40 protein-coding genes and 1 pseudogene (1 of these 41 running past the window's edge) are annotated in these 42,850 nt (G+C 40.5%); 19 read left to right on the top strand and 22 right to left on the bottom strand.

Going from position 1 to position 42,850, the window contains the following annotated elements; translation table 11 throughout:
* The 7 genes from HR060_RS10315 to HR060_RS19750 all read right to left on the bottom strand — a co-directional run.
* Nucleotides 1-838 carry the 5' portion of a M28 family peptidase gene (locus tag HR060_RS10315; protein ID WP_174200218.1) on the bottom strand. The gene continues 98 nt to the left of window position 1, outside the view, so 838 of the gene's 936 nt are visible here — the first part of the coding sequence; the start codon lies at nt 836-838; its stop codon lies off the left edge, out of view.
* A 153-nt stretch (nt 839-991) separates the two neighbouring features.
* Nucleotides 992-2,791: a flotillin family protein gene (locus tag HR060_RS10320; protein WP_174200219.1), complete on the bottom strand. Its 1,800-nt coding sequence runs from the start codon at nt 2,789-2,791 to the stop codon at nt 992-994.
* A 15-nt stretch (nt 2,792-2,806) separates the two neighbouring features.
* Nucleotides 2,807-3,418: a YqiJ family protein gene (locus HR060_RS10325; RefSeq protein WP_174200220.1), complete on the bottom strand. Its 612-nt coding sequence runs from the start codon at nt 3,416-3,418 to the stop codon at nt 2,807-2,809.
* Nucleotides 3,419-3,550: 132 nt separating this feature from the next.
* The gene (locus HR060_RS10330; RefSeq protein ID WP_174200221.1) at nt 3,551-4,018 is read right to left on the bottom strand and encodes a hypothetical protein; all 468 of its coding nucleotides are present in this window, start codon (nt 4,016-4,018) and stop codon (nt 3,551-3,553) included.
* A 294-nt stretch (nt 4,019-4,312) separates the two neighbouring features.
* Entirely contained in the window at nt 4,313-4,636 is a 324-nt protein-coding gene (locus tag HR060_RS10335; RefSeq protein ID WP_174200222.1) for a YdbL family probable chaperone protein, read from the bottom strand.
* A 9-nt stretch (nt 4,637-4,645) separates the two neighbouring features.
* Nucleotides 4,646-4,789: a YnbE family lipoprotein gene (locus tag HR060_RS10340; protein ID WP_425487458.1), complete on the bottom strand. Its 144-nt coding sequence runs from the start codon at nt 4,787-4,789 to the stop codon at nt 4,646-4,648.
* A 37-nt stretch (nt 4,790-4,826) separates the two neighbouring features.
* A complete protein-coding gene (locus tag HR060_RS19750) occupies nt 4,827-7,262 on the bottom strand; it encodes an intermembrane phospholipid transport protein YdbH family protein (RefSeq protein WP_174200223.1) in 2,436 nt (811 codons plus the stop codon).
* A 256-nt stretch (nt 7,263-7,518) separates the two neighbouring features.
* Here HR060_RS19750 and HR060_RS10350 point away from each other — a divergent pair, with 256 nt between their 5' ends.
* The 4 genes from HR060_RS10350 to HR060_RS10365 all read left to right on the top strand — a co-directional run bounded on the left by HR060_RS10350 (nt 7,519) and on the right by HR060_RS10365 (nt 13,739).
* Nucleotides 7,519-8,790, top strand: a complete 1,272-nt coding sequence (locus HR060_RS10350; protein WP_174200224.1) for a hypothetical protein — start codon at nt 7,519-7,521, stop codon at nt 8,788-8,790.
* Nucleotides 8,791-8,801: 11 nt separating this feature from the next.
* A complete protein-coding gene (locus tag HR060_RS10355; protein ID WP_174200225.1) occupies nt 8,802-9,422 on the top strand; it encodes a condensin complex protein MksE in 621 nt (206 codons plus the stop codon).
* Nucleotides 9,415-12,225 (top strand): AAA family ATPase, encoded by a 2,811-nt coding sequence (locus HR060_RS10360; RefSeq protein ID WP_174200258.1) that lies wholly within the window; start codon nt 9,415-9,417, stop codon nt 12,223-12,225. Before HR060_RS10355 ends, HR060_RS10360 begins: the two co-directional genes overlap by 8 nt.
* A gap of 347 nt (nt 12,226-12,572) precedes the next feature.
* Complete coding sequence (locus HR060_RS10365) at nt 12,573-13,739, top strand: putative manganese transporter (protein WP_174200226.1); 1,167 nt, start codon at nt 12,573-12,575, stop codon at nt 13,737-13,739.
* A 16-nt stretch (nt 13,740-13,755) separates the two neighbouring features.
* Here HR060_RS10365 and HR060_RS10370 read toward each other — a convergent pair whose 3' ends face one another.
* The 4 genes from HR060_RS10370 to HR060_RS10385 all read right to left on the bottom strand — a co-directional run bounded on the left by HR060_RS10370 (nt 13,756) and on the right by HR060_RS10385 (nt 17,112).
* Entirely contained in the window at nt 13,756-15,159 is a 1,404-nt protein-coding gene (locus HR060_RS10370; protein ID WP_174200227.1) for a sensor domain-containing diguanylate cyclase, read from the bottom strand.
* A 146-nt stretch (nt 15,160-15,305) separates the two neighbouring features.
* The gene (locus HR060_RS10375) at nt 15,306-16,568 is read right to left on the bottom strand and encodes a GGDEF domain-containing protein (RefSeq protein WP_174200228.1); all 1,263 of its coding nucleotides are present in this window, start codon (nt 16,566-16,568) and stop codon (nt 15,306-15,308) included.
* A gap of 158 nt (nt 16,569-16,726) precedes the next feature.
* A complete protein-coding gene (locus tag HR060_RS10380) occupies nt 16,727-16,861 on the bottom strand; it encodes an Hsp20 family protein (protein WP_174200229.1) in 135 nt (44 codons plus the stop codon).
* 41 nt (nt 16,862-16,902) lie between these two features.
* Nucleotides 16,903-17,112, bottom strand: coding sequence for a hypothetical protein (locus HR060_RS10385; RefSeq protein WP_174200230.1), 210 nt, complete (start codon nt 17,110-17,112; stop codon nt 16,903-16,905).
* 163 nt (nt 17,113-17,275) lie between these two features.
* On the opposite strand from HR060_RS10385, the gene HR060_RS10390 reads away from it, so the two are divergent.
* On the top strand, nt 17,276-18,331 hold the full coding sequence (locus tag HR060_RS10390; RefSeq protein WP_174200231.1) for a hypothetical protein: 1,056 nt from the start codon (nt 17,276-17,278) through the stop codon (nt 18,329-18,331).
* Here the strand turns inward: HR060_RS10390 and HR060_RS10395 are convergent.
* The 4 genes from HR060_RS10395 to HR060_RS10410 form a co-directional block, all read right to left on the bottom strand.
* On the bottom strand, nt 18,328-18,840 hold the full coding sequence (locus tag HR060_RS10395) for a GNAT family N-acetyltransferase (RefSeq protein WP_174200232.1): 513 nt from the start codon (nt 18,838-18,840) through the stop codon (nt 18,328-18,330). The genes HR060_RS10390 and HR060_RS10395 overlap by 4 nt on opposite strands.
* Nucleotides 18,815-21,403 carry a S8 family serine peptidase gene (locus HR060_RS10400; RefSeq protein WP_174200233.1) on the bottom strand — a complete coding sequence of 863 codons (2,589 nt, stop codon included), beginning with the start codon at nt 21,401-21,403 and terminating at the stop codon, nt 18,815-18,817. Before HR060_RS10400 ends, HR060_RS10395 begins: the two co-directional genes overlap by 26 nt.
* Before the next feature lie 5 nt (nt 21,404-21,408).
* Entirely contained in the window at nt 21,409-22,086 is a 678-nt protein-coding gene (gene rpe / locus HR060_RS10405) for a ribulose-phosphate 3-epimerase (protein ID WP_174200234.1), read from the bottom strand.
* Between the two features lie 114 nt (nt 22,087-22,200).
* Complete coding sequence (locus tag HR060_RS10410) at nt 22,201-22,584, bottom strand: diacylglycerol kinase (protein WP_174200235.1); 384 nt, start codon at nt 22,582-22,584, stop codon at nt 22,201-22,203.
* A 131-nt stretch (nt 22,585-22,715) separates the two neighbouring features.
* Between HR060_RS10410 and pepQ the strand changes: the two genes are divergently transcribed.
* Nucleotides 22,716-24,041, top strand: a complete 1,326-nt coding sequence (gene pepQ, locus HR060_RS10415; protein WP_174200236.1) for a Xaa-Pro dipeptidase — start codon at nt 22,716-22,718, stop codon at nt 24,039-24,041.
* Nucleotides 24,042-24,099: 58 nt separating this feature from the next.
* On the opposite strand, the gene HR060_RS10420 is transcribed toward pepQ, so the two are convergent.
* Nucleotides 24,100-24,300 carry a hypothetical protein gene (locus HR060_RS10420; protein ID WP_174200237.1) on the bottom strand — a complete coding sequence of 67 codons (201 nt, stop codon included), beginning with the start codon at nt 24,298-24,300 and terminating at the stop codon, nt 24,100-24,102.
* A 12-nt stretch (nt 24,301-24,312) separates the two neighbouring features.
* A complete protein-coding gene (locus HR060_RS10425; protein ID WP_281362607.1) occupies nt 24,313-25,062 on the bottom strand; it encodes a response regulator in 750 nt (249 codons plus the stop codon).
* Between the two features lie 206 nt (nt 25,063-25,268).
* Between HR060_RS10425 and focA the strand changes: the two genes are divergently transcribed.
* On the top strand, nt 25,269-26,162 hold the full coding sequence (focA, locus tag HR060_RS10430) for a formate transporter FocA (RefSeq protein WP_174200239.1): 894 nt from the start codon (nt 25,269-25,271) through the stop codon (nt 26,160-26,162).
* Nucleotides 26,163-26,355: 193 nt separating this feature from the next.
* The gene (locus HR060_RS10435; RefSeq protein WP_343044207.1) at nt 26,356-26,748 is read left to right on the top strand and encodes a BspA family leucine-rich repeat surface protein; all 393 of its coding nucleotides are present in this window, start codon (nt 26,356-26,358) and stop codon (nt 26,746-26,748) included.
* A 228-nt stretch (nt 26,749-26,976) separates the two neighbouring features.
* On the opposite strand, the gene HR060_RS10440 is transcribed toward HR060_RS10435, so the two are convergent.
* The gene (locus tag HR060_RS10440) at nt 26,977-27,750 is read right to left on the bottom strand and encodes a class II glutamine amidotransferase (protein ID WP_174200241.1); all 774 of its coding nucleotides are present in this window, start codon (nt 27,748-27,750) and stop codon (nt 26,977-26,979) included.
* A 29-nt stretch (nt 27,751-27,779) separates the two neighbouring features.
* Nucleotides 27,780-30,608, bottom strand: a complete 2,829-nt coding sequence (gene uvrA / locus HR060_RS10445) for an excinuclease ABC subunit UvrA (protein ID WP_174200242.1) — start codon at nt 30,606-30,608, stop codon at nt 27,780-27,782.
* A gap of 189 nt (nt 30,609-30,797) precedes the next feature.
* Between uvrA and HR060_RS10450 the strand changes: the two genes are divergently transcribed.
* The 6 genes from HR060_RS10450 to HR060_RS10475 all read left to right on the top strand — a co-directional run bounded on the left by HR060_RS10450 (nt 30,798) and on the right by HR060_RS10475 (nt 35,297).
* Nucleotides 30,798-31,169 (top strand): hypothetical protein, encoded by a 372-nt coding sequence (locus HR060_RS10450; RefSeq protein WP_174200243.1) that lies wholly within the window; start codon nt 30,798-30,800, stop codon nt 31,167-31,169.
* A 125-nt stretch (nt 31,170-31,294) separates the two neighbouring features.
* On the top strand, nt 31,295-32,665 hold the full coding sequence (locus HR060_RS10455; protein WP_343044206.1) for an MFS transporter: 1,371 nt from the start codon (nt 31,295-31,297) through the stop codon (nt 32,663-32,665).
* Nucleotides 32,666-33,179: 514 nt separating this feature from the next.
* Nucleotides 33,180-33,419, top strand: a complete 240-nt coding sequence (gene tusA / locus HR060_RS10460) for a sulfurtransferase TusA (RefSeq protein WP_174200245.1) — start codon at nt 33,180-33,182, stop codon at nt 33,417-33,419.
* A gap of 6 nt (nt 33,420-33,425) precedes the next feature.
* Nucleotides 33,426-34,640 (top strand): MFS transporter, encoded by a 1,215-nt coding sequence (locus HR060_RS10465; RefSeq protein ID WP_174200246.1) that lies wholly within the window; start codon nt 33,426-33,428, stop codon nt 34,638-34,640.
* Nucleotides 34,641-34,762: 122 nt separating this feature from the next.
* The gene (locus HR060_RS10470) at nt 34,763-35,116 is read left to right on the top strand and encodes a hypothetical protein (protein ID WP_174200247.1); all 354 of its coding nucleotides are present in this window, start codon (nt 34,763-34,765) and stop codon (nt 35,114-35,116) included.
* A gap of 13 nt (nt 35,117-35,129) precedes the next feature.
* On the top strand, nt 35,130-35,297 hold the full coding sequence (locus HR060_RS10475; RefSeq protein ID WP_174200248.1) for a hypothetical protein: 168 nt from the start codon (nt 35,130-35,132) through the stop codon (nt 35,295-35,297).
* A 55-nt stretch (nt 35,298-35,352) separates the two neighbouring features.
* On the opposite strand, the gene HR060_RS10480 is transcribed toward HR060_RS10475, so the two are convergent.
* Both HR060_RS10480 and ilvC read right to left on the bottom strand, forming a co-directional pair.
* A complete protein-coding gene (locus HR060_RS10480; RefSeq protein ID WP_174200249.1) occupies nt 35,353-35,799 on the bottom strand; it encodes a hypothetical protein in 447 nt (148 codons plus the stop codon).
* Nucleotides 35,800-36,509: 710 nt separating this feature from the next.
* Entirely contained in the window at nt 36,510-37,991 is a 1,482-nt protein-coding gene (ilvC, locus tag HR060_RS10485; protein WP_174200250.1) for a ketol-acid reductoisomerase, read from the bottom strand.
* Nucleotides 37,992-38,312: 321 nt separating this feature from the next.
* Here ilvC and ilvY point away from each other — a divergent pair, with 321 nt between their 5' ends.
* Complete coding sequence (ilvY, locus tag HR060_RS10490; RefSeq protein ID WP_174200251.1) at nt 38,313-39,218, top strand: HTH-type transcriptional activator IlvY; 906 nt, start codon at nt 38,313-38,315, stop codon at nt 39,216-39,218.
* Here ilvY and HR060_RS10495 read toward each other — a convergent pair.
* Nucleotides 39,189-39,479, bottom strand: coding sequence for a hypothetical protein (locus HR060_RS10495; protein ID WP_174200252.1), 291 nt, complete (start codon nt 39,477-39,479; stop codon nt 39,189-39,191). The two genes, ilvY and HR060_RS10495, sit on opposite strands and share 30 nt — an antisense overlap.
* 240 nt (nt 39,480-39,719) lie before the next feature.
* On the opposite strand from HR060_RS10495, the gene ubiD reads away from it, so the two are divergent.
* From ubiD to HR060_RS10515, 4 genes and pseudogenes are all read left to right on the top strand, one after another.
* Nucleotides 39,720-41,189 carry a 4-hydroxy-3-polyprenylbenzoate decarboxylase gene (gene ubiD / locus HR060_RS10500; protein ID WP_174200253.1) on the top strand — a complete coding sequence of 490 codons (1,470 nt, stop codon included), beginning with the start codon at nt 39,720-39,722 and terminating at the stop codon, nt 41,187-41,189.
* Nucleotides 41,190-41,266: 77 nt separating this feature from the next.
* Nucleotides 41,267-41,551 carry a 2Fe-2S iron-sulfur cluster-binding protein gene (locus HR060_RS10505; protein ID WP_174200254.1) on the top strand — a complete coding sequence of 95 codons (285 nt, stop codon included), beginning with the start codon at nt 41,267-41,269 and terminating at the stop codon, nt 41,549-41,551.
* Nucleotides 41,552-41,619: 68 nt separating this feature from the next.
* Nucleotides 41,620-42,333, top strand: coding sequence for an NAD(P)H-flavin reductase (fre, locus tag HR060_RS10510; RefSeq protein WP_174200255.1), 714 nt, complete (start codon nt 41,620-41,622; stop codon nt 42,331-42,333).
* A gap of 92 nt (nt 42,334-42,425) precedes the next feature.
* A pseudogene (locus HR060_RS10515) lies at nt 42,426-42,850 on the top strand (IS3 family transposase); the annotation flags it as partial.

Consider the following 42,850-nt stretch of genomic DNA (forward strand, 5'->3'; position numbering starts at 1 on the left):
TGTTTTGCCAAGTATCTTGCACAGTATGATAATAGGCATGAGTGGCTACGCCTAAGTAGAGATAAGGGATACCTTGTTGATAAAAGGCATAATGGTCACTTGCTTTTAACCAATCTATATTGCGCTTGTCTTTTCTTGGCCGAGCTTCAGAAAATACAATTCTAGCGGGTGCTGTGTTCATCGCAGTTGCGAGCTTTTTTCTTATAACTCGATGACTGGGTTTGCTGCGCTTTAAGCCGTGTAGATAGAGTTCAGATCGGGTTTTATTTTGCCCTATCATATCCAAATTTATATTCAATCGTATCTGGGCTTTTGGTATTAAATTAGCACGCAAAAAAGCTTTAGCTCCCCAAAGTTGTGTTTCTTCCCCATCCGTTGCAACAAATATGTATGAATAGTTTGGCGTATTTTGGTTGAGATGAGCTGCAAGTCTTAACATGGCAGCTACGCCAGATGCATTGTCGTCGGCACCGTAAAATAACTTACCGTGTTTGTGCCCTAAATGATCGTAATGTGCGGTCACTACAATATATTGGTCTGGGTGACTTTTCCCTTCAACCCAAGCAATGACATTTTCCCCTTCGATATCCGTCCAAGCCAGTGAATCGGTAAAGTGGTGGATATAAGCCTGATTAAAACTGGCCAATCCTATTTCTTCGTACCGCAAGGCGATGTATTGGGCGGCGCGTTTTGCTCCTAAAGTATGCATTTTTCGCCCTTGCATATGTTCACTAGACAACACTTTTAGATCATCTATCAGGCTATCATGCACTGATGCCATCAATGAAAATGGTGCTAATAGTATCAAGCTAACAAATAGGGAAATGTTCTTAAACAAGGTCAAATCCATAAACAAGCGTAGTGGTTATGGTTAGATTAAGCGCAATCGTTTGTTAATGACAGTCGAACTTAATTAACTTTAGGGTGGGTTGTTGGAGCAGAGCAGAAAACTAAAGAGTAGTCTTTTGCAAAGACTACTCTTGGATGTTATTTAGTTCGCAGGCGCAGTATTTGTCTCACCATTTAGTTTACTTTCGCCATTTAGCTTAGTTTCCCCATTTAATGGTGCCTGTGGTGCACTTATGTTTGGTTGAGTAACCGTTAACACATCTTGCACTATATTATTTTGGCCATTGAGCAAGTCCTCTAAACTACCCGTATCCTTGTCAACAATACCGAGCTCCCTGACCATCGCATCGACCAGTGGTGCATTTGCTCGATACTTTAGGGCTGCGCCGGTAATTTGCTCAGATAAGCCAGCTGTTGTTGTCGCGTTATCACCAGCTGGAGCAGCGCCATTGGCACCATAACCTTGTAAAATCTTAATTCCATCAATGTTTTCAAGTGGTTTAACTGCATTGGCAACAATTTCAGGCAGAACTTTTAAGATGGCCATCGATTTTTGCAATTCAATTTGCTCATCGCGCAGACTGTTTTCTGCTTCATAAAGTACTCGCTTACCTTCAGCTTCAACCGCATGAATCTTCTCATCGGCTTCTGCTTTTAATACTTTGGCATCTGCGTCGGCTTTCGCTTCAGTTAATATCGCGGCAGCTTTATCTTCTGCTGCTTGTTTATCAGCAGCTGCTTGAACAGTAATACTCACAGCTTCTCGCTCCGCTTCTTTTTTCGCATCGATAACTTCAATCTCTTTACGACGATTGGCTTCGGCTATATAACGCGCTGTAGTGACGGCTTCTTCTTTTTCTACTTTTGCTTTCTCTGCTTCAGCTGCTTTTGCTCGAGCTGCTGACTCTTCTTCAGATTTTTGTGCGATGATAATTTGCTTATCTTGTTCGGCAACTTCTAAGTCTTTCTGTTGCTGTATTTTCGCCTGCTCAAGTAATTTACGCTTCTCAATTTCTTGAGATTCGATGACTTTTGCTTTTTCTAGTTCCGCTGTTTCAATCGCTCGTTGCTTAGCAATTTCTGCTTCACGTTCTTCTTGCTCACGCGCTTCACGTTGTTTCACAATTGCGGCTTGTTGTTCAGCACGCTTAAACTCTAAAGCCTGTTCTTGAGTTAATTGTGCTTGTACTTGTTCTTGCTGAATCTCTAAAGATTGCTTTTCAGCTTCTAAGTTACGTTGCTCAATTTGAATACGGTTTTCTTGCTCAATGTCGTTTGTTTCTTTGCGCTTTTGTTCGATGATGTTTGCCAATCGTGCACGACCTTCAGCATCAAATGCGTTGTTTTCATTGAAAAACTGTAGATCCGTTTGGTCAAAACCTGTCAAAGATACAGATTCGAGCTCTAAACCGTTCTTCTCTAAATCATTCATTACATTTTGCTGTACTTTTTGTACAAATTCAGAGCGTTGCTCATGCATTTCTGTCATTGTCATTTCTGCAGCAACTGCACGTAAAACGTCGACAAACTTAGATTCCATTAGCTTTTTGAGCTCATCCACGCGCATCGTACGTGTACCTAAGGTTTGTGCCGCCATTGATATACCTTCAGCATGAGGTGCAACACGAAGATAGAAATCCGCTTTAACATCAACACGCATGCGATCTTTGGTGATTAATGCATCTTTTTGCGTCTTCTCTACTTCAATTCTCAGCGTATTCATATTGACGGGTATAGTTTCGTGCACGACGGGTAAGACAATTGCGCCACCGTCTTTTACTACTTTTTCACCACCCATACCGGTTCGAACAAAAGCCACTTCTTTTGTCGCACGCGTATAGAGTTTTGCAATGATTAGACCCACAGTAATTAAGGCAACTAAGACTGCAGCTGATGTGAAGATAATAAATTGCATATTATCGACTTGAGGCAAGCTATCCATTTTATTCTCCTATTTTTATTTAAATGGCACTGCGATCCAGCAGTGTTGTTGTTTTTCAATTAGAACCACTTGGTGGCCTTGTTCGAAACTGTGCTCATTGTGATCAGGTTCAACCATAACGTAGTGCTTTTGGTTGAAATCGTCTTTCAATACGGCTTCAGCCGCATTGCCTTTAGTTGCTTTACCAACGGTGATGGTCGCCAATTTACCTTTAAAATCATTTACTGACGCTGCTGTGGTCTCATTTTTAGGGATCCACTTTGCAATTTTTTGACCTAGGATTTTGGTGATTAATGTCGCTAAAGCTAATGCGATAGGAACTGAGAGATTTAATGACAGCGGGTGCCACTGGTTGATACTAAAACCAATAAGTGAAAAGCTGGTTAAGAACAAAATTAACCAAACTAAAAAAGGCAGTCTGTCTAAACAAAGCCAACCTAAGAAAGCCGTTATGCCTCCAGTACTGACTTCTGCGTCGGCATCAATATCGATATCAAGTAAATTATCGAGGAAGCTCATTAAGCTCAAACCAATGAGTACCCCCAAGCCTTCCATAAAAGAAAGCGCTAATACGATAGCTAAGGCAGTTGAGTAGGGCAGGTTGAGATCGGCAAGTAAAAACTCCATCTTGTGTATTCCATCCGTTGAAAAATTGCCAATAACTTACACTAAATTAGCAAATACAGTAAGGGTTTATAAAAGTTTAATATGGAGTGACGTGAAAAAACGCTTAGCTTAGATGCTAAGCGCTTAAAGTGGTTAGTTAATTTTAACTAATTGTGTTTTTTGTTCATCCGTTAATGAACTGAACAATGCAACGTTTAATCCTTCTTCTTGTTCAAGGGTTGTTTGCATTGATTTTGGTAGTGAGTACATCGCACCTGATGCTGGATCAACAATTAGTAAACCAATTACACCACCAAAAATAATATTTCCCCAATACCAGCCATCAATACGGCTTTCAAGGGTAGCTGTTGCTGTTTTATAGCCAGTCTTAGTGAATCGAACAGTGTAAGTTTCACCATTAAAATAACCAGCACCAGCTGCTAAATTGACTGTTTCAGGTGTTACACCTTTGTGGATCGTTAAACCCGCTTCGTTGATAACTTCAAAGTTTACAACGTCAGGCGTTGCACTGAAATTTACGTTATAAGAACTGTCTGACACGATTGAAGCACAACCAGAAATTAAGCCTGCTATCAGTAAGGCTGCTATCGTCTTTTTCAATGTGTTTACTCCTAATTTTAATTTTTATTATTTAGTTTTCATTTGATTTTGAGTATTAGCGTAGAAATCGAAACACCGACCACACTATTTGATAACTCACTGTAATTGCCCATCATTCCATTAAAGTTTGAAGTGAAAGATTGAAACAATTAAAAACAATGAGAGATCTTTAACGTGTTTTTTACACGAGACTCAAATCGCGCGGCAGAATATAGAAAAAGAAATTTTAATACAAATAATATTCGGGGGTTGCGGAGGTATTGAACAACCTCCGTAGGTTAAGTGGGCAAATTGTTACTTTTTCTGCCACTTACCGTTAACTTGGATAAAGTTGCCGGCACTGGTTTTACTTTGTGCTTTTTTCCCTGCCATTTGCTCTATTTGCTGCAGAGTTAACTGATTTTTTTTGGCTAGCTGTTGGTAAGTTGCTTTGCGCTTGGCGTTAATTTCTTTGATCAGCTGAGCGGCTTTACTGTCTTCTTTAACCAAAGCCAAATAGCCATTGGCCGTTTCACCTACTAAGCCTGCAGATTTAGCTGTGGCAATATCTAAAGCTAAGGCTGAAAACGATAAACATAATGCGCTGAAAAGAGTGAGTAATTTAGCTGTTTTTTTCATAAACCTTTCCTAGAATAATTCGCTATCGTCAAATAAGTCATCAAGCTCTTTATCAACTTTGACCTTAATTTCGTGATCAACTTTTACGTTGAGATTAATCGTGATTGGCTCTTTTGTTTCTACTTGTACTTTATGCGTACAGCCACTTAGCATAGCTAAGCTAAAAGCAGCAAAAAAAGTTAGCCATGATTTAGTTAGCATCATTTTTTCTCTCAAATTCTTGTTGTACTTTATCTTTAATCACATCACCCATCCTGAGTGCTTTCATTAAGGTAAACACATTTTCTCGATGAGTATAGTTAAAATTGACTTCTTGCTGCGCTTTTGCGTTGAAACCCATCAATGCCATGTCTAACGTAAGCCAGCCGTCTTTTGATAGAGAAACATCACTGTTTAATGTTTCAAAATCCAAGTACTCCAGTAAGGATAAAACTTCGGCTAAAGCAGGTTGTTTTTGTTTTACTGCTTCAAATGCGGCATTGTTTTCAATACGAAGTTGGCCCGCGGAGCTATTAACCAATTTGCCAGATTTTATCTCTATATTGTCGGGCGATAAAAATACAGGTAATTGACCGCTTAATTTGCCTTGTACACTGATCCCAGATTGTTTCTCTAGTGCCAAAATTTTGCCTGATTCCACATCGGTAATGGTTAAATTAAGTTGTTGAGGTTGATCATTGAGCGCAATAGGTGAGCTTTGAAACTGGCCATCAAATACCACTCCCGATAAATGGCGCAACTCGATTTCTTTGGCTTGATTAGATATTAATTGGCCTTTGAGTTGATAGAGCTCAAGCCCTGTAAATACATGCGCTATGCTAAATTCTGATGGGGCGACCAACCATTGCTCTTGTCGATAAGAGAAGGTTAGCGGCATGCTTAACTGACGAATATGATGGTCTTTATAATCAAAATTAACATTGTCTAAAAACACTTCTCCTTTGGCTGTTTTTTGCTGCATATCGTAATCTACCTTTGCAAAAGCAAAGCCAGATTGTAGGTCAACATCGGGTGCCAACATAGAAACTATAGGGCTAAAACCCAGTACCCCTTGGCTCTCTAGCTCTAATGATATTTGGTTGGTTTGATGGGTAATGACTGCTGTTAAGCCTGATGGCAAGCTGACATGGTGTTTACCCGTTAAAGCGTCAGCTTGCTCCAAGTTGTGGTTAATTTGCACATGGCGTAATGTTTTATCCGCTAACACCGCTAGTCTTTTAATTTGACTGCTACCTGTTACTTGGGTGTTTTTATCAGCAGAACCTTTAATTGTTAAGCTGTTGGATAACTGGTGAATAATGGCATTGGGGTGGGTTGCTTTGGCAAGGCTATTCTGACTAATGAGCTGCCAAGCTCGCAGATGGTACTGGCCTTCAAAACTTGAATTCATTTGCTCGGCATTAATGCTGTCATGGTCAATTTGCAGGGCACTTGCTTCACCCTTAAATACTAATCCTTTTGATAATTCGTAGTTAAAATCGGCGATTAAGTTAAGCGATTTTACTTTGATACCTTGAATATCCAACGCTTGTTCAGCCATGTTTTTCAGTGTGAATTTACCAGCAAAGCGAGCTTGTTTATTCGGTTGAAAATAGATATCCGTTGTTAATTGCGTCGTTAACGCTTTTATGGGGCTCAAAACAAAATGTGCTGTTGTTTGCACGCTTGGTGCTTGAGAGAGCCAATCTGAAATTGTAATTTGGTTGAAAGACAATTGTTCAGCTTGCTCTATGCCTCTAATCGAAAAGGCAGAAAGCTGGATCTGGTGTGTCGTTAAGTTAATCCCCTCTGGGATATTAACTTGCCATTGCTCACTTAATGATAATGGTGTCGGTAGGTTTATTTGATGCAATAGATGTTGCTGACATTGTTTGGCACCAATGTTTATTGGCTGAGCTAGGTCTTCTATCAGTAATGCTTGTTGTTGCAAGTTTAGCTTGGTTGAAATTGCGCCATCAAAGTTCGCTGTAACATTGCATTGTTCGATATCTACTTGTGCATCAGCCCTTAATTGGTGAGTTGCATCCAGTGTCAAACCGTCGAAAGACCATTGAGTATTAGCTGTAAAGTTGATTGGCAGTGTTTGGCCTGTTAGCTCAGTTATTTGCTCGCTCGACCAGTTTAAATCCCCGGTAAGTACTTGATTAGCCAATACCAAATTAGCGTTAACATCACCTGTCAAAGCAATTTGGTTAGCTGTTTTATCTATGGCTAGATTTAAAGATGTTAATAAACTTGGGTGCTCAATAATTAACGTTTGAATTTGGCCGTTGGGTATTTTTGCTAAATTGATATCAGGTAAAGCAATAGGGGTAATATCGAGTGTATTGGCCGTTTGACTTTTGGTGTTATTAGATGATTTTAACGTTAAATGTACCGATTGTGCGCTGAAGTTAGCGTCAAATAACTGATAATTGAGCTGTTTGATATTGGCATTAAACTTATCTGAAGTTAAACAGAGCTCAACAATGTTGAGTTTATCAAAACTCGTTAGTTGCCAATTTAAGCAGTTTGCCTGGATATGATATTGAGCAAGCCAATTATTAGTAAAATACAGCGCGATGGGGTTGCGAAACAGCACAACCAGCAAGCTAAAAATGAGTAAAGAAAGACTTTTTTTCCACACAACGTTGTTTTAAATTATTTTCAGTAACAGGCACTAATGCCCGCTTTTACTATTAGATATTAGGCTATTAGCATGACAGACTGATCGCGAAATATATAGCTTAAACCTTCATTTTATCCGACCGGCAAATCACTGCAGAATAAAACTAATTTAAGTTACATATTTATCGAGTTTTTCCATAGCTTTTGCCAGATCAGCAGGCTAGAATCAGCCTCTTATTTTTCGTAAATTATTCAGACGCAGTTAGACAGAATCTATGATCCCAGCGCAACGCATCATTAAAACCATTAGTGAGCATTGGCGAATTATCGAGGTTTTAGTTGAGCGCTATTCAGGGTTGAGCTTTAGCTTACAGGATGTGCAAAACTTAATTTCTCGCCAGCATCCAGATTGGTTAGGTGATAAGGTTTTTAATGAGGCCTACAAGCTGGTCAATATGGAAATATTGATCCCTCAAGCTAAATCATCACATTTACAGCTTAATCAGGCTGTTCTCGAATTTTCCCAGTATTTATTGCACGAACAGCAATTGGGTTTAGCCGAAGAAATCCATGTATTAATTGATAATTTAAAACGTCTATCAACTAAGCTCGAACTGAGCATAAATGCTAAGGATTTAGACGACACTCGTCGTTATTGTCGTCAGATGGACGATAGAGTCCGTAAAATTATTAAACAGTTTGATGGTAACGAAAGAGCCATTCAAAACATTGTCGATCAAGCCAAAGCTGATTTAACTAATCTGTCGCTTGAAAAGCGATACAAAGCTGTTATTGAAGCCTTTGATGAATATATAGAGCCAATGCTCGAGATGATTGATATCAATGGTGGCGTTAAACAAACCTTTGATGATGTTGAGCTTATTTTATCTAACGCGGTCACCAGTATCGAACGAACGGGTGTATTGTCGAGTGAAAAAGAAATACTGATTCAACTGCGCAGCCGTATTTTAGAAATGTACGGAATTAGCTTAGCCAGTTTACGTCGATGTGCTGATGTCTTAATGCCGTTAAGAGAAGAGTTGCGCAAAAATACCTTATTAACGCAGCAAGTTGCAGAAGTATTATCGCAGATGCGGAAAAAGGGTGTTGATAACACGTTGACTGAACACTCGCCGCATTTATCAAGTGATTACCAAAAGAGCTCTCTCGGTACTGCTAACCAAATTACTGCCTATATGGCAGAGTTAGTTGATTACCAAGATGAGCAAATGGAAATGCCAGATATTGCTGATACTGTTGCACAATTGCCTGCAGCACTGCCAGATTTTGATGTTGTGGTACACCAAACGCGTGCCAGATTAAAATCAGCTAAGCGAATCAATAATATGTTGAGTTGGTTGAGTGACAGTTACCAAGAGGTCGCTGCTGATGAAGTGCTTTATATTTATCAAAAATTAGCGAACTCCGGTGAAGTAGCGATTAATACCAGCGAAAAACCCGAAACACTGCAATTAAAAGGTGCTACTGTCACCTTGTACCCATACCAAGCCGCTGCTCTGGATAGCGCATCATCCGACAAAAAATAAAAGACAGATTTATGCAAATTAATTTATCAGAACTGACTTATTTACAAGACATCAATAAGAAGCTGGTCGGTGGTTACCATATCAGTGAGCAAGATGTGCAATTATGGCAACAACTCGATCAATATCAGGATGAATACACGTCGTTATTTGCATCATTAGGTTATCGATTAAAGCACGATGTACGTGGTTTTTTCTTTATCGATGCCGACGATAGTACTGTCAATATGGGTAAAATTTCACGGGCATTTGCCGTTACCGTGTACACCTTGATTGAGTACTTTGCAGATAGCGGTTTAGACCCATTACGCGCTTTGTTTGAAAAAGTGGTCACAGAAGATGTGATGCAAAATCTAGTACAAAACCAATATCACCTATTTGAACAATTAGAGATCACCAGTGCCGCTGAATTAAAGCGCGATGTGTTTAATCGCATGCTGCGTAATGGCTTTGCCATAGAAACGATTTCAACGGATAGCGAAACAGAAGGTCAGGCAGGATTTAAGTTACTCGCACCTGTTTATCGCTATTTAGATGCACTGGATCAAATTAAACCACAAGAAGAGTTAGAACAAACGGACGATCAACTAAGTGATTTAGTTGATAGCGCTGCACAGGAGCAAAATGATGAGTAATGACTTACCAACAGAATTATATGGTTTAACTCGTCTTGCGCTTTTAAACACCGCAGGTTACGCCAAATGTGAAATCCCGTTAGACGATGCTGCTTCTATTTGCGCGCCAAACAACACAGGTAAATCATCCGTTATCAATGCCTTACAGTTCCCTTTGATCAACGATTTACGCATGACAGAGTGGGATGGTCACGATTTAGATGAAACCAAACGTTTTTACTTTGGTACTGACCAATCCTACATCTTACTTGAAGCTGAACTTGCAGATGGACCTGTGGTGATTGGTGTGGCCGGTCGCGGCAAAATTGCCGGTTACGCTTATCAATTTTTCACATACAAGGGCAAGTTATCGTTAGATGACTACCTAGTGGATAACAAAATTGTTAAGTACACGAGCCTGTCACGCCACCTAGTTGATTTAGGTTATCACCCAATTGAATTAAAAGCGGCGGAGTTAAATTCGCTATTAACGGGTGGAGCAACTCAGTACGATATGGATATCAGCTTAAAGATGATCCCATTAAACAATGCAACTGATGCGCCTATCTATAAAGAAATTTTCCGCAAGATCTTAAACTTACACAAATTGAGCTCAAGCGATGTTAAACGCTTTATCTTGCGGGTGTTTGAGCGTCATATGTCTAATTCAAAAGTCGATTTCTTTAATATTTGGAATCAAGCATTTGATAAAGTGAATCGCGCCCGAAAAGAACTGCGCGCTCTTGAGCAGCAAAAAGAAGCCATTGCAGCACTAGAGAGTATGCTCGATAACAGAGCGGTACTGCGCGGTAAGATCAACGCCTATTTACCTAAGTTAGAATTAGCCCTGACAGAGTGGGATGACTATTACTCAGGTCGTTGTGAAGAAATCAGTGAAGAGCTGACGGCAATTATTGAAGAGCACAATACCCACACTGAAAAGCGTCACCTGTATCAAAGCCAGTTAACGCAAATCGCTACACAAAAGGCGGAGTTAGACGCATGGTTTGCTAATTTTGCTCAGTTAGAGCAAAGCTATCAACTGACAAACCAAGCGACGCTCGCGCAGAATTTACAGCAACAAAAAGCGCGTTATGAAAATTTAACGCATTCATTAAAAGGTGCGGAAGGCAAAGACTTAGCCAGTATCCAGCGTCGTAAGTCGTTCACTGAACGCGACCTACGTCGGATGAAACTGCAGTTTAAAAACCTTGAATACAACTTGTATTCTCATTTATGTGAAGAGTTATCATTAAACGAAGTACGTGAATTATCTCGCCTATTTAACCCAGATTTATTGTCACTATCGACAACAAGCACGGGCGAAGTGCAGATTACCGACGAAAATGCCTTTGCAGAGCAAATCGATAAGCTATCTAGCTTAATCTCTGGTGGTAAATTACACCTTAATGGTGCGGTGATTGACCTTAAGAGTTTAGAGCCAGCACAAGTACCTGGCGGAGAAGATAAAGCACAGCTTAAATCGCAACTTGATGACTTAAAGCTACAGCTTGAAGAACTCAAAGAGTTAGAGCTCGTTGCCGAAGATCTGGAAGGTAAAAAAGCTGAGCAAGCAGACCTTTATCAAGACGTACTGGCTGCTGAACAAGATCTAAAGCAGTTTGAACGTTACCAGCAAATGTCTGATTTGTTGGAAGAAAAAGAGTTATTACAAGAAAACTTAGCGATTGAAGATCAGGGTTTACAAGAAAAGCTCGACAGCTTGCAAGCTCGAGGTCAAAGCTTGACGGACAAACGCTCAACACTCAATGCTCAGCTAGAACAGCTCAAGCGTCGTGCTGAACGTTTGCAACGCATCAAAGAAGAGCGCCAAGACCATCAGTTATCGTTATTTGAAGGTCGCATTACACCTTACCCATTAGATGTATTAATTGATCTGGATAACCTAGAAGACGAATTAGACGGTTTCAACAAAACGGTTCGCGAGCTTGGTGCGATTGAAATGAACATCAAAAATACTTACTTAGTGATCACTAAGGCGGGTATTACCAAGTTCGAGATCGAAGAAGACGAAGAAGTGCGCTACAGCAAATTAATTGCCGCTTATCACCACATTGATGATGAAAAAGAAGCAATTGAGCGTCAGGCGCGTGTTGCGCTAACGGAAGTGGCGGCAACAATCAAAGGTCTGCGCCAAGATTTAGATCGTTTGAAGCGTGAGATGTACGAGTTTAATAAGAACATCTGGCGTAAACCGATTTCGAACTTAAAGTCTTTCACCATCGAAGTGGTAGAGCGCGATACGTTAGTGCAGCACATTGACACCATTATCAATACATCAAGTGCGTATGATGTCGGTGAAAGCTTTGATTTACTTGCAGGTGCACAAGATGCCAAATCGGATATTGAAGTTAACCTTGCCAAAGATTACTTAGTGAAATCAGCCAGTGAACGCGGTGGCCTGAGTTTATCTGATTTATTCGATATTCGCTTTAAGGTGATTAACCGCGAAGAGAAGGTTGAATACTACGATAAAATCGATTCTGCCGGTTCAAACGGTACGCGTATTACCATTAAGTTATTGTGTGGCATGATGTTTATTCGTCACTTATTGGTTGAAAAAGAGCGCGGTCTGTATCGCATTCCTATTTATATCGATGAGGCGGCTGATATTGATCCAAGTAACCAATCTGCACTGATCGAAACCGCTTTAGATTTTGGTTTTGTGCCGATTTTTGCCTCTGTTAAACCACAAACGACGTGTCGCTATATAGTACCTATACGCACAACTAAAGACGGTACAACGAACTGGGTTGATCAAAAAGACTGGATTCAAGTCACACAAACTGAGATGGCGATCTAACGCCATACGCGTTTTTCATTTTACAAAAGGCTCCATTTGGAGCCTTTTTTATTGCGTGTAGATCGCGATAACAAACAAAATTAAAGGGTCTTTATAGTACGTGAGTATTCACTTTTGTGGTTTTAAAAGACTCGTTTTTTGGTGACGATCGATTGCTTAAAAAGATATTAACAAAAATTCACTTGATAATTTTTAAATGCGTATGATAATAATTATCATTTAATTTATTGGGAAGTTAAGCTATAACTTCCTAGGAAATTCTTGGCTTTTTTATCGTCTTTTTTGAGCTACACCATGCTGATAGATATTTACTTTAAAATCCATGTTGCTATCAATAGAGGTGACCGATGCTAACTCATTCGGTTGCTATTCAAACACAAGCAACGAGACAAATTCTGAGATACAAGCGGTTGCTATTGCCAATTATGTTGGCGTGTTTGCTGATCAATACTGACAGCCGAGATGTGACGTTAGCTGTGTTATCGGATGCTTTTTGGCAAGTTGCAGTATTTGTTGCTTTAACGCTCGCTTTTTACCAGTACCTTAGTTTGAAAGTGATACGTTGGGTGCCTTTAGATCAGAGCTTGTCTGAAAAAGCAAAAATCACTGCTGCTAGTGTAATGGGGTGTTTACCCGGCTGTGGTGGTGCCATTGTTGTGATCACTCAGTTTGTCCAGGGTAAAACCAGTTTTGCTGCCGTTGTCAGTGTGCTGATTGCGACAATGGGTGATGCGGCATTTTTACTGATTGCCAGAGAGCCATTAACAGGCTTGCAGGTGACGGTTGCGTCTTTTATGGTCGCTGTATTATCGGGCTTAGTAGTCAATAAAATTCATCGACCAGACTTCTTACAAGTCGAGCCAAAGCCGGTTAATAAAGCTCATACGCATAAACCTACACCGTCTAAATTGCTGCGCCTACAGGGATTATTTTGGCGTGTTATTCTTGCCCCAACCGCTGTGGTTAGCCTGTTGATTGCATTTCAATTCGAAGTGAATCACTTATTGGGTTTGCAACAAGGTGCGATTGAACTAATAGGCGCATTATTGGCTATGGTCACTGTGCTGTTATGGGCGATGACAAGAGATGTCTGTAACTATGAAACCTTGGTATCGGAAGATCCTAAAACAACGAAAAAGCTGTTTCAAAAAGTAGCACTTGATACGCAGTTTGTTGTCAGCTGGGTGGTTGTCGCATTTTTGATATTTGAACTGACGATGTTGTATTCGGGCATTGATCTTGCCCAAATGATATCGGGTTGGGGGGCGTTTACGCCCCTTTTTGCAATTTTGCTTGGTATGTTGCCCGGTTGTGGGCCACAGATTTTAGTCACCAGTATGTATTTATCTGGCACGCTGCCACTATCAGCTCAGCTTGGTAATGCCATTAGCAACGATGGCGATGCGTTGTTTCCGGCCATTGTTTTAGCACCCAAAGCGGCTTTGTTAGCCACTTTGTATTCTACCGTCCCTGCGTTTTTATTAGCCTACGGCTACTATTTTATTTTTGAGTGAATATTAAATAGCAAGGTCAAACATTGGGGCACGCTTGGCAGCTTGCAAGAGTGGTAATTTTCTTGTTTTGGTACATGCGCTTATCGGCTACATCGAGCAAGGTATCTAAGTCTTTGCCATCTTGATCATAGTAAGCAAAGCCTATTGATGCAGACACGCTCAGCTGCCTATTTTGATAGAGTACAGGTTGTTCTATGATGTGGTTGAGTTTTAGTAAGAAGCTCTGTTGTTCGGTTTTTTCTTGCAGTAATAAAACAAACTCATCACCACCAACCCGAGCGATAATATCGGTTTTTCTCAAATGCGCTTTTAATCGACTCGAGACCATTTTTAATACTTCATCACCTGCATGGTGACCAAACTCATCATTGATCGGCTTAAAGTTATTTAAGTCGATATAAACCAAACTAAAACTGATATTTCGACGCTCTGCTTGAGCTTTAAACCAATTGTATTTATCCCAGAGTAAATGGCGATTAGCACATTGGGTGAGTTGATCAAACATGGCGAGCTGTTGCAGCTTCTCTGCTTGGGTTATTTGCTCGGTTACATCGCGTATTTCACCAATAAATTCTTTACCTGAGCTGAGCTCCAATTTATTTACCGTCACTTGTACTTTCAGCTTGGTGCCATCTTTGTGCACTGCGGTTAAAAAGTTATCTTTTTTACCTATAAACTTTTCAACGCCAGTATCGAGATAGTTTTTAATATATTGGTCATGCACTTGTTCGTATTCATCAGGCATCAATAAACTGATGTTTTGGCCAAACAACTCTTGTTGGCTATAACCAAATAACTCAACAGTGGCACAATTTGCCGACAGGATTTGCCCTTTAGTGTTAATGCGAATAAGCGAGTTAGACAGGGTAGATAAAGTAACCGCGTTAATTTCTTCTTGAATAGATAGCGCTTGATGCACGGTTTTACTTTTTCTATAAGCCAGTCGAGTTTCCATTTGTGCCATGACTTGATTGGCTAAACGCTTGAGTAAGTCTTTTTGACAATCATCCAATTCACGCGGTTTAAAGTCTAATACACACAAGGTGCCTAAGTTATAGCCGTCTAAGGTTGTCAGAGTTTCGGCCGCGTAAAAACGCAGACCAAAATCGCTGGCAACCAGTGGGTTAGTCAAGGTTCTTGGGTCAATAGCTGCATCTTCAACGATGTAAGAGCCACTTCGCATAATGGCCGAAGCACAAAGCCCTGGACGGCGTTCTAGCTCTTTAGTATCTATACCGTATTTTGCTTTGAACCAGATGCGGTCGTGATCAACTAGGCTGACAATTGCGATAGGGGTATTTAATAAATGAGCGGCGACATAAACAATATCATCAAATGTACCGTCTTCGGGTGTATCTAAAATTTTGTGACTATAAAGGGCTGCTAATCGAGCGTCTTCACTATCGCTTTCGATTTCCATCAATGATTCCAACGTAAAACAAGTCTAAAGTGGCTTGCCTGTTACTTACCCAATAAGCTCAAATCTAGGATCGCAAACCTTAATGATATTAATTGTAGTTAAACATTAAGACTTTGTGGGAATTGATACCGAGCAGCAATTTGAGCCTAAATGTCAGATTCAACGCGATTGCGGCCATTTTCTTTGGCTTGATAAAGCAAATGATCAGCTTTACTCATTAAACTTTCTTCACTGTCACCCGGTTGATAAACACTCATACCAAAACTGGCGGTCACCATACCTGCTTCTTTGAAACTAGCGCCAGCTATGCTCTGGCGCAATTGCTCACAATATTGATGAGCGTGCTCAGGGCGATAATTTTTTAGGAGCAAAACAAATTCTTCGCCCCCCCAGCGCCCTAAAAACGCATGTTCATTTGCTTGGCTACGCAAAATATCAGCAAACTGTTTAAGTACTTTATCACCTGTTAAATGGCCATAATTGTCATTAACTGCCTTAAAGTGGTCTATGTCTGCAACAACAGCGGCTAACGTTATTTCCCCTGTTTCTGCTTGTTTAATGGTTTGGGCAAGATATTCATCGCACCGTTTGCGATTATTGAGCTTAGTTAATTGGTCTGTAATTGCGGCATGCGCAATTTCTTTATAGCTCGCTTCGAGTTTGTCTTGTAAGCGGTTGAACCAAAATACTAAGTAGCGAATTTCGTCATTACTGCGTCTTTGTACTCGTTTACTAAAATCGGGTTTACCTGACGCTAATGCTTTTATCCGTTCGGTTAGTGCTATTAAGCTATTGCGAGTAGAAATAGACAGATACAAGCTAGAAAAAATGGTCAGTAACAATAAACCTATAGCTAAACCTCCGCCTTGTACGACTACTTTTTCTTGAGCAATGTAATCGGCTTCGACTTCCTCATAAAAGCGGCTTTCTGTTTGCTCGGCCATGTCTTTTAAGCCTTGATCAATTTGGATATGCAGATGTTTGATCAGTTGAGCTGATTCTTGATGCGTATGCAAGTCGGCTTGTTGTGCCAAATCTTGTTTGACAATTTCTTCGACGGTATAAGTATAGGTTTCCAGCCAAGCCTGAATATCGATCAGGCGATTATTATCGACAATATTTTTGTGGTGCTGCAAGATATCGATATTTTTTAGGATTTGTTGATGGGCATCTTTTGCTTGATACAGCCATTCAGGCTCATCTGCCGTGATCGCATCTTTGTATAGATTACGCATCTGCTTAAACAAAAAGATATTCTCTTTGGCTATAGTCAAAAGTGGAACATAAGTAGAACGGTAGGCTTTTAAGTCTTCAATACTAGCTTGTTTATTGGTTGCATCAATCGTGACACCAATCAAAATGATTAAGCTAATAATGGGCGTAAGCAACATCTTTTGAAATATAGTCATTGACCCCTGACCAACACTATTGAAATACCTAAACTTATTGTACGAAATACCAATTAAGTTTCTGAGAAGTTTTGTATATAAAGTGTAAGGCTAGTTTGGCTTTTGTGCTAAATCTGCTGTGTTAATCTCTGTTTTAGGAGTTAACGTGGGTGTACTATTCAATTGACTCTGATGCGCTTTGCCAATTCATTTGCTTGTAACTGCTTTTGAGCATTAAGCGTTAAAATTCCATTATTAAAAGTGGCATGCATATGCTCCACGTCTATATTGTCACCTAAATACATGTGGCGCATATATTGTCTAGCACCTGTTTTTTCGCCGTTTCCGCCCGTTGCTAATTGCAGGACTCCATCTTCAAAATAAGCTCGATTTCACCCTTTTCCACATCGGGTAAATGAGCCGTTAAAGCGATTGTCTTGTCATCTTGATACATTTCAACATCCGCTAATCGCGCATTGTCATTACCTAGCATTAATAAATTAGCGCTAAAAAACTGATCAAATACATCATCAAAATCAAAAGTGTTGTCAATTAACGTGACCATGATGCTATCTCTACTTAACGTTTCTTTACTTTAAGTATTGATTAAAACCTGAACATTTCTTTGTGTTGGATCAAGCTTTGGTTAATTGGGTAAAATAGCTGAAGTCAGCTTAGTGTTTTTAGCGCGTAAAATGGAACTATCTACAACGGAATGAAGTTTAAAAATGAATATTTGGAAGCTATTTAAATTTTTTACATTCGGGAATTTGTCATTAATTTCCTTAGTAGCGGGCTTGGGGTGGTACTTTTTAAAAGGTAATCCGGATCCAGTTGCTGACATCGCACCTTACAAGAAGGTATTTAGGGATTTCGAAGTACTTTATACATATGGAATGAGGCAAAATCTAACTTGGACGAGTGAAAGTACATTGCTTTTGCCTGTTACCGGGCCTAATGACATAAAAGGTATCTTTGAGATGGATCTTATATCGGGAGATTATCAGCAACTTGTCGAAACGAGCATGGATGCACTTTTTCATTATTGTTTAGTGGATAAAGAGTTAACCTTTTATATTAAACGGGGCACTTATCGAATCTTGCAAAACTCTCCGCGTTTTGAAATTAAAGTTGACGAAAAATATGTCAATGAGCGTCAGCATAGATATAAAAATGGCCGATTTTCTAATCATTCATGTGAGAAGATAAAAGCTGTTGGTGAAGATAAAATCCAATATGCACTGAAAGTTGAAGATGGTTATTTAACGGCTTCTCGCCACCAACCCGGGCAAGAGAAAAGACACTCTCTTGTAAATTCAGCGACTGGAAAAGAGATGGTTTTACCACCGGCGTTCAGTCAAGGTGCTGTCATGCCAAAATATAGTAAGCACTCTGATACTTATTATGGCTATTACATTTTTGAAGGTAATTGCTCAGGATATTGGACCTTACCTAGAAATGATTGGCAGTTTGATTATTTTAAGCATTGTGATGTTCCATGGGGTAGCAAAGGTATTGATTACCACTTAACTAAAGCGGGTTGGTTCATAACACGTGCGGGTTACCGTAAATCATCGCAATCTGCATGGTTCAAGAGTAACAAACTCTGGGAGATAGAATATGGAGAAGTTCAAAAAATAAGTGTTTCTCCTGATGGTTGTAAAGTGGCTTATGCACATAATGCCCCAATGAAAACCAGTACCAGCCATTTCAGAATGACAAAAGATTTTGAGCTTGTCATTTTTGATGCCTGCGCCTTTATTAAGCAATATCAAGACAATTAGCGCTTGCTAAGTCTCATCACCACAAGCTCTTTATTCAGCTCGCTATAGCGTTTATAGCGCGATTCAATACCTAGCGGTAAATCGGCTCGGGTAGAGCTAGTAAAGCCTAGGGTTTGGTACCAAGCGGTCAGTTTTTGATACGGGAAGGTATAAAGGGTTTTATCGGCGTTATCGCTTTGCCAGTTGCGACAAGCTGTGGTGACGAGCTTACTGGCAATACCTTGTTGTCTGAAATTTGGGTCGACAAATACTCCTAGTAGTAAAGCACTGTTAGGCTCATCAAATAGCGGCTGAATACGAAGCGCGGCAATAATCTGCTGTTTGTGTTCAGTTAACCAAATACACTCGCCCTTTTTCGCTTGGCCTTTAGCTTGTTGCTTATAAAACTGGTTAATGGTTTTTATTTCAGCTTTGTCGGCTTGGCGTATGTTCATAGTTTGCATAGTGAATAAAAAAGAAGCGGCATAAGCCGCTTCTTTTTTATTATTTACGTCTGATACGCAAGGCAATGGCAAATGCCATCAGCAGGCTTAACCAAGTGGTTGAACCACCACCGCCGCCACCACCGCCGCTAGTGTCACCGCCTGAATTATCTTCAGTTGGGATCTGTTGCCAGTTAATTGAGAAATCCACTTCGATCAGGTTCTCTTCAGGGTTGTGATCGTAAATTGAGTTATCTTCCACTATCCAGCTTAAGCCATTAGCTAAGGCTAAGTTATTATCGCTATTGTCTAATGTTACCCAACCGCCGGTGCTCAACTGAGCGTGGATCGTACCAATAGTTCCACCTGATAAACGGTATGGATCAGCAGAAATAGTGGTCGATGATAAGTTTTTATCAAAGTTATAAATCGACATGCGAACCGATTCGAATTCTTCTCCTACCACAGATTTACTTTGTAGTGATGTGAATTGACCTTTGCTGGTATCAAAGTTCATTTGAATATCTTGATTCGGCTCGTTTAATAAGTCGAGATCGTTATCCGCAACAACCAAAGTGAACTGACGTGTACCCGTGACGGTGCCTGTGCGGTTAGTGTAAGTCACACTGAAGTTGAATGTGCCTTCTTCTTCTGGTGGACCTACGATATGACCAATTTCATCACTTAAACGCAAACTATTAGGTAAGTTACCTGTTGATAAACTAAACGAGATATCTTCATCTGTATTGGTTTGCAGGCGAATGTTTATAAAGTCGTAATCAAGCGGGACTTGTGCTAATTCTTTGGTTAACCAAGCACCAGCGAAAATTTCACCATTGGGAGCAACGGCATCTGAGTACTCAGATAACTCTTCTTCTACATCGCCAGTTGTTGGGTCGATATAGTTGTAAGCGGCTAATAAACGATATTGCAGCACTTCGTAATCAGGTACGCTTTCATCAAAATAGATGTTAGTAGTGCTGTTAACTGAATCGAGCTGCGTCCACGTACCATCTATATTGCGTTCAACTATGTAGGTTTCGGCTAAGTTACTGCTGCTCCAAGATATAGCGAAGCCTGAGCCATTTTCTTCAACGGTGATATTTGTCGGTGTTTCAGGTTGCTCTGCTACCCAGCTGACTAAGCGGTTAGAATCACTGTTGGTCCCTTTAGCTACATAGTAACCCGGGCGACTTGCTGCGAAGTCTAGTGTGATTAAGTTATCTGAAATAATGTTAAAGGATACGTCGTAACTGATCACATCGCCTGTGGTAAAGGCTACGTATTCGACTTGCTCGGTTTGTGATAAACCAAAGCCTTCAAGTTGAGTCTCGCTATCGGCGGCAAAGTTAAATAAGTTAAGGCGATTATCTGAAACTGAGTATAAATCGCTTAGGTTTAACGTACCGGCCGATTTAGACAACCATTCACTACCACTGTCATTGCGGTTAGTGTTGATTAATTGGCTCCTTACTTCAGCTGCGCTGAGCTCTGGGTTAATGCTCCACAATAAAGCAGCAGCTCCTGCAACCATAGGCGCAGACATTGATGTACCTGTTTGCTCTATGTAGTTATTGTTGCGCCACGTGCTGAAAATACCTGTGCCCGGGGCTGAAATATCTAGCGTTTGTGCACCAAAGTTACTGTTTTCATTGCGTTCAAAGTTATTATCGACATTGGCAACGGCCATGGTGTTATCTAACAGTGGGCTATAGCTAGCAGGGTAGATAGGATCTTTATCGATATCTTTGCCATTGTTACCCGCTGCTACTACAAATAATACATCGTGCTCTTGTTCAGCCGCTCGCATTGTAGCAAGTAGTGATGGGCTAGATTGGTTAAACACCAAAGATAATACGATCACACGTGCGCCTTGTGCCGCCGCGTAATCAATACCTTGCTGTATCGTTGATAAGTTACCAGTACCCGAATCTCTTAATACCTTGATCGGCATTAATTGGGCATTCCAACACACACCCGATACACCGTTAAAGTTGTTACCTTTAGCAGCAACAATACCGCTTACGTGCGTGCCATGACCGTTATCGTCATCAGGCATATTGGTGTTGTTAACAAAATCCCAGCCTTGGATATCATCAATTAAGCCATTGTTATCGTCATCAATACCATTGTCTAACTCGGCTGAGTTGACCCAGATGTTTTCTACTAGGTCGGTGTGATCTAAATCGATACCTGAATCTAATACCGCTACCTTGGTTAAGTTACAGCTGCTGTTGGTATCCCAAGCTTGTTCTGAGTTGATAAGCGTGTGGTGCTCTTGAGATGAAAACAGTGGGTCGTCAGGTTGAATACTCTGACTGGCTTGCTGTTCTTTTTCGATGGTTTTAATCGCTTCGAGCTTTCTCAGTAAAAACTTCACCTTGTCAGCACTATAGGCTGTTGGGAATGTGACTTTAACAGGTTTGATCGTTCGCTTAGAAAAAGGAGAGAGGTTGAGTAAGTGAACTTCGATTTCGTCGTTGAGAGAAAGTAAGTCATCTGGAATATCAGCAATTGATTGATCCCACTGCACGATGAGCGTCTGTACCTGAACTAATTGCTTAGTTTGTAAGTCATCGGCATGACTGATTTGAATATTTGCAAGACCCAACGATAGTAAAATGGCTTGCAAGCTTGCTTTTAGTGACATGTTATTTACTCATTTTTTCTTGTTATTGCATCACGCATTTGAGTAATGACTTGCTGGTAGTTTGGCGCATTAAAAATGGCTGAACCGGCAACAAATAATTTCGCGCCCGCTTGGGCTATACTGGCTATATTATCGACTTTTACGCCGCCATCAACCGCAATAAAGGTATTTAAACCTTGTTTTTCGATCATTTCAGCGAGTTTACTGATTTTATTCAGGCTTGACTCGATAAAGCTTTGTCCACCAAACCCAGGGTTGACTGACATAATCAGTACAAAATCAAGTTCAGGAAGTATTTCATCTAATACGTTAAGCGGGGTTGCAGGGTTTAATACTAAGCCCGCCTTAATACCTTTACTTTTGATGAGTTGCAGTGAGCGGTGAATGTGTTTAGACGCTTCTGGATGGAAACTGATATAGCTGGCGCCCGCATCAGCAAATTGGTTAATTAAGTCGTCGACGGGTTCGACCATTAAGTGAACATCAAACTCGGCTTTAATACCGTAATCTTTCAATGCTTTTAGGATGGCAGGGCCAAAGGTTAAATTCGGCACGTAGTGATTGTCCATCACATCAAAATGCACCACATCTGCACCGGCAGCGAGTACTTTATCGACGTCTTCCCCTAAGCGAGCAAGATCAGCAGAAAGAATAGATGGAGCAATTATAATGTCGTTGGCCATGGCTTTAACCTTAGTTTGATTGCAGTTTGCATCAGAGCTAGCGGGTTAAATTTATCAGGCAAGGCTTTAGCTAAGCAAGTAAAAAGTCGAAACCTTTCAATTGCTCATTGGCTTTTAGTTGGCAAATAGCTGGTACACGTGATAACCCCAAACGAGGACAACCATCAATAAACTTAGCGCGACAGCAGCCGAGCCCATATCTTTAGCTTGGCCAGCTAACTTGTGGTGTTCTAGGCTGATACGATCAACCGTGGCCTCAATTGCTGAATTGAGTAATTCAACAATTAACACTAAAAGTAACGTAGAAAAAAGTAGTAAAAATTGACCGAAACTGTCACTGGTAAAAATGGCAATTGGCGTAAGGATTGCCGCGAGTGTTAGCTCTTGTCTGAATGCAGCTTCTTGTTGCCAAGCAGAGCGCAAACCTTTGACTGAGCAGTAGCCTGCTTTGATGATACGGTTAAGGCCTTGTCCATTGGGCTTTACGATTTCCGACATTTTCTCATTCATATCCTAAACTTAAGCTCTAGTAAGATTACCTTTTGTCTTTGACAATAGCTACAAGCAATTAATGACAATTTAATTAAGCTAGTTAAATAACGCTAGTTTTAGGAAACAGGTTTAATCATATGACCCAAACACAACTAGAAGCTTTATATAGCCTGCATATTCAGGAACTACAAAGTCGAACTCGCCAAGTGTTACAACGCGAACAATTAGATGCGTTAGTGATTCACTCTGGCCAAGCTAAACGTGTGTTTTTGGACGATATGGATTACCCGTTTAAAGTGAATCCTCACTTTAAACATTGGTTACCTGTAACCGAGGTGCCAAATTCTTGGTTAGTGGTTAACGGTGAAGACAAGCCTAAACTAATTTACTACCAACCGAATGACTTTTGGCACAAAGTGATTGAATTGCGCGATGAATTTTGGCTTGAACACTTTGATATACAAATTTTGACGCAAGCTAATGAGGTTGAGCAGCATTTACCGCGTGTATTAACTGACTATGCCTACATAGGTGAACACCTAGGAGTGGCCAAAGCGTTAGGATTTGAGCAAGTGAATCCTGAAGCGGTATTAAACTACCTACATTATCACCGCGCTTATAAGACAGACTATGAGCACGAATGTTTGCGCCGCTCGACTGAAAAAGCGGTCAAAGGGCACATTGCGGCCAAGCAAGCATTTTTAGCTGGGCGTACTGAATTTGAGATCAACCAAGCCTATTTGAATGCGTGTTTGCACGATGAAAACCAAGTGCCTTACACCAATATCATTGCATTAAACGAAAATGCCGCCATCTTGCACTACATGGTTCGTGATAACCAAGCGCCAAAAGAGCTGCGTTCTTTTTTAATTGACGCTGGTGCTAGTTACAATGGTTATGCCAGTGACATCACCCGTACCTATTCACTGAAAGATGATGCTTTTGCTGATTTAGTGAAGGTGATGGACGATGTGCAACAAAAGTTAGTTAAAGGCCTTAAACCACAGCTTAAATACGGCGATTTACACGTGCAATGTCACCTTGAACTAGCACACGTATTAGAAGAGTTTGGTATTATCAATATTGGTGCAGAGCAGGCGGTAGAAAAACAAATTACCCGTACTTTCTTCCCACATGGATTAGGTCATCATTTAGGGTTACAAGTACATGATGTCGGCGGCTTTATGGCAGATGTTCGCGGAACACACGTAGAGCCACCAAAAGATCATCCTTATTTAAGAACGACACGTGAAGTTGAAGTAGGGCAAGTCTTTACTATCGAACCAGGTTTGTATTTTATTGACTCTTTACTGGCCGAGTTAAAAGATTCCTCGGCGGGCAAATACGTAAATTGGAATAAAGTAGACGCCTTTAAGCCTTATGGCGGTATTCGCATTGAAGATAATGTCATTGTGCATCACACACACAACGAAAATATGACGCGTAATGCCGGGTTAGATTAATAACCTCAATGAATGAAACCAGCCGAGCTAGATAGCTCGGCTTTTTTTATTTTTGCCGTTAGAAAAACACCATATCATCGCTTTCTTCAGTTAAGTCTTTTTCTTCTGTAATGGCGGCTAAGTCATTGGCCAGCTCGTTCAGTAGATGTATGCCTTTGTCGTCAATATCAGCGGCTAAATGTTGGCGTACTTGGGTTAACATCGCTTGCATATGATTGAGCTTTTCAATTTCTTCTAATCGAATATCAACAGCTTCCACTGCGTAATGAAATCAATCGATAAGTGAACCTCGGCTATAGCTGTCTTTGGGCATGTTTTTAACGATGAGTTCGGCTTGTTTGTAGCGAAAATAACTCGAGTTACCGAATGATTGTACATTAGGACCATTAGCATTGAGTTCGTTAAACAGTTCGAGCTCCATTTCGCAAATAGCTTCGTTATGAGCTTTAAAGTGATATTCGGTGCCATCCGTTAACGTAAAACGCGCAATGTAATTGAGGTGCCAGCTTTGCATTAACGATGCTAAGTGGCGTTCAATTTTATCGATGTTATTTAGGTTTAAGCACTGACGGTAAAAGTGTACTAATGCATTGTGATCGAGTTGCGAACGCACACTTTGGTCTAAGTGTTTTTTGGATTCAGCTTGTGCACTTTTTAAAGCCAACAGCCTATCGGCTTGGTAGTTAAATAAACTATCGAGTTTGATTTTTAATGCGTCTTGTTTGATGTTCTTCTGGATATAATTTTCTGCCCCTGCTTCAAAAGCACGTAAGCGCCACTCTAAGTCACTTTCACCCGTGATTAAGACAGTAATGCTATCTGTTTTTTGTGGGGTATTAATGGTGCGGCAAAATTCAATACTATGGCCATCAGGTAAATATAAATCGAGCAAGTAGATATCAAAGCGCTCTTTTTCGATTACTTGAGCCACCTCACTCAAGGTTTTACACCAAGTGAATTCTGCTTTGTTTTGGCTGATGCTAAGCATCAAGTTGGCGTAGGTGGGGTTGTCTTCAATCAAGAGTGCTTTGAGTTTATTCGTGAACGGGCCATTGGTCGATAAAGGTTTGGTAAAGATATATTCGTCTTGTTGGCAAAAAAATGTTCATTAATCAGTATGAGAAACCAAGGCTCAAATGCAATTAATCCATGGGTTTTCATGGAGCATTTGCCGCTTTACAGGCAAAATAGTGAACAAAATCAGTTAGAAAAATAATAAAGAAAATTATGTCGAGTTCTCAGCCCACAAAGCCTATTACGCAAAATGCATTTGATGCGATTTTACCTAAAGCAATGTCTAAAAAAGCGCAAAGTGTAGGTGTGACCAAAGCTAACACCCCTTGGCCAACGGCGTTAATTTTAGCCATGACCGCAGGTGGCTTTATTGGTTTAGGTTTTATCTTTTATATCGTGGTAACCACTGGGACGAGTGAACTTCCTTTTGGTATCACTAAATTACTCGGTGGCGTGGTTTTTAGTTTAGGCCTTATTTTGGTAGGTATTTGTGGCGGTGACTTGTTCACATCCAGTGTATTAACCGTTGTTGCTAAGGCGAGCAAAAAAATCACTTGGCAGCAGCTATTTAACAATTGGACTGTGGTTTATTTAGGTAATTTTATCGGTGCTATGTTGCTGGTTTTGTTGGTATTAATGGCGCAGCAATACTGGTTAGCTAATGGCGCTGTCGGGCTTAACTACCTAAGTACTGCGAGCAACAAACTCAATTATGATTTTAGCCAAGCGGTAGCCCTCGGGATTTTGTGTAACTTTATGGTTTGTCTCGCTGTATGGATGACTTTTAGTGCCCGCAGTGTGGTGGATAAAGTAGTGGTGATTGTGCCACCTATAAGTATGTTTGTAGCCTGTGGTTTTGAGCACTGCATTGCCAACATGTTTTTAATCCCGCTCGCTATTTTTATTAAAGATATCGCGCCCGCTGAATTTTGGCTGCAAATCGGTTTTACCGCCAATGACTTTGCCCACCTAACCTGGAGCAACTTCGCCATCGATAACCTGATCCCCGTCACCCTAGGCAACATTATCGGAGGAGGTTTGTTTGTTGGCCTGACTTATTGGTTGGTGTATTTGCGGGAAGAACCAATAGGTTCAAGCAAAGCTTGAATAAGCAGAAACCAGACACTAGGAACTTTGTTTCGACCCACATATTTAAAATTATCGTCACCACCGCGCAGGCGGTGGTCGGTTATAAGCACTAGATACCCATTTAAACTAAACCGATTCCTGCCTTTGCAGGAAGGTCGATCCTAAATAACCTTCGTTTTTAAAAACTACGCCTTATCGGCTTTAATATTAAATTTTTCTTACGTCCAATGTCACGGATATGGGCGGGATGTTTACTCATGCAAAGGCCTTTAATCAAGATATTGGACGTTGGGATGTATCCAGTGTTGATATGAGTCAAATGTTTATTGTTGCTGAGAGCTTTAATCATGATATTTCACAATGGGACGTATCTAATGTTACGAATATGGAAGGTATGTTTAACTCTGCAAATCGCTTTGATTATTACGATGAAATATTAATCGCGTGGAGCGAGTTGGACTTACAAAATGATGTTCAATTAGGGGCTTATATTTTAAAGTATTCATCCGAAGCTGAAGATGCACGTAGTATATTAATTAATAATTTCGGCTGGATTATTAAAGATAGTGGGAAAAAGAATCAACCGCCAACCGTCGTTAATTAAATTGTTTTCCAAGCTGTCATAGCAATTTCAATTTTAAAATATATATTTATCACCACCACCCCGCAGGCGGTGGTCGGTTTTAAATAAAAACCGGTTCCAGCCTTCGCAGGAAGGACGAACTGGGATCGTTTAAATTAATCTTTTCACAGGAATGATGTATTGAGTTTATATCAGATTGAAAACAGCCTGCAGAGCAAAAGCAAAGTCGAATAGCCTTCGCTTTTAGCACTAAAGCTTTATCGGCTCGCCTAAATCAAATAATTGATATTCTTGTGGTGCCATTTTGTACCAATCTTCGTTGGTGGTTAATGGCTTAGTGGCTATGACGGTGACGATATCATTGGGGGTGGTTTCTTGTTGGAAATCCACTGTCATTTCAACATCACTTAAACTGGCGACACCAAATGGTGCGCGGCGGGTTAACCAGTGTAAGTTATTACTGCAATGCGCAAATAGATAACGGCCATCGGCTAAAAAGAAGTTCGCTACGCCCATTTCATGTAAAGTTGGTGCTAGTTTGGCGACCAAGCGAAATAGCGTTTTTCTATCTTGCGGCGGTTTATTTGGGTATTTGGCTTTAATTTGCGACATTAACCAACAAAACGCGTGTTCGCTGTCGGTGGTACCCACTGGTTGGAAATGATCGGTTGTTAGCTTTTTCACCCCTTTTAGCTGACCGTTATGGGCAAAAGTCCAGTTTTGGCCCCACATCTCACGGCTAAAAGGGTGGGTGTTTTCAAGGCTGACACGACCGCGATTGGCTTGCCTGATATGACTAATGACACAAACACTTTTTATCGGGTAGCTTTGAATAAGCTTGGCAATTTCTGATTCACAGCTTGGCAGTGCATCTTTAAAAGTACGACTACCTTTACCTTCGTAAAAAGTAACACCAAAACCGTCTTTATGTGGTGCGGTTTGACCACCGCGAACCATTAAGCCAGAAAAGCTAAAACAAATATCAGTCGGCACATTGGCGCTCATTCCTAATAATTCACACATGTTTTAGCGTCTCCTGCTTTAGCTTAATGTTACTGATTGAGCATAGGTTTTAAGAATCGGGCAGTATGCGAACCGCAATCTGCTTCAACCAAATCTTCCAGCGAGCCACTAAATAAGATCTGACCACCACCTGCACCGCCTTCTGGGCCTAAGTCGACGATCCAGTCTGTGGTTTTCACTACATCTAAGTTGTGCTCGATAATGACTATGGTATTGCCGTGATCGCGCAGGCGATGTAATACTTTTAGTAGTTGCTCAATATCATGGAAATGTAGACCAGTGGTTGGCTCATCCAAAATATAAAGGGTTGAGCCGGTATCGCGTTTAGATAATTCACGCGCCAGTTTTACCCTTTGTGCTTCACCACCCGATAGTGTGGTGGCCGCTTGCCCTAAACGAATATAAGACAAGCCCACATCCATTAAGGTTTGTAATTTACGGGCGATAGCTGGTACAGCATCGAAAAATTCGCGGGCATCTTCAACCGTTAAGTCTAAGACTTCGTGAATGCTCTTGCCTTTGTATTTGATTTCCAGCGTTTCGCGGTTGTAGCGTTTGCCTTTACAAACATCACATGGCACGTAAACATCAGGTAAGAAGTGCATTTCTACTTTGATCACACCATCGCCCTGACACGCCTCACAACGACCGCCTTTAACGTTAAAGCTAAAGCGACCCGGCTTGTAACCACGAGAACGCGCTTCTTGCGTACCTGCAAATAGCTCACGTACTGGTGTGAAAATACCAGTGTAAGTGGCAGGGTTCGATCTTGGAGTACGACCAATTGGGCTTTGATCAATATCGACCACTTTATCTAAGTGTTCTAAACCTGTGATCTTTTTATACGGTGCTGGTTCGTTACTTTCAGCGCGGTTTAATTGGCGCTGGGCAATGGAATAAAGTGTGTCGTTAATTAAAGTCGATTTACCTGAGCCTGAAACACCGGTAATACATGTCATTAAACCTAAAGGAATATCTAGGTTAACGTCTTTTAAGTTGTTGCCCGTGGCGCCTTCTAGTTTCAACCAATTTTCACCTGGTTGATTGCGCTCTTTGGGTACTTCAATCAAACGTCGGCCTGATAAATACTGACCTGTTAGTGAATCTTCCGATTTTAAGATATCGTCAATAGTACCTTGGGCGACAATTTCACCGCCGTGCACACCAGCACCAGGGCCGATATCAAGCACATAGTCGGCACAGCGAATAGCATCTTCATCGTGCTCGACCACGATCACTGTGTTACCCAAATCTCTTAGATGGGTGAGAGTAGCGAGTAATCTTTCGTTATCTCTTTGGTGTAAGCCAATTGATGGTTCATCGAGTACGTACATGACACCGACTAAACCGGCGCCAATTTGACTGGCTAGACGAATACGCTGGGCTTCACCGCCTGATAGCGTATCGGCGCTGCGCTCTAGTGATAAATAGTTCAAACCGACATTGACTAAAAAGCCTAAGCGATCATTGATTTCTTTTAAGATCTTCTCGGCAATCTGTGCACGCTGGCCTTCAAGTTCTAGATTGCTGAAAAACTCAAGCGATTCAGCAATTGATGTTCTGGTTACCGCAGGTAAGTTCGTTTGGCCAATAAATACATGGCGGGCTTCTTCGCGCAGACGCGAGCCACCACATGATTTACATGGTGCTGTGTTGATCAGTTTACTTAGCTCTTCTCGTACCGCTGATGATTCCGTCTCTTTGTATCGACGGTTCATGTTAGGGATAACACCTTCAAACACATGGTTGCGTTTGATGACATCACCTCTGTCGTTCATGTAGCTAAAGTCGAGTTTAGTGCGACCACTGCCGTACAACACGACTTGTTGGCATTCTTCTGGGATATCTTGCCAAGGCGCATTGACGTCAAAACCGTAATGTTCGGCAACGGTTTTTAACATAGCAAAGTAGTAGTAAGAGCGCTTATCCCAACCTTTGATTGCACCACCTGAAAGGCTGAGCTCTGGGTTTAGGATAATTTTGTCTGGGTCAAAAAATTGTTCTACACCTAAGCCATCACAGGTTTGACAAGCACCCGATGGGTTGTTGAACGAGAACATACGTGGCTCGATTTCTGCCATGCTGTAACCACAATGCGGGCAAGAAAAATTCGCCGAAAAGACCACTTCGTCTTTTTCTGGTTCATCCATCCAAGCAATTTTTGCTACGCCATTAGCGAGCTCTAATGCCGCTTCAAATGATTCAGCCAAACGTTGTTGTAGGTCATCACGCACTTTGAAGCGGTCGACAACCACTTCGATAGTGTGTTTTTTGTGTAAGTCGAGCTGAGGAGGATCACTTAAGTCGCATACTTCTCCATCAATACGCGCACGAATAAAACCTTGAGCGGCCAAGTTATCAAGTGTTTTTACGTGCTCACCTTTTCTATCTTGCACCACTGGTGCAAGTAGCATTAACTTTTCGCCTTCAGGCATAGCTAATACCTGATCGACCATTTGACTGATAGTCTGTGCGGCTAGCGGTACATCATGGGTAGGGCATCTAGGTTCACCGACACGGGCGAAAAGCAGCCTTAAATAGTCGTAGATCTCAGTGATCGTACCTACGGTTGATCTCGGGTTGTGAGATGTTGATTTTTGTTCAATTGAGATCGCAGGCGACAAACCTTCGATGTGATCAACATCTGGTTTTTCCATTAGGGATAAGAATTGACGCGCATAAGCAGATAGCGACTCTACATAGCGACGTTGCCCTTCGGCGTATAAGGTATCAAATGCGAGCGATGATTTACCGGAACCGGATAAACCCGTAATGACGATAAGCTCATCACGCGGCAGTTCTAAATTGATATTTTTTAGATTATGAGTGCGAGCACCCCTAACTGAGATCTTATCCATTGGCCTACTTATTCTTGAAAATGCGACCTGCAAGTATCGCATTTCTATCAAAAGAAAACAGACAAAGTTTACGTTTATTTTTTATCTTATAAATAAGCCTTCTAATAATGTTGGCTATTGTCTATCTTTGTTTGCTAATATTGCGTTTTGTAATATTTAAGTTGTATTTGTGGAGCTGATGTAAAAAAGATGGATGCGATTAAAACGGTAGCGCTGGGGTTTGGTACTATTAATCTGCTGAAAGAGAATTTAGCTGAAGTCATCATTGATGAAGGCGTCGAGATGGACCTGGCAATGGTCAATCAATATCACCAAGCTTTACTAACCAATTTAACCCCGCCTTTTGATATTGTTATCAATAAGTTAAATGCTTATACCTACACTTTTGAAGCCCAACTTGAGCTGGGTACGCTGGCTGAAATTGACCGTCTAGCTGTCATTACCTACAACAGTATTGCAAAAGTTTCGACTGAAAACTTAGCCAAATTTCCTCGAAACAAAGCCTGGAATGTCGAATTTTTTTCCGACCGCCAAGATGCGATAGATTGGTTGATCGCCTAGCTACATTATTTTCTGTCAAATAATTCTAATTCATTATTTGTTCAAAGCACTGCTCTGTAGTGCTTTGTTGTTGATTTCTGATACAATTCGACCCCATAAAAATGAGCCAATTATCAGGAACGTCAGTGTCTAACCAGCTTAATGCTTTTGAGAAAAAAATAGCCGCCACTTTAGCCAGCGTATTCGGTTTACGTATGTTAGGCCTATTTATGGTTATGCCGGTTGTGGCTGTTTTTGGTCAAGACTTAGAAGGCTTCTCTCCGATTTGGATTGGTATCATTGTCGGCGCTTATGGCCTCACGCAAGCACTTCTGCAAATCCCCATGGGCTTGCTTTCCGATAAAATTGGCCGCAAGCCCGTTATTTTACTCGGCTTGAGCTTATTTGCGTTAGGCTCAATTATAGCTGCCAATGCTGACCATGTTATTTGGGTAACTGTAGGCCGCTTTTTACAGGGTACAGGTGCAATTGCTGCCGCGGTATTGGCACTTGCTGCTGATTTAACTCGAGAAGAGCAGCGCTCTAAAGTTATGGCAATCATAGGTATGTGTATAGGTTTATCTTTTGCTATCGCTATGGTTGCGGGCCCACTGATTGCCAATAAATTGGGTTTAAGCGGTATTTTTGCGGTTACTGCTGTGCTGGCTTGTATTGGTATTGCGATTGTCGCTATCGCTATACCGAATACGGTTAACAAAGCTAAACAACGCGATGCTATTCCTATCCCTTCGCAATTAAAACAGTTAGCTAAACACAGTCAGCTGGGTAAGTTAAATCTAGGTGTATTCTTTTTGCACTTACAACTGACTGCGCTTTTTGTCATTTTACCTGGGTTACTTGTGCAATCGGGTATGGCATCACAAAGTCACTGGATGCTTTATTTCCCAGCATTGATTATGTCTTTCATTATCATGGCGCCGGCGTTGATGTGGGCGGTAAAAAACAATAAAGAAGTGACTATCTTCAAGTTAGCAATTGCTGTGATGGCATTAAGCTTAATAACCGTTGCTATTTTTCCTAATGCCCTAGGAATTTTATTAGCCACATTGGTGTTGTTTTTTGCTGGCTTTAACTACTTAGAAGCTAATTTACCTGCCTGGGTCAGTCGTATTGCTCCTGCTGGGCAAAAAGGTTCAGCAATGGGCTTATTCTCTACTCACCAGTTTGCAGGTGCCTTTGCAGGTGGTCTTGTTGGCGGTGTGTTATTGCAAATGTTTTCTGCACCTATAGCGTTAGCTGCCACTGCTTGTTTAGCTTTACCATGGTTTTTCTTGATGAAAGGGCTTGTTTTACCTCGCAAGACCAAGCCTAGAGTTGTCAGCTTTAAAGCGACAGATGTGGATGTCGATACATTAGCCAATAACTTTACTCAGATTAGCGGAGTAGAGGAAGCCGTTATCTTTGTTGAAGACCAAAAAGCGTATCTAAAAATAGACCCAAAATGTTTTGAAGAAAGTGATTTAACTGAATTCTTAAAGCAGCATAAACTGGTATAAATCGCTGTACTAAGTTATAAATGTAAACAAAATATGCGTTAAGTTTGATCAAAGTTGAATTTTTTTTCATACAAAAAGATCAAAGAAAACAAATTTTTAGATCAAAATTCAAACTTTTTATGTAAAAACTTTGTGATAATTATTGTTACGTATGTAAAGTTGTGTTTAAATGTTTCTCATTGGAGCAGATAATAAAAACAAAAAGTGCTCTAAAAAGAACCACAACAATAACAACAAAGTGGTATCCAGCATGACTGGATAATTATAAGAAGAAAAATAAATAATAATAAGAAGAAGATAATAAACTTCACTAACAATAATAATAAAGAAAATATTTAAAGCTAGAAGCTGACTATTTAGAAAATATACGGCAAACGTGCAATAAAAATAACAATAAGCTAGTCTCACGTTTGTCCTTTTCTTTCCCCTCTCTACACAAACTTAACAATCCTTTTGTTTACCCTATAACTGCTTGTGGTTAAAATAGCGCCCTTTAAAATTCTCACGCGAAATTATGACTGATATAAAAGCCGATCATCAACTTGATGCGATGGGACTGCGTTGTCCTGAACCTGTAATGCAAATCCGCAAGAAAGTGCGTGAGATAGCAGACGGTGAAACCTTACTGATTAAGGCTGATGACCCTTCAACGACTCGAGATATTCCAAGCTTTTGTCAGTTTATGGATCACACCTTATTAAAAGCAGAAACTGACGCTAAACCTTATTTCTATTTGATCAAAAAAGGTAAATAAACCTTAATGACCAAAGCCAGTGCATATAAACACTTTGCCGTTATTATTTTAGTGGCCCTTATTAGTGTATCTGGCATTGCATTACCTTATCCGATTTTAGCGCCTATTTTTATGGATGAGGTAGCGACAGACTTTAACCGCTTCCTCAATATTCCTGCAGAACTTCTATTTGCTGTTGCCTTGGCAATCTATCCATTAGGAATATTAGTCGGGAGCTCTTTTATTGGTGCCTTATCTGATCTATTTGGCAGGCGCTCAACTCTCACTGTTACTTTATTTTTTGCTGCTTTAGGTTACTGCTTTACCGCTTGGGCTGTGATGATAGAGCATTATCCTTTATTTATTTTGGCTCGCTTCTTAACTGGTTTATGTGAAGGCAATGTGTCTGTTTGCCGTGCGTTAGCACTCGATTTAGATCCACATATAGAAAAAACACGGGCAATGTCCTTGCTCAATGCTACTTTTTACACGGGCTATCTTGTCGGGCCACTTGCGGGTGGATATTTGATGGATTTTGGCAATGATGCCGCTTTTTGGGTGGCAGCAGTTGCTACTTTGTTTGCTTTGGCTGTTGTTCATTTCCTACTAGGTGAATCGACCCAGCCAAAAGAAAAAGCTAGCCTTGTATTGCTGAGATCAAAAATCATCACTCACAATTCATTTAGGCTGCTTAAAGAGCGGCCGATCAGACGCGTCTTTATCATTTATTTGTTACTTGCGATGGGTATTAACAGCTTATATGAATATTACCCACTTTGGTTAGTCACTGACTTTGCAGCATCGAGTATGCAAATAGGCATAGCGACAGCTGTTTTAACCCTATTTATGATTATCTCAAGTGCATTTGCCGTCACCTACTGGAAACACCGCTTAGGATTGGCGACAGGCGCTATGATTGCCATGTTCGGTTTGACAGCCAGTTTGTTTAGTTATGGCTTGTATGATTATTCAAGTTTATTGTGGATAGGTTTTCCAATCACGGGGTGTTTTATTGCACTCGTCAACGGCATGATGCCTGTCTATTTCTCTGAACGCTTTGGTGAATTTGGCCAAGGGCGTATTATGGGATTACTGACTAGTACTTTTTGCTTGGCAAATGTTGTAATGGCACTCTTAGGTGGAATTATTGCCTTACTATCCCCGCTTTATAGTATTTTCTTTGGTGCAGTGTTAATACTTTTTTCGATGTTTTTGTTTAAATTCCAACCAAAAAATAGCTGATCTGACCAGTTCTCTATGGTCAATTTCTCACAAGAGTTTAGGTTTACTGTTACATACCAGTAACACAAATATGCTTAATATATAGTCACTAAAATTAAATATTCATTTATTTAGGCATTAAAATGAAATTGTGTAATTTGGCTATCCTCGGGACGTTGTTTGCAACAATGTATAGCCATGCTTCAACTGAACCTAGTACTAAACGTGTAGATTCAGGCTTGTTTAATACAGACAGAGTTACATATCTTTGCATCGACTGTAATAGCTCAAGTGATTTCAGCGAACAAGCACAAAAGTTAGCTGAAAGACGAAAGAGCGGGGAATTTGCTCTAATCGACCAAGACGATGATTACATGGTGACGTTTGAAGTTGAGTTTATGACAACTCAATACAAAAACAAGACGCGAAGCACTTATCTCGTCAAACCACTAGATACTCAGCAAAAACCTTCTTTTGTAACGGCAACTAATTACTAATTAACGGATTAATATGTTTAAGAAGACAACGGACGTCAAAACATCAGAAGTAAACGATGCTGATGATCACATTTTCGATTTGCTTTTTGATGGACTTGATTGGCATGAAGATGAGTTCAATCAATTCCAACAAACACAGGCTGAAAGAATGCAAGCAAAAGCATTGGCGCCTAAGCACTAAATTTCTAGCTTTCTCGGGTAGCGGTATAGCCCGAGCTTTCCTTTACCTTATTAAGTTAGGCTTTGGTATTTATCCCATATTGATAAGCTTCCAGCTTACCAATAAGCGCTACTTGGTTTTTGATAACGTTTGATTCGGCCGGATAGTGCTTTTTACTTTCTTCTAAATCTTCTTTCATTTTTGCTAATACATCAAACTTCTCGTTATTTGCGCGTTCAAGTGTCATATCTCCAAATTGCCCATCATACTTTACTAAGCCGTATTTTCCAGTCATTACTGCAAGCTCACCTAGCGATAAAAAACCTTTATCATAGAGCGTCTGTGCGGCTCCTGCTTGCTCTTTCAATGTCATGTTCGTGAAGTCAAATTCCCTTTCTCGGTGAGGTGTTGCCGCTGAGGTAATATTTTGCCCTTGTTCAATAGGTTTGTTTTCTTGGGGATTTGTTTTATTGGTTACGCTCTGTGTGGTGCTGTAGTGCTTAATTGAAGAGTTGATGTTCATGCTGATTTCCTTATTTCATCTATGCGTATAAAAAAAACAGCAAATAACATTCCAGAATTTAAATTAAGCTTCTTTTTGCAAAATAATAAAGCAGCTATTGTGACCAAACTTCGAATCTCAGTTTTGTGGACTGCGTTTTTGGTATGAGTACTTTGCTTTCACTAATTGAAGTATCAATTTCTTAAAGACGAAAAAACTAGCTTTGCGAAGTGTGCTCTTGGTATGAGTGCTTTGCTTTTATTAATTGATGTGAGACTTTCTTAAAAGTGAATAAAACCCGCTTTGTGGACTGCTTTCTTGGTATGAGCGCTTTGCTTTTACTAATTGAAGTATCAATTTCTTAAAGGCGAAAAAAACAGCTTTGCGGACTGAGTTCTTGGTATGAGTGCTTTGCTTTTACTAATTGAAGTATCAATTTCTGAATGGCGAAAAAAACAGCTTTGCGAACTGTGCTCTTGGTATAAGTGCTTTGCTTGACTAATTGAAGTTCTGCTTTTAAAAAAATATTCAATTCTAATAATCTAATTGAAGTATCAATTTCTAAAAGGCGAAAAAAAACCCAGCTTTGCGAACTGGGTTTTGCTTTGCTTTTACTAATTGAGAGTTGCTAAGGCTCTCAATGTAAGGCACTGAAGGGTTAAAACAGTGCCAAACTCAGTTTAGCGAATACTTTGAAAAAAGCACTCGCCATTCCCGTTAGGGATAAATTCTTACTTAGCTTCTACGATAGCTTTCATGTCAGTCATGTAACCACGTAATTCTTGACCAACCCACTCAACAGGGTGATTGCGAATTTCGTCGTTAACTTTAACTAATAAAGCATTATCTACAGAGTTAGATTTAACGTCTAAGCCTTTACCAATGAACTGCGCATCTAAGTCGTTAACGAAGTCTTTTAACATAGGTACTGCAGCGTGTGCGAATAAGTAACAACCGTATTCAGCAGTATCAGAGATAACAACGTTCATTTCGTATAATTTCTTACGAGCAATCGTGTTAGCGATTAATGGTGTTTCATGTAATGACTCGTAGTAAGCAGACTCTTCAATGATGCCTGATTCTGTCATTGCTTCGAATGCTAATTCAACACCTGCTTTAACCATAGCTACGAATAAGATGTTGTTATCGAAGTATTCTTGCTCGTTGATTTCAACGCCTTCAGAAGATGATTTTTCGAAAGCTGTTTCAGCTGTTTCTGCACGCCATGTTAATAAGTTAACGTCGTCATTAGCCCAGTCTTCCATCATAGTCTTAGAGAAGTGACCTGTGATGATGTCATCCATGTGCTTATAGAATAATGGACGTAAAATACCTTTTAACTGGTTAGCTAAGTTGAAACACTCGATTTTAGCTGGGTTAGAAAGACGATCCATCATACCTGTGATGCCACCGTACTTAAGTGCTTCTGTGATTGTTTCCCAACCGAATTGGATTAAGTTAGAAGCGTAAGCTGGTTCGATGCCTTCAGCTACCATTTTCTCGTAACCTAAGATCGCGCCTGTTTGTAACATACCACAAAGGATAGTTTGCTCACCCATTAAGTCAGACTTAACTTCAGCAACGAATGAAGACTCTAATACACCTGCACGGTCACCACCAGTAGCTGAAGCGTATGCTTTAGCCCACTCTAAACCGTGACCTTGTGGGTCGTTTGCTGGGTGAACAGCGATTAATGTAGGAACACCGAAACCACGCTTATATTCTTCACGTACTTCTGAACCAGGACACTTAGGTGCACACATGATAACAGTTAAGTCTTCACGAATTTGCATACCTTCTTCAACGATGTTAAAACCGTGTGAGTAAGCTAATGTTGCGCCTTCTTTCATTAATGGCATAACTGCACCAACAACAGCAGTGTGTTGCTTATCTGGCGTTAAGTTACAAACTAAGTCAGCAGATGGAATTAATTCTTCGTATGTGCCAACAGTGAAACCATTCTCTGTCGCATTTTTCCAAGATTGACGCTTTTCTTCGATAGCTGCACCACGTAAAGCGTAAGAAACGTCTAAACCTGAATCGCGCATATTTAAGCCTTGGTTTAAACCTTGCGCACCACAACCTACGATAACAACCTTTTTACCTTTTAATGCTTCACAACCTTCTGAAAACTCAGAACGGTCCATGAAACGACAACGACCTAATTGGTCTAACTGTTCGCGTAAAGTTAGTGAATTGAAGTAATTAGCCATCTTTATACCTTAAAAATATGTAATTAATTTAAGTAGTTACTACTTAATTTTATTTATCTGTTCGTTTAAACAAGTGACTTACTCGTTTAAATATGCCGCTACTCTACCGCAAACAGACTCTTGCGTTAAGTGATATATTTAAAATACTATGTTTCATTATTTGCAATAATCACTGAGCAAATCTTATTTTCAGTTAAATATTGAACAATTTAATAAATAAATTAACTACGCTTTTAAAGGCTTAAGATTAACTTTTTATGGCACTTTATTGAATAATTATTTTTTAGTGCAGGTCTCAATATTGGCAATATAGGCATTTTTATGGAATTGCGTTCACTCGAGTTATTTTTATATTTGGCTGATAGTTTGCATTTTGGTCAAACCAGCGAAGCGATGCATGTCAGCCCATCAACTTTGAGTCGACATATTCAAAGGTTGGAGCAAGAGGCTGAGGTTACTCTATTTGAACGCGATAACCGCTCTGTAAAACTAACACCTGCCGGTAAACGGTTTAGGCAGTTTGCTCGCAAAACCTTAGATGCATGGCAATACTTTCAACAAAGTAACATTATGCTGCCTGGTGTTTTAAGTGGAAAGCTCAGAGTATTTTGTTCGGTAACCGCTAGTTACTCACACCTTCCACCACTATTGAACCGCCTGACGGAAAAACACCCCAATATTGATATTCAGCTTGAAACTGGCGATGTGTCACTGGCGATGCAAAAAGTCAGTCGAGATGAAGTAGATGTCGCTATTTCTGCAAAACCTGACAAGGTACCAAGCAATTTGGCTTTTTCAAGTTTCGCTAATATCCCGCTTGCACTGATTGCTCCAAACGGCAAGGCGAATTTTTCAGAGCAGCTAAATCAGAAACCGACCCAATGGGAAACATTACCTTTTATTGTGGCTGAAACTGGTTTAACGCGAAAACGCGGTGAGGCTTGGTTCAAACAAATGGGATTTCAACCGAATATCTACGCGCGAGTTATGGGGCATGAAGCTATTGTGGCTATGGTTGCTCTGGGGTTAGGTGTTGGTATTGCACCTAAAATTGTGGTGGAGAACAGTCCTGTTCGAGAGAAAATTCAAGTGCTTAATTCAGATATTACAATAGAGCCATTTGAGCTGGGTGTTTGTTGTTTAAACAAACGTTTAGATGATTCTTTGATTAGTGCTTTTTGGCAAGAAGCAGAAGCATTAAAACAGCCACCACAACATAGCAATTAGATAAGCAAATAGCACTAGAAGTGCCGATGCGGATGACTTAGTACTTGCTAATACTCCCAGTATCATCACCCAAGCACAAATTGCACAAAGTGTTAGCATGGCACCAATGTGAATAAACTCAGAAATAACGACAGGTGTGTGGAGATTTTCTAAAACGAAGGAAAAGAAAAAGGTGCCTGCCAATAAAATTGGCAGTAAAAATATCGCCTTGTATTTACCTAGGCTAGGTTTCATCCCTGTTAATGTCAGATGCCAGTTCATGTCTCAATCCTCGAGTAGCTATTGAACGACTTTTAACCAGTAGTGTATTTATAGACCACTTAGATATTTATTTCAAATTGTAAATATCGTAATAATTAAAAATAATTCTAAGTATTTGGCTATTTCGATATAGCTGACGCTTATAGCAGAGTTTGGTGAACCGTGAATAACGCTAAAGCGTACTGCAATTTTTGTTAGCAAAGGTATAATTCAAAGCAACCGCTATTACAGGCAAAGTGCATGCAATATAAAGATTTACGCGATTTTATCGCGGGCCTTGAACAAAGAGGCCTACTAAAACGAATCCCACAATCTATCGATACATATTTAGAAATGACTGAGATAAGTGATCGTACCCTACGAGCGGGTGGTCCAGCTTTGTTATTTGAAAACCCTAAAGGTTTTGACACTCCTGTGTTAGCTAATTTATTCGGCACACCAGAGCGTGTCGCTATGGGTATGGGGCAAGATTCTGTGTCTGCCCTGCGCGAAGTAGGAAAGTTGCTGGCGACCCTAAAAGAGCCTGAGCCACCAAAAGGCTTTAAAGATGCACTAAGCAAAATTCCTATGTACAAACAAGTGCTGAACATGTCGCCAAAAGTAGTAAAAAATGCACCTTGTCAGGAAGTGGTTCTCGAAGGTGATGAGGTTGATTTATCAAAGCTACCTATTCAACACTGTTGGCCGGGTGATGCTGCGCCATTGGTCACTTGGGGTTTAACAGTCACTCAAGGACCCAATAAACCTAGACAAAATTTAGGTATTTACCGCCAGCAAGTCATTGGTAAAAATAAACTCATTATGCGTTGGTTATCACACCGTGGTGGTGCACTTGATTTTCAGGAATTTAAACAACAAAACCCAGGTAAAAACTATCCTGTATCGGTAGCGCTAGGCGCTGATCCCGCCACTATTTTAGGTGCGGTAACACCGGTTCCCGATACCTTATCTGAATATGCTTTTGCCGGATTACTCCGAGGTAATAAGACGCAGGTGGTAAAGTCAATCTCGAATGATTTACAAGTACCAGCGTCAGCAGAATATGTATTAGAGGGCTATATTGCACCAGATGAGATGGCGCCGGAAGGGCCTTATGGCGATCACACGGGTTATTACAATGAAGTCGATGATTTCCCTGTATTCACCGTTACTCATATCACACATAGGCAAAACCCGATTTACCACAGCACATATACTGGCCGCCCACCTGATGAGCCAGCTATATTAGGCGTGGCACTTAATGAAGTATTTGTTCCTATCTTACAAAAACAATTTCCTGAAATTGTTGATTTCTATTTACCGCCTGAAGGTTGTTCATACCGCATGGCTGTTGTAACAATGAAAAAGCAATATCCGGGTCATGCGAAACGCGTCATGCTTGGCGTTTGGTCGTTCTTACGCCAGTTTATGTATACCAAGTTTGTTATTGTCTGTGATGATGATGTAAATGCTCGCAGTTGGGAAGATGTTATTTGGGCCATCACTACGCGCATGGATCCTGCCCGTGATACCACGATGATCGAAAATACACCTATCGACTACCTCGATTTTGCTTCACCTGTTTCAGGTTTAGGTTCGAAAATGGGGATGGATGCAACGAATAAATGGCCGGGTGAAACTGACCGTGAATGGGGCGTACCGATTACCATGCCTGATGAAGTAAAGGAAAAAGTTGATAGCATTTGGGATGAATTGGGGATTATGGATTAATCCATATCCTTAAACATAACACTACCTAAATTATTACTTGGTAATTTAGTATTTAATTAAATTCGTGATAGAAGTCTATGAAACATAAAATACGTATTGAGCCTGCGGGTTTAGAGTTTGAAGCAGAAGAAATCGATACGATTTTAGAAGCAGCTGAAAAAGCGGGTATTTCTTTTCCTTATCGTTGTCGCAATGGGGTTTGCACCGCATGTGTTTGTATCAACAAAAACCAAGGGCAGGTTAGTTACGGTGATTTACCGCCAATAATGAACGACGAAGAAAAAGAGAAAGGTTATACCTTTTGTTGTATCGCCCATGCATTATCTGATATTACGCTTTACCACCCTTATATTGAAAACTAAGCGATTTTTGTTTCATCTCAAGCCAAGTGCTACAATTCGCTAAAAATTAAAAGACAAGAGAGTCATTCATGCAAGCTACACGCTGCTCCGTTAAAAGTATCACTAATCTTACTGAGTTCGTATTCAAAGTTAAATTGGGTTTAGAACAAGCTTTATCATTTAAAGCTGGTCAATATTTATTACTGGTTATTGATGAGAAAGACAAGCGTGCCTTTTCTATTGCTAATGCACCTTCAAGCAATACTGAGCTTGAGTTGCACATTGGCGCAGGCGAAGCTGACAGCTATGCAATGGGGGCTATTAAGCACTTTCAAACTGCTTTAGAAAATGGCGAGAATGTCATTATCGAAGCGCCAGGCGGAAATGCTCACCTGCGTGAAGATTCACCGCGCCCTGTCTTATTAGCTGCTGGCGGTACTGGTTTTACTTATACTAAATCAATTGCCGATCAACTGTTAGAACAAGGCTGTCAACGTCCGCTTTTCCTTTATTGGGGCGTGCGAGAAGAAGCTGCATTATACGAAGTTGAACACTGGCAAGCGATGGCTGAAAAATATGACAATTTCAGCTTTGTTCCTGTCGTTGATAATGCTTCGGCACAGTGGCAAGGCAAGTCAGGTAACTTGATTGATGCGGTATTAGCTGATTTTGATTCCCTAGCTGATTACGATATCTATTGTGCGGGTCGCTTTGAAATGGTTGGCAAAGCCAGAGAGGCCTTTTTAGAAAAAGGCTTAGTCCTCGAGAACATGTATGGGGATGCATTCGCATTTATCAAATAAATAAAAAAGGTCGTTCTAAACGGCCTTTTTTATTGTCTTTGACCCGTCCTGAATAAGGTTGACACTTTTCCAACTTCAATTTGGAGAAGATAATGAAACCAATAACTAAGCGTACACAAAAAGATTATTCACTTGCCTTTAAATTATCCGTCGTTGATAAAGTAGAAAAAGGCGAATGTACTTACAAACAAGCGCAAGACCACTACGGTATTCAAGGTGCTTCAACCGTTTTAACTTGGCTTCGCCGATATGGTCAACTAGATTGGAGTAAAGGTACTCCCAATCATATGAATGAGCTTCCCCTTATGTCTAAACCCAATGATTTAACACCCGAGCAAAAAATCAAAGCCCTCGAAAAAGAGCTAGAAGATACCAAGATAAAAGCACAATTCTTTGAAACGATAGTCGATGTACTTGATAAAGATTTCGGAGTACGTATCACAAAAAAGCAACGCAACGCGTTATTGAAGAAAAAAACATAACCAAGCTATCTGTCAGTAGAGCTTGTCGTTATCTC

This window comes from Marinifaba aquimaris, assembly GCF_013328345.1.
Classification (GTDB): domain Bacteria; phylum Pseudomonadota; class Gammaproteobacteria; order Enterobacterales; family Alteromonadaceae; genus Marinifaba; species Marinifaba aquimaris.

Excerpts from the sequence above, each read along its gene's own strand:
- HR060_RS10370 (WP_174200227.1), bottom strand. The coding sequence starts at position 15,159 with ATGGAAATCGAAAGCGATAGTGAAGACGCTCGATTAGCAGCCCTTTAT.
- HR060_RS10355 (WP_174200225.1), top strand. The coding sequence starts at position 8,802 with ATGCAAATTAATTTATCAGAACTGACTTATTTACAAGACATCAATAAG.
- HR060_RS10480 (WP_174200249.1), bottom strand. The coding sequence starts at position 35,799 with ATGAACATCAACTCTTCAATTAAGCACTACAGCACCACACAGAGCGTA.
- ilvY (WP_174200251.1), top strand. The coding sequence starts at position 38,313 with ATGGAATTGCGTTCACTCGAGTTATTTTTATATTTGGCTGATAGTTTG.
- HR060_RS10380 (WP_174200229.1), bottom strand. The coding sequence starts at position 16,861 with ATGCGCCACATGTATTTAGGTGACAATATAGACGTGGAGCATATGCAT.
- rpe (WP_174200234.1), bottom strand. The coding sequence starts at position 22,086 with ATGGCCAACGACATTATAATTGCTCCATCTATTCTTTCTGCTGATCTT.
- HR060_RS10390 (WP_174200231.1), top strand. The coding sequence starts at position 17,276 with ATGAATATTTGGAAGCTATTTAAATTTTTTACATTCGGGAATTTGTCA.
- HR060_RS10365 (WP_174200226.1), top strand. The coding sequence starts at position 12,573 with ATGCTAACTCATTCGGTTGCTATTCAAACACAAGCAACGAGACAAATT.
- uvrA (WP_174200242.1), bottom strand. The coding sequence starts at position 30,608 with ATGGATAAGATCTCAGTTAGGGGTGCTCGCACTCATAATCTAAAAAAT.
- tusA (WP_174200245.1), top strand. The coding sequence starts at position 33,180 with ATGACTGATATAAAAGCCGATCATCAACTTGATGCGATGGGACTGCGT.
- HR060_RS10440 (WP_174200241.1), bottom strand. The coding sequence starts at position 27,750 with ATGTGTGAATTATTAGGAATGAGCGCCAATGTGCCGACTGATATTTGT.
- HR060_RS10400 (WP_174200233.1), bottom strand. The coding sequence starts at position 21,403 with ATGTCACTAAAAGCAAGCTTGCAAGCCATTTTACTATCGTTGGGTCTT.
- HR060_RS10320 (WP_174200219.1), bottom strand. The coding sequence starts at position 2,791 with ATGGATAGCTTGCCTCAAGTCGATAATATGCAATTTATTATCTTCACA.
- HR060_RS10335 (WP_174200222.1), bottom strand. The coding sequence starts at position 4,636 with ATGAAAAAAACAGCTAAATTACTCACTCTTTTCAGCGCATTATGTTTA.
- HR060_RS10450 (WP_174200243.1), top strand. The coding sequence starts at position 30,798 with ATGGATGCGATTAAAACGGTAGCGCTGGGGTTTGGTACTATTAATCTG.
- HR060_RS10465 (WP_174200246.1), top strand. The coding sequence starts at position 33,426 with ATGACCAAAGCCAGTGCATATAAACACTTTGCCGTTATTATTTTAGTG.
- focA (WP_174200239.1), top strand. The coding sequence starts at position 25,269 with ATGTCGAGTTCTCAGCCCACAAAGCCTATTACGCAAAATGCATTTGAT.
- HR060_RS10470 (WP_174200247.1), top strand. The coding sequence starts at position 34,763 with ATGAAATTGTGTAATTTGGCTATCCTCGGGACGTTGTTTGCAACAATG.
- pepQ (WP_174200236.1), top strand. The coding sequence starts at position 22,716 with ATGACCCAAACACAACTAGAAGCTTTATATAGCCTGCATATTCAGGAA.
- HR060_RS10375 (WP_174200228.1), bottom strand. The coding sequence starts at position 16,568 with ATGACTATATTTCAAAAGATGTTGCTTACGCCCATTATTAGCTTAATC.
- HR060_RS10385 (WP_174200230.1), bottom strand. The coding sequence starts at position 17,112 with ATGGTCACGTTAATTGACAACACTTTTGATTTTGATGATGTATTTGAT.
- ubiD (WP_174200253.1), top strand. The coding sequence starts at position 39,720 with ATGCAATATAAAGATTTACGCGATTTTATCGCGGGCCTTGAACAAAGA.
- HR060_RS10410 (WP_174200235.1), bottom strand. The coding sequence starts at position 22,584 with ATGTCGGAAATCGTAAAGCCCAATGGACAAGGCCTTAACCGTATCATC.
- HR060_RS10505 (WP_174200254.1), top strand. The coding sequence starts at position 41,267 with ATGAAACATAAAATACGTATTGAGCCTGCGGGTTTAGAGTTTGAAGCA.
- HR060_RS10360 (WP_174200258.1), top strand. The coding sequence starts at position 9,415 with ATGAGTAATGACTTACCAACAGAATTATATGGTTTAACTCGTCTTGCG.
- HR060_RS10340 (WP_425487458.1), bottom strand. The coding sequence starts at position 4,789 with ATGCTAAGTGGCTGTACGCATAAAGTACAAGTAGAAACAAAAGAGCCA.
- HR060_RS10350 (WP_174200224.1), top strand. The coding sequence starts at position 7,519 with ATGATCCCAGCGCAACGCATCATTAAAACCATTAGTGAGCATTGGCGA.
- ilvC (WP_174200250.1), bottom strand. The coding sequence starts at position 37,991 with ATGGCTAATTACTTCAATTCACTAACTTTACGCGAACAGTTAGACCAA.
- fre (WP_174200255.1), top strand. The coding sequence starts at position 41,620 with ATGCAAGCTACACGCTGCTCCGTTAAAAGTATCACTAATCTTACTGAG.
- HR060_RS10495 (WP_174200252.1), bottom strand. The coding sequence starts at position 39,479 with ATGAACTGGCATCTGACATTAACAGGGATGAAACCTAGCCTAGGTAAA.
- HR060_RS10325 (WP_174200220.1), bottom strand. The coding sequence starts at position 3,418 with ATGGAGTTTTTACTTGCCGATCTCAACCTGCCCTACTCAACTGCCTTA.
- HR060_RS10475 (WP_174200248.1), top strand. The coding sequence starts at position 35,130 with ATGTTTAAGAAGACAACGGACGTCAAAACATCAGAAGTAAACGATGCT.